A 56,164-nucleotide genomic window follows, 5' to 3' on the forward strand; every position below is an offset into this window, starting at 1 on the left:
AACGCACGCTGGAGCCCGTGATCTTCGATGTTCGTGCCGTAATGCGGTGCGCACGTGCCGAGCACCTGGTCATTCACAGGTCGCGTTTGATGACGAGCGGGTTGAGCAGGGCGTTCACCTCGTCATCCGCAAGCTGGGCGCCGTATGGCAACTCTTTCCATGCGGCGGCCCGCCGAAGATGCACGAACGAGACGTCGAACACGTCGAGGAAGTATCTCGTGAGAGTGAATTCGGAAAAGGCCTCTCCGAGCTCATCTCTCAGCCGTCGAATAACGTGCACGGGTTCGGCGCCTTCTCGCGCCATATCGGCAAGGATTCTCTTGATGCCTTCTTCGGGCCCCGACCACCCGGCCGGAGGCAATTCGTCGTAGGACTCCTCCGACATTCCCGGCAGGAGGCCACGTGTGATGGTGATGTAGACCCTGCCGTAGGTGGTCGGCGTCTTCCACAGCAGGAACTGGTCCACGTCGTGTTCGGACAGTCGCCGCAGCAGGGCGTGCAGATCGTGAAGCTCTTCGTCCGAGAGGGAACCGGTCATGCCGATCACGATCTCCGATGCACGCCCCGGGCGCCACCTCGCCCGGCAGGTCGCCGGCCACGCCCTACCCCGTTCGGTGTACGCCGGCCCCCGAACGGCGCACGGCGAAGAGACCCCGTCCGGACGACGCGCCCCCGGCGGCCGGGGTCCTACTGTCTCCGCATGACAGCCACACTCCCTTCGCGGGAGAACGTCCTGGTACGTCTCTCGGGCCCCGTCGCCGACGTCGCGCTGGCGGCGGTCACGGTGGTCGTGTTCACCGCCGTCGCCCTGGCCACCGGGGTGCGGAACCCCTGGGACGGCGCGCTCCCGCTGGCCCTCTTCCTCGGTGTGCTGCTGTTCCTCCGGCGCCGATGGCCCATGGCGGTGCTGCTGCTGTCGGTCGCCGGGGTCGTCGTCTACCACCACTTCCACTGGAGTCCGGCCGGGTGGATCTGGCCGGTCGCGGCGGCCTACTTCACCGCCGCCACGGCCCCGCGCATGGTGCGGTGGGTGGCGCTCGTGGGCGCCGCGCAGATCGTCTACTCCGCCGTCCACGCGGGTCCGATCGTCGACAGGAACCTGAGCCGGTACGTCGTCCACGTGCTCGGGGAGTCGGTGCTGCTGGCGGTGCTGATCGGCGGCGGGGTGACGTACGCGGCGGTGGTGCGGTGGCGGGCCGGGGCCCGCGAGACCGAGGGGCGGGCGCGCGCGGCCGAGGAGCGGTTGCGGGTCGCCCGGGAGGTGCACGACATCGTCGCGCACACGCTGGCCGTCGTCGGCGTCCACCTCAACGTCGCCGCCGACACCCTGCGCGAGGAACCGGCCGAGGCCGCCGCCGCGCTGGCCGTCGCGAAGGAGGTCAGGGCCAGGGCCATGCAGGACCTGACGGCCCTGATCGGCGTCCTACGGGACGCCCCCGAGGCGACCGCGCCCCAGCCCGGCCTGGACGCCCTCGACACCCTCGTCTCCGACGCCCGCGCCACGGGCATGGACGTGACCTTCACCGAGCACGGCGAGCGTTCGGCCGTGCCCGCGACCGCCGCCGTCGCGGTCCACCGGATCGTCCAGGAGTCCCTGGCGAACGCGCTCAGGCACGGCGGCGCGACCAAGGTCCGGCTCACCGTCGGCTACGGCCCTGAGACGGTCACCCTGGAGGTCACCGACGACGGCGAGCCCGGAGCCGTCACGGGCGACGGGCACGGCCTGACCGGCATGCGGGAACGCGTCGGCGCGCTGGGCGGCGAGCTGACGGCCGGGCCGGTCGACGGCGGCTACACGGTGCGGGCGACGATCCCTGTGGCAGGCTCGGCGGCGTGACGACCAAGGTGCTCCTCGCCGACGACCAGGCACTCGTCCGGGCCGGCTTCCGCAGCCTGCTGGCCCGCGCGCGCGACGTGAGCGTCGTCGGCGAGGCCGCCACCGGCGACGAGGCGATCCTGCTGGCCGGGAGCACCCGCCCCGACGTCATCCTGATGGACATCCGGATGCCCGGCACCGACGGCATCACCGCCACCCGTCGCATCGTCACCGACCCGGCCACCGCCACCTGCCGGGTCGTCATCCTGACCACCTTCGACACCGACGACCACGTCTTCGCCGCGCTGGACGCCGGGGCGAGCGGATTCCTGACCAAGGACGTCGAACCGGCCGAACTCCGCCGCGCCGTCGCCCACGTGGCCGAGGGGAACGCCCTGCTCTCACCGGAGGTGACCCGCCGCGTCATCGAGCGGTTCGGCGCGCGTCGCCCCGGGGTGGGCCAACGGCTGGCCGGCCTGACGGAACGGGAGCTGGAGGTGGTCCGGCTGGTGGCCTCGGGCCTGTCCAACGACGAGATCGCGGCCCGCCTCGTCATCAGCCCCATGACCGCCAAGACCCACATCACCAGAGCGCTCGCGAAAACCGGTGTGCGCGACAGGGTGCAACTGGTGATCCTGGCCTACGAGAGCGGCCTGGTGCGCCCCGGCGACGGGGGCCGCGTGTGACGGTGATCTGGACGAGGGGAAACCGGTCATGTCAAGCTCCGACGAGCCTCCCGAGCGCCGCCTCGCCCGGCTGGGCACGGTCTTCGCCCGGTTCGACCGGCAGGACTCCGGCAACGTCTCCTACGGCGCCGTCGTCGACGGCGAACGCTGTTTCGTGAAGACCGCGGGTCACCCCGACGCCACCGCCTTCCTCGACCACGCCCGGCGCGTCGACCTCCTGCGAAACGCGGTGCGGCTCGCCCGGGCCCACCGGCACCCCGCGCTACCGGCTCTCCGCATGGTCGTCGAGTCGGCGCACGGCCCGATGCTCGTCTACGACTGGGCCGACGGCGACCTGATCGGCGTCCCCCGCGCGCACCGCGACGACCCCGCCTCCCCCTACCGGCGCTTTCTCGCCCTCCCGCCCGGCCGCGTCCTCGCCGCCCTCGACACCATCGTCGACGTCCACGACCTGCTCGGCCAGGCCGGCGAGGTCGCCGGGGACTTCTACGACGGTTGTCTCCTGTACGACTTCATCACCCACCGCCTGTCCCTGATCGACCTGGACAACTACCGGCCAGGCCCCTACCGCAACGACATGGGGCGCATGTTCGGCTCCTCCCGGTTCATGGCGCCGGAGGAGTTCACCCTGGGCTCCGTGATCGACCAGCGCACCAGCGTCTTCACCCTTGGCCGCACCGCCCAGCTCCTGCTCGGCGACCACCTCCACGGCCCGCTGCAGCAGGTCACCACCCGCGCGACGCACCCGAACCCGGAAGAACGTCACGGCTCGCTCCCCGAGTTCTGCGCCGCCTGGCGGGCCGCACGCCAGGCCGGGTGCTAGACAACGCTCACGCCGGGTTCCTCGGATAGGCACGATCCCAGGCTTCCCGCTGAGCAGCGTCCAGGGGGATGTTCGGAAAGATGGAGAGAAATCTGTGCGCGAGATCGACCAGCCCCGCTCTCTTCACATCCGGGAGCCGGTCGAAATCGGCCCTGGTGACGTCCAGGGAGAAGTGACCGCCGGTGCCGTCCCGCAGAACCACGGTGGTCGAGCAGCGAAACACCCCTTTCGTCTCTTCGAGCAGGAACGTGAGGTAGATATCCGTCAGCTCCGCCCGATGATCGGCCAACCAGTCAGGGCGGCCTCGGCCGCTCCACTTGTTGCGGCTCGCCGCTTCCACCAACCGATAGAGATCCTCAGTGGACAGTTCCTTGATGTCTCCTCTCTCGATGACACCAAAACGGTTGGGCACTCGGGGCCAACGGCCGAATCGGAACATGCGCCTCATTCGCGGTTTCCTCCGGCTCCGGCAGGCAGAGTGTCCATCTTCGCCCGGCCGGCGATCCCTTGCGAAGCGGCCCTAAACAGATTGCCCGGCTTGCTCCTCCGCTGAAAGTCTCGGCCGGGCGCAGATCCCGGAGAGGAACCCTCGACATGGCCACCCCCCGCACCCCGTCCATCTCAGAGCCCGTAGTCCGCACCGCCGCCGGCGCCCTGCGCGGCGCCTGGGAAGCGGGCCTGACCGTCTTCCGCGGAGTCCCCTTCGCCGAGCCGCCCGTCGGCGCGCTGCGGTTCCAGGCGCCGCGGCCCGTGCGGAGCTGGGACGGTGTCCGGCCCGCCCTCGAACACGGCCCGCCGCCACCGCAGTCGGGTGTGCTCGGGTCGTCCGGGAGCGTGTCGGACGGCGGCTGGTTGACGCTCAACGTCTGGACGCCCGACACGGGAGCCGCCCTCCCGGTCATGGTCTGGATTCCCGGCGGCGGTTACGCCATGGGTTACTCCGGCCTGCCCGAATACGACGCCGGGCGCCTCGCCTCGGCCGGGACGGTCGTCGTCACGATCAACTACCGCCTCGGCGTCGAGGGGTTCGCGCACATCGAGGGGGCCCCGGCCAACCGAGGGCTGCTCGACCAGGTCGCGGCCCTGGAGTGGGTGCGGGACAACATCCACGTCTTCGGCGGCGATCCGGACCGGGTGACGGTCTTCGGCCAGTCGGCGGGCGGCGGGTCCGTCGCCGCGCTGCTCGCCATGCCCACGGCTGCCGGGCTCTTCCACCGGGCGGTCGCGCAGAGCGTGCCGGGGACGTTCTTCTCCCCCGAGCTGGCCGCCGACCTCGCCGCCGCGTTCGCCGCCGAGGCGGGGGTCCGGCCGACCGTCTCGGAGATGGCCGAGGTGGAGCCGGAACTGCTGGCCGCCGCGGGTGACGCGGTCTTCGCCACGATGGACCGCTGGGCGGCGATCACCCTTCGGCCGATCCCGTTCGCGCCGGTCGTGGACGGCGAGGTGCTGCCCGCCACCCCGTGGCAGGCGCTCGCCGACGGCCGGGCGCGCGACGTCGTGCTGGTCGCCGGGCACACCCGTGACGAGCACCGGCTGTTCAGCCTGATCGACGGCGTGCTCGGGCAGGTCACCCGCGAGCAGGCGGAGACGGCCCTGCGGGTGCTCGCGCCCGGCCTCGGCTACCGGGAGGCGTTCCCGGCGGCCTCCGACGAGGAGGTGTACGAGCTGGTCAACGGCGACTGGCTCTTCCGGATGCCGAGTGTCCACCTGGCCGAGGCGCAGGTCGCGGGCGGCGGGCGGGCACATCTGTTCGAGCTGACCTGGCCCGCCCCGGGCATGGGCGGTCTCCTCGGGGCCTGTCACGGGCTCGACGTGCCGCTCGTCTTCGGCAACCTGACCAGCGGCCAGACCGCCACGCTGATCGGCGAGCCGTCACCCGAGGCGGTGGCGCTGTCCGCCGAGATGCGGAGGTCCTGGACGGGCTTCGCCGCGCACGGCGACCCCGGCTGGCCCGCGTACACGACCGGCGAACGCCTCACCCGGGTCTTCGACAACCCGTCCACGGTCGGGCCCTATCCGGAGGAGACCGCGCGGCTGCTGTGGCGGGACCACACCTTCTCGGCACTGCCGCTGCTCTGAGGGAGACTTCGGCCATGCGCATGCTCGTCGTCCAGGGCGACATCACCACCCGGCATGCCGACGTGATCGTCAACGCGGCCGGCTCGTCGCTGCTGGGCGGCGGCGGGGTCGACGGGGCCGTGCACCGGCGCGGCGGGCCGGCCGTCCGGGCGGAGTGCCGGGCGCTGCGCGCGTCCGCCTACCCGGACGGGCTGCCGGTCGGGCAGGCGGTCGCCACCACCGGAGGCGAGCTGAGGGCGCGGTGGGTGGTCCACACCGTGGGGCCGGTGTACTCCCCCGACGACGACCGCTCCGGCCTGCTGGCCTCCTGTTACCGCGAGAGCCTGCGGGTCGCCGACGGCCTGGGGGCGCGGAGCGTCGCGTTCCCGGCGATCTCCACCGGGGTCCGCGGGTGGCCGCTCGCCGAGGCCGCCGAGATCGCGGTCCGGGCGTTGCGGGCCACGGCGACCGAGGTGGCCGACGTCTGCTTCGTGACGTTCACGCCGGAGGCGTTCGCGGCCTTCACGACAGTCGTCACCGGTGACGAGAACATCGCGGCGGGGCTGGCCGCGCATCCGGAGGAACACTGGCGGCGGCTCTTCGCCGCCGTCGACGAGCTCACGCCGGCCGACCGGGTGGTCACCTGGGAGGCCCCGGAGAACCAGTTCCCCTATCCGGTCTACAGCGAGCGGTTCTGGCAGGTCGTGCGGCTGCTGGCGGAACTCGACGTGATCGTGCCGTTCGACTGGGGCGCGTGGAGCCGGGCCAGCCCGCTCCATCCGGACGGCCGGAGGCTGGCCGCCGCGCCGGTCGCCGACGCCGCGCGGCTGGCCACCGCCTACGTCCGGGGCGAGCGGTTCTGCGAGGGCACCCTGGAGACCGGTCTCGCCAACGGGGCCCTGGACGCGATCTTCGATCGGCTGCGAGGCTGGTTCGCCGAAGGGGGTGCACGATGAAGCCGAGGGTCGAGCGTGACCTGCGTGTGCCGATGCGCGACGGAACCGTCCTGCTGGCCGACCGCTGGGCGCCCGCGAACGGCGACGGCCTGCCGGTCGTGCTGGTGCGCACCCCCTACGGGCGGCGGCGGGCCGTCCGGCAGATCGTCGGGCCGCTGGTCGAGGGCGGTTTCCAGGCGGTGGTGCAGAGCACACGCGGCACGTTCGGGTCGGGCGGCGGCTTCGACCCCCTGCGACGCGAACGCGACGACGGCCTCGACACGGTCGAGTGGGTCGCCGCGCAGCCGTGGTTCGGCGAGGCGATGGTCCTGTACGGGATGAGCTACCTCGGATTCGTCCAGTGGGCCGTGGCCGACGCCCTGCCGCCGCAGGTCAAGGCCCTCGTGCCGGGGGTCTGCGAGTCGGCGCTCACCCTGGAGTTCCTGCGCGCCGACGGGTTCTCGCTGGAGACGCCGTTCTCCTGGGGCGTCATGGTCGGCGTACAGGAACGGCCGTTCTTCCTGCTGCGGATGCTGCTCGGCGGCCGGCGGCTCCAGCGGGCGCTGCGCACCCTCCCCCTGAACCGGGCCGACACCGCCGCGCTGGGGCGCGGCAGCGACTACCTCCAGGACATCCTGCGGCACGACACCACGAGCCCGTTCTGGCGGGCGGCCGACCACCGGCACCGGGTGGCCGGGGTCCGGGTGCCGGTGAGCCTGGTCGGCGGCTGGTTCGACATCTTCCTCCCCGGCCAGCTCCGCGATTTCCAGGCCGCGCCGGACGCGCGCCTCACGGTCGGCCCGTGGACCCACGTCTCCCCCGGCGTCATGGACGCCCAGGCCGCCGAGGCCCTGGAGTTCGCCCTGCCGCTGGCCCGGGGCGAGACCCCGGTCGAGCGCGCGCCGGTCCGCCTGTACGTCATGGGCGAGGAGGAATGGCGCGACTTCCCGACGTGGCCGCCGCCGGGCTACGAGGACCGGCGCTTCCACCTCCACCCCGGCGGGCTGCTGGCGACCGACCCGCCGGACGACGCCGGCCCCGACCGTTACCGCTACGACCCCGCCGACCCCACCCCAGCCGTGGGCGGCGTCCGGATGGCCTTCGGCGTGGCGGCGGGCCCGGTCGACAACACCGCCCTCGAAAGCCGCGCCGACGTCCTCACCTACACCACCCCTCCGCTGACCGAGGCCGTCGAGGTGATCGGCGAGGTCCGGGCAGAGGTCTTCTTCCGCTCCAGCCTGCCGCACGCCGACGTGTTCGTGCGGTTGTGCGACGTCGACCCCGGCGGCCGGTCGACCAACGTGTGCGACGGCCTGACCGGCGTCGCCGGAGCCGACGAGGTCACGGCCGTCGACGTGCGCCTCTGGCCGACCGCCCACGTGTTCAGGCCGGGCCACCGCATCCGCGTCCAGGTCTCCAGCGGGGCCTTCCCCCGCTACAACCGCAACCCCGGCACCGGCGAACCGCGCGCCACCGCCACCACGCTGCGCGTCGCCGACCAGGAGGTGTTCCACGACCCGGGCCGTCCGTCGGCCCTCGTCCTGCCGGTCCGCGCCCACGGTCCTACGCTGGACGAATGACGATCTTCGGGGACCCGATCGACGTGCGCCGCCTCTTTCCCGCCGAGCGGCGCGCCCTGCTGGACCTGCTCGACGGGCTCGCGCCAGGCGACTGGACCCGGCCGACCGTCTGCCCCGGCTGGGACGTGCACGACGTCGTCGCCCACGTCCTGCACGACTACGCCCGGCGGTTGTCGGGCAGCCGGGACGGGCACCGGGGCGGCGGCTTCCACGAGGGCGAGACGCTGCCGGTGTTCCTCGCGCGGGTCAACGACGAGTTCGTGCGCGCGGCGCGGTCCCTCTCCCCGGCGGTCCTGGTCGACCAGATCCGGCATCTGGGGGTCCAGCTGGACGCGTACTGGACGACCACGGACCTCGACGCCCCCGCCGACCTGGACGTCTCGTGGGCGGCGACCGACGTGCCGAGCCCGGCGTGGCTCGACGTGGCGCGGGAGTACACCGAGTTCTGGGTGCACCAGCAGCAGATCCGCGACGCGGTGTCCCGCCCCGGGGCGCTCGGCGCGGACCTCGCCGAACCGGTCGCCGACACGTTCGCGCGGGCGCTGCCGTTCGCCCTCCGGGAGGTCGTCCGCGCCGAGGGCACGTCCGTCGTGCTGAAGGTCGGCGGCCGGGAGTGGTCGGCCGTGTGGCGGGCGGGCCGGTGGCGCATGGGCGCCGGGAGCCGGGCCGCTGAGGTGTCCATGGACCACGACACGTTCTGGCGGCTGGCCAGCAGGGGCGTCACCGTCGAGGAGGCCCGCCGGAGGGCCGCGGTGAGCGGCGACCCGGAACTGACGGACGCGGCGACCACCCTGCTGGCCGTGGTGGCCTGACGGTCAGGACGCCGGGCCGACCTCGGGGTCGGGTTCCGGCATGTCGGACTCTTCGGAGCCCGCCACGTCGTCGGCCTCCTCCACCGGCTCCAGGTCGCGGAGGATCGGGTGGTCGGGGGTCTGGGTGTCGGCGCCCGAACGCTGGGCGACGACCTCGCTCTCGCCGTCTATGCCACGCTTTTCGACCATGACGTGCCCGTGCCCGGGACGGCGGGCCGTACACGCGAACGGATCCCCGGGCACCGCCGGCCGATGCCCGGGGATCCGCCATGGGACCCGGCCTCCCCGCGGGGGGTGAAGAGGAGACCGGGCAGTCAGGGGGTCAGGTCGGGTCGGGGCACGTCGGTTCGACGGTGGTCCGCGTCGGCCGCCGGAGATGTGGTGGCATGGGGTCCTTCCTGAACGAGGGAACGTCTCGTCAGGCAAGGCGCGCGCCGCCGCGCATGTTGCCGCGTGAATGGTCGGTTCGGCCACGGCACGAACCGGGCGACGAACCGAGGTGCCACCCGCCGGCCGCCCGGACTAGTTGTCCGCGAAGGGGATCGATGATGTTGTAACACGGGCCCAGTGGATCAGGCACCCCCGGACCGGATAACGACTTAGCGCTTCAACAATATGTTGACAACATTTCGTTGAAAGAGCCATGATGGCGGGCGTGTACGCATCACTGACCCACATCGCCTCCCGCCACGCCACCACCGAGGCCCAGCGCTCCCGCCAGGTCCACCCCACGGTCCTGGGCGCCCACGAGGCGGTCCGCCTCGTCACCATGCTGGCCGCCGGCTCCGCCGCCCCCGACACCGGCGAACCGGAGGTCGACGCCTCCGACCTGACCGCGGCCCTCACGTTGATGCCCCTGGTCAGGGGGGAGATCGACCAGCTGGAGGCGAGCCTGCTGCTGATCGCCCGGGGGCGCGGGCTGACCTGGCAGGAGATCGCCAACGCCCTGGGCCTCGGCTCACCCCAGGCGGCCAAACAGCGCTACGAACGCCTGGCCGGCCGCGTCGCCACCTGAGCACCCATTCCGCCCGCGCCCGCCCCCAGCCCCAGGATCGAGACGGCACTCCCCAGACGGGTCCGATACCAGAGCGCGGGGTCGCCCCCGCCCGTCTCACGACCCCCTGGGCCGTCAGACGGACGATCTTCGAGCGGTCGCCGAGGAACTCGCCGCCCCGATGCGGCGCCAGCACCAGCGCACGGGCTCTGACCTGGGCGAACGGCGACCGGAGGAACGGCTCCAGGTCGCTCCGCTCGATCAAGTACCTCGCCGCACGGAGCAGCGCACCCGGCGCGGTCATCCGCTCGTGCAGACCGCGCACGGCCTCGGCGTCGTCCCGCCGGATCAGTTCCTCGACGACGAGACGCATCGTCGGCCCGTCGAAGTCGGCGTGCGCGTCGAGGGCGATCACCGGGCGGAGCAGGTCGAGCAGGCCCGGCCCGCCGATCCTGCCGCGCAGCCGCATGGCGGTCGGGATCATGCGCCGTGCCGCCTCGGGCCGCGTCACGACGTTGACGAGGATGTGCCGGGCGTAGTCGCGCACCGGCCCAACCCAGTCGAGGGCCCGGACGACGAGCAGCGGCCACAACACCGGGTGGCGCGCGAGCTGCGGGATCGCCCGCTCCCGGAACTCTCCCCGGCTGCTGCACGCCATCAGCAGCACATGGACCGGCCGCCGCATCAGCGTGACGTCCCGCGGCGCCTGGAGGTGGTGGCCGGAGCGGATCGACTCGTCCAAGGCGATCCACGTGCCGGGGGTCAGCTCCCAGAGCCGGCTCTCCGGGACGAGGTCGTCGAACAGGTCGTACACGCTGATCTGCATACGAGATGGTGGCAGCTCCGGGTGTCCGGATTCGACTGCTTTAGGTCGCGCTCCACTTGAACCAGTTCGTGCCCACGACGACGTGCAACTCCTCACCCCGGCCGAGTATGGTCGCCGTCCGGGGGACACGTCGTCCGCCGGGCATCGCCAGCCGGGCCGGGTGCCGTGCCGTGAAGCCAGGACGGTCGAGGATCACCACCCGGTCCCGGTCGTTCCCGTATCCGCCGACGAGGGCGATCCGCCGACCGGCGACGACCAGCGCGCGGGCGCCGCCGACCTGGGTCGGCCAGCCGGTGGTCACGCCGTCGCGCACCCGGACGACCGGGAAGTCGGTGTAGTAGTAGGCCCAGGCGTCCGGCCCGGTCACGTTGAGCGCGTAGCAGTCGGAGATCGCACCGAGGTCGCCGTCGTACGGATATCGCCAGGCCACGTCGAGTTCGGCGGTGAAACGGACCAGCCCCGCCGAGCCGACCGGCTCCGGGCCGTCCGCCTCGCCCCATCCGTGGTTCCCGTAGACGCCCTCGTCGAAGTAGCCCACCCAGACGTCCCCCTCGGAGGTCGTCTGCACGTCGGCGATCCCGTCGCCCAAGACGCCCCGGCGAAGGCGGCGGCCGTCGGCGTCGTAGATCGCGGCGTTCCGTTCGGCCACGCCGTCACGCCGACGGCACCGCGCGGCCACCAGCAGCACGCCTCCATCGGGCATCGGCTGGAGGTGCGGGAACGCGAGCGACCACCCGTCGACGGGTACCGTCGCCGTCAGGTGGGGGGCGTAGGCGGTGATCCGCATGGAGACGGGCCCGGCGGTCCGGCCGTGCAGCACGTCGGCGTCCTCCCGCGACGTCCACATGACGAGCAATTCTCCTCCGGGACCGGCCGCTGCCGTCACCGGCACCGTTCCTTCGGCCGGAGGGGTCAGCTCCGCGTGGTGGTGGAGGCGCAGCTCTTTCATCGGACGTGCAGGCCGGTGACCGCCCTGCCGATGATCAGCCGCTGGATCTCCGACGTGCCCTCGAAGATGGTGAAGATCTTCGCGTCGCGGTGGAACCGCTCCACCGGGTGGTCGCGCGTGTAACCCGCCCCGCCCAGCACCTGGATCGCCTGCTCGGTCACCCACACCGCCGTCTCCCCCGCCACCAGCTTCGACATCGACCCCTCGGCCTGGGTGAACCCGGCCCCCTGCCGCCCCATCCAGGCCGCCTTCCACGTCAGCAGGCGGGCCACCTCGATCCGGGTCGCCATGTCGGCGAGCAGGAACGCCACCGCCTGGTTCTCCCCGATGGCCCGGCCGAACTGCCGCCGCTCCCGGGCGTAGTCGCGGGCGTACTCGAAGGCGGCGCGGGCGATCCCGACGGCCATCGACGCCACGACGGGCCGGGTGGCCTCGAAGGTCCGCAACGCGGCCTGGCCGCCTGACCGCTGTCCCGACCGGGCCCGCGCCAGGCGTTCCTCCATCTTCTCCACCCCGCCCAGCAGGCAGGACGCGGGCAGCACCACGTCGTCCAGGACCACTTCGGCGGTGTGGGAGGCCCGGATGCCGTGCTTGCGGAACTTCTGGCCCTGGGAGAAGCCCGGGGTGCCGGGCGGGACGACGAACGTCACCTGCCCGCGTGCCCCCAGCGACGGGTCGACGGTCGCCACCACGATGTGGACGGCGGCGATGCCCCCGTTCGACACCCACGTCTTGGTCCCGTTCAGGCGGAAGTCGCCGTTCGGCAACCGGGTGGCATGCGTCCGGATGGCGCCCACGTCGGAGCCCGCGTCCGGCTCCGAGGCGCAGAACGCGCCCACGGCCACGTCGTCGGGGGTGCCGAACATGACCGGCAACCACGTTCCCACCTGTTCGTCGGTCCCGTTGGCCGACAACGCGGCGGCGGCGAGGCCGGTCGCGGTCAGTGACAGGCCGATCCCGGCATCACCCCAGAACAGCTCCTCGAAGGCGACCGGCAACCCCAGGCCACTGCTCTCGAACCACTGGGTGGCGAAGAAATCCATCGAATAGAGGCCGATCTTGGCCGCCTCCTGGAGCACTGGCCACGGGGTCTCCTCACGGTCGTCCCACAGGGCCCCGGCAGGGCGGACGACATCGCGGGCGAACGCGTGCACCCACTCGCGGACCTCGCGGACATCATCTGGCAATTCAGGATTGAAGGTCGTCACCGCCACAGGCTACCCCTTGACGTTCATGTTCCCGTTAAGTTAAATCAAGGATCGAAATAAGGCATTGAGAAAGACCCTTCACACCCCCCTTCACTGTGGAGAACACGCATGAGAGGTCTGTCCAGGCTCGCCGCCTTGGGCACCGCGTCGGCCGTCGTGGCCGCCGCGCTGATCGCCTTACCGGCGAGTCCCGCCTTCGCCGACGTCCTGTTGTCGCAGGGCAAGACGGCGACGTCATCCTCCGTCGAAGGCGGCGGCACGCCCGCCTCGGCGGCCGTCGACGGCAACACCGGCACCCGCTGGTCGAGCCTCTACACCAACGACCAGTGGCTCCAGGTCGACCTCGGGTCGGCCCAGGCGATCAACAAGGTGACCCTCCTCTGGGAGGGCGCCTACGGGAGCGCGTACAAGATCCAGGGCTCGACCAACGGCACCTCCTGGACGGACCTGCAGAGCGTCACCGGAGGTGACGGAGGCACCGACACCCTGACTGTGAGCGGTACCTATCGGTATGTCCGGATGCAGGGCGTGACCCGGGCGACCGGGTGGGGCTACTCGCTCTGGGAGTTCCAGGTCTTCGGGCCGGACGGCACCCCCGGCGGCACCTGCGGCACCACCAACGCGGCGCTCAACAAGCCCGCCACCGCCTCCTCGCTCCAAGGCGCCGGCTTCCCGGCCTCCGCCGCGTTCGACGGTGCCACCGGAACGCGCTGGTCGAGCGCCGCGAGCGACCCGCAGTGGGTGCAGGTGGACCTCGGTTCCGCCGTCGACATCTGCAAGATCGACCTGCGCTGGGAGGCCGCCTACGCCTCCGCGTTCCAGCTCCAGTCGTCGACCAACGGCACGACCTGGACGACCCTCAAGTCGGTGACCGGCGCGACCGGCGGCGTGCAGTCGCACACGGTGACCGGCAACGGCCGGTACATCCGCATGTACGGCACCGCCCGGGGCACCGCCTACGGCTACTCACTCTGGGAGATGGCGGTCTACACCGGAACGACGCCGACCGACCCGGGTGACCCGGGCGGCCCGATCACGGGCGGCGGCGACCTCGGCCCCAACGTCCACGTCTACGACCCCTCGACGCCCGCGGCGACCATCCAGAGCCAGCTCGACTCGGTCTTCGCCCAGCAGGAGTCGGCCCAGTTCGGCACCGGCCGCCACGCCTTCATGTTCAAGCCGGGCACCTACAACGTGACCGCCAACGTCGGCTTCTACACCTCGATCTACGGTCTGGGCCAGAACCCCGGCGACGTCACGATCAACGGCCAGGTCAAGGTGGACGCCGGCTGGTTCAACGGCAACGCCACGCAGAACTTCTGGCGCTCCACCGAGAACCTGTCGGTCCAGCCGACCGGCGGCACCAACCAGTGGGCCGTCTCCCAGGCCGCGCCGTTCCGCCGCATGTGGATCAAGGGCAACCTGAACCTCGCGCCGACCGGCTACGGCTGGGCCTCGGGCGGCTACATCGCCGACTCGCGCGTCGACGGGACCGTCGGCCCGTACTCGCAGCAGCAGTGGTACACCCGTGACTCCACGATCGGCGGCTGGCTGAACGGCGTGTGGAACATGGTGTTCTCGGGCGTCAACGGCGCCCCGGCCAACGGCTTCCCCGAGCCCGTCTACACCACGCTGCAGAACACCCCGCTCTCGCGGGAGAAGCCGTACCTGTACGTCGACGGCTCCGGCGCCTACCGCGTCTTCGTGCCCTCGCTCCGCACCAACGCGCGCGGCCAGAGCTGGGCGAACGGCGCCACCCCCGGCACCTCGCTCCCGCTGTCGCAGTTCTACGTCGCCAAGCCCGGCGACTCGGCCGCCCGCATCAACGCGGCGCTCGCCCAGGGCCTGCACCTGCTGCTGACCCCGGGCATCTACCGCACCAGCGCCCCGATCAACATCGACCGGGCCAACACCGTCGTCCTGGGCCTGGGCCTGGCGACGATCATCCCCGAGAACGCGTCCGTGGCGATGAAGGTCGCCGACGTGGACGGCGTCCGCCTCGCGGGCTTCCTGATCGACGCCGGACCGCAGAAGTCGCCCGTGCTCATCGAGGTCGGCCCGCCCGGCTCCTCGGCCGACCACAGCGCCAACCCCACCACCCTGTCGGACGTGTTCGTCCGCATCGGCGGCGCCTTCGCCGGCAACGCCGAGGTCAGCGTCATCGTCAACAGCGACGACGTGATCATCGACCACACCTGGCTCTGGCGCGGCGACCACGGCGAGGGCATCGGCTGGAACGTCAACACGGCCGAGACCGGCCTGATCGTGAACGGTGACGACGTCCTGGCCACCGGCCTGTTCGTCGAGCACTACCGCAAGTACGACGTCGAGTGGTACGGCGAGCGCGGCCGGACGATCTTCTTCCAGAACGAGAAGGCCTACGACCCGCCGAACCAGGCCGCCTACATGAACGGCTCGGTCAAGGGCTGGGCCGCCTACAAGGTGGGCGACAACGTCCAGGTCCACGAGGGCTGGGGCATGGGCGCCTACTGCTACTTCAACGTCGACCCGACCATCCAGGTCGACCGGGTCTTCGAAGTGCCGATCAGGCCCACGGTGAAGTTCCACAGCCTGCTGGCGGTCTCGCTGGGCGGCAACGGGATCATCAACCACGTGATCAACACGACGGGCGGACCCGCCCAGGGCACGGCGACCATCCCCGCCAAGGTGGTCTCCTACCCGTAACCGAAAAGCTGGGCCGTGGGTCTCCCGGGCGCCGCCGGGAGGCTCACGGCTCCTCCATGTGGGCATGAGTCCAATTTGTAATGACCTATTCCGGCTTGTCGCCTATAAGGTGACCCGCACCGGAATGGGGATTAAGATGCCGATCTTCCTCGCGCGGCTGCTGGCCCGGATCAGCACCTGGTGGACTCCCGTGCTCGTGCTGGCCGTGGTGTTCGCGACCAGCTGGCCCCTGATGACGCTGGCCGAACCGGGCGCCGACATCACCTCGCCGGGCAACTTCTGGTGGTGGTTCGTGGTGACGACCTCGACCGTGGGCTACGGCGACCTGTTCCCCAAATCGCCGCTGGGCCATGCCGTCGGGGTCTACGTGATCGTCGGCGGCATCGCCGCGCTGACGACGCTGTTCACCCGCCTCGCCACCCGGATCGAACGGACGAGGGGACGCCGCATGCACGGCTCGATCACTGTGCGCCTGTCGGGGCACATCGTGCTGCTGGGCTACAGCCCGGGGCGCACCGAGACGATGGTGGACGAACTCCGCGCCGACGGCACGAAGGTGGTCGTCTGCGCCTGGGACGAGGTGCAGAGCCATCCCATGCCCGAGAAGGACGTCGAATTCGTCCGGGGTGACCTGGCCGACGAGAAGACGCTGGTCAGAGCGGGTGTCGACAGAGCGCACAGCGTGCTGGTCGACGCCCGCGACGACAACGAGGCCCTCGCCGTCGCGCTGACCGCCGACCACGTGATCACCACCGCGCATCTGGTGGTGGCGCTGCGCGATCTCGCGCGGGTCAGGCAGGTCCGGTACGTCGGCGAGAAGGTCCGCTGCGTGCAGTGGCACACCCCGCACATGATCACCGAGGAGCTGAAGGACCCCGGGATCAGCGAGATCTACGCCCAGCTCATGACCCACGGCGGCGCCGACACCTATTCGGTCCCGCTCGCGGTCGGGCCGGTGACGGTCGAGCACTGCCAGACGGTGCTGGGCCGCCACCACGGCGCGACCCTGCTGGCCGCCCGCGACGGTGCGACGCTCCTGGTCAACCCGCCGTGGCAGACCGAACTGCGCGCGGGAACGGTCCTCTACTACATGGGCTCGGCCCGGCTCGACGCCGCCCGGCTCGCCGTCAGTCTTGGAGCTCCGGCCAGTCGATGATCATCGGGATCGGCATGCCGATCTCGGGCGCGCCGCCCGCGTCGCGCATGAGCGTGCCGATGTGCTTGTACGTCATGGTCGCCTGGTCGAGGTGGTAACGCTCGACGGCGGAGGCGCCCGTCCGGTCGAGCCGGACGATCCAGTAGTACAGGATCCCGGCCCGCCCGTATTCGCTGGGTTTGCCGCACGTGTCGGTGGTCTCGGTCCCGGCCTCGACGATCTCCACGGCCAGCACGACGTCGTCGGGGCGCAGCACGTGGTCATCGTCGAGGCACCGGAAGAGCACCACGTCGGGCCGCCGCACGTGCAGCGGCACGTCCCGGAGCCGGACGTCGGCCGCGTTCGCGACGGTCAGGCAGCCGTAGCCCCGGGCCATGGCCTCGCGGGCGTGCTTCTCCAGGAGGTCGGCGAGCCGCCGGGCCACGGTCTGGTGCCTGCGGCCGTTGGCCGGGCGGTGCACCACATAACCGTCGACGACCTCGATCAGCAGGTCGTCGGGCAGCAGCGCGTACTCCTCCACCGTCAGCGGGTGGGGCTGGGAACTGAGCGTGCGGAACCAGTCGTCTGGCACCGTCTCAGGATAGAACGCCCGCCATGGGAGGTCTCTGGGCGACGGAGACATCGTGCTCGACCGGTTCGTGGCCCAGAGCGGACCGCCGGAACTGGGTGAGCCGCATCTGACCGCTGCCGAGCGGCACCCCGGTCAGCCGCGACCACGCGGTCTGCATGATCTGCGCGGCCATCCCGCCGAGGGCCTCGGTCGACTGGTGGGAGTGGACGCGGCGGCCGAGGTCGACCTGCGCCAGCGCGTCGAGGCCGCACAGGCCGAGCAGGTCGATCAGCAGGCCCAGCTCCACGCCGTAGCCGGTCACGAAGGGCACCCGCTCCAGGGCGGTCCGGCGGCCGGCGTACTCGCCCGAGAGCGGCTGGACGAACCCGGCCAGCTCGGGCCAGTGCAGGTTGATCAGGGGACGGGCGACCAGCTCGGTCACCCGGCCGCCGCCGGTCTGTTCGGCGCCGAACGGGCGGTCGTAGCAGCCCTTCACGTAGGCCACCGTGGGGTCGGTCAGCAGCGGTCCCAGCAGCCCCGTGACGAACGAGGTCTCGAACTCGCGCAGATCGGAGTCGATGAAGACCAGCAGGTCACCGGAGGTGACGGCGAGCGACTTCCACAGGGCTTCGCCCTTGCCGTCGAGCGGCTTGAGGTCGGGCAGGATCTCGTCCTGGGCGATCACGGTCGCGCCCGCCTTGAGGGCCACCGCCGCGGTGTCGTCGGTCGAGCGGGAGTCGATCACCACCAGTTCGTCGACCAGGCCGGGGAGATCACGCCGGATGGCCGCGACGATCTCGCCGACGGTCTCGCGCTCGTTGCGGGCCGGGAGGACGACGCTGATGGTCGTGGTCCCCTTCGCGTCGAGCAGCGCCGGGAGGGGCCAGTCGGACGCCGACGACGATCGCCTGCCCGACCACGCCAGCACCTCAGGCAGCACGCCCCCACTCCCCCCTGAACGTCACGCACACACCTTATGGGGTGGCGTGACCGTTCTAATCTGCGGCGTGGCGTTCGAGGAACGCGTACACGTCGGCCTCGTCGACGCCGGGGAACGAACCGGGCGGCAGCGCGGCCAGCACGTGGGAGTTCGCGCGGGCCGAGGGGAAGGCGTACCCCTCCCAGCGCTGGGCCAGCTCGGCCGGCGGGCGGCGGCAGCACTCGCCGTTGGGGCAGTTCGACTTGGTGCGCCGGGTGGTCTCCCGGCCCCGGAACCAGCGAGACTCGCGGAACGGCACGCCGAGCGTGATCGCGAAGTCCTTCTCGTGGGACGGGTCGACGTGGGCGACGCAGAAGTGGGTGCCGGTGGGGCCGTCGCTGTACTGGTGGTAGACCGAGTAGCGGTCGGGCGACCGGAACACCTGGCGGCCCGACCACTGCTGGCAGAGCCGCTGCCCCTCGATCGCGCCCTGCTCGTCGGCGGGGAAGATGATGCCGTCGTTCTCGTACGCCTTGTAGATGATGCCCCCGGCGTCGTTGCGCACGAAGTGGCAGACCAGGTCGAGGTGGTGCGTGGCCAGGTTCGTGAAGCGGTGGGCGGCCATCTCGTAGGAGACGGCGAACACGTCGCGGAGGTCCTCGACGGAGAGCGCGCGGTCGCGCTTCGCCTCCAGCAAGTAGGGGGCGGCGGCGGCCTCGGGGACCAGCACGGCCGCGGCGAAGTAGTTGGCCTCGACGCGCTGGCGGAGGAAGTCGGCGAAGTCGCGGGGTTTGTGGTGGCCCAGGGCGATGTGGCCGATGGTCTGGAGCAGGATCGTGCGCGGGGTGTGCATGCCGAGCTGCTCGCGCTTGAGGTAGATCCGGTGGTTGCGCAGGTCGGTCACCGAGCGGGCCGAACGCGGCAGGTCGGGGGCGGTGTGCACGGTGAAGCCGTAGTGCGCGACCAGGGCCTGGATCGTGCTCTGCGACAGGGCGCCGGTGCGGTAGCCGACCGACAGCAGGGCCTCGGCGGCGGCGCTCTCGATCTCCTGGAAGTAGTTCCCGGCCTCCTTCTGCTTCTGCCGCAGCTCGGCGTTGGCGGCCCGCGCCTCCTCGGGGGTGGCGGTGCCCTTGGCCTGGCGGGCCTTCAGTTCGTCGTACAGACCGAGAAGGTGTTCCAGCACGTCGTTGGGGACCCGCGCGGAGACCTTCAGTTTGCCCAGACCGAGGGAGGTGTAGAGGGGGTCGCGCTGGGCCTCCTCCAGGGCGATCTCCAGCTGGGCGCGGCGGTTGGGGGCCTGCCGGCGCAGCAGTTCCTCCACCGGGACGCCGAGCGCGGCGGCGAGCGCCTTCAGCAGCGAGAGCTTGGGCTCGCGTTTGCCGTTCTCCAGCAGGGAGAGCTGGCTGGGCGCCCGGCCGACCCGTTCGCCGAGGTCGGAGAGCGTGAGGCCGCGCTGCCTGCGCAGGTGTTTGAGGCGCTGCCCGAACGCGAGCAGGTCGATCTCCTGCGTCAAAGACAACGGTTCTTCGCCGAGCACGGAGGGCATCTCCTCAGAATAGGCGAAATTTCGCGACATCTTCCAGATGGAGTGACCCAGCTCACATCGATTGGTCTAGTCCTTATAGGAAATTCGATGTTTCTTCTCACCGCAACACGGGAACGAATTTCCTCCCCGCGAATATTTGGCCATATTTCTAGACATTTCACCTTGTTTGGTCTCTTGACATCAACACAAACTCGGAAACAAGCACCCCAGGTGACGACCCAACGCAACAAGGGAGTGACCGAGAAGATGATGTCGGAACGCCTCAGGTCAGCCGCTGCCGAGCTGCGTCATGACTGGGACACCAACCCCCGGTGGTCCAGCATCGACCGCACCTACACCCCGGAAGACGTGATCAGGCTGCGCGGGTCCGTCCAGGAGCAGTACACCCTGGCCCGCCTCGGCGCCAAGCGGCTGTGGGACCTCCTGCACACCGAGGACTACGTCAACGCCCTGGGCGCCCTCACCGGCAACCAGGCCGTCCAGCAGGTGAAGGCCGGTCTCAAGGCCATCTACCTGTCCGGCTGGCAGGTCGCGGCCGACGCCAACCTCGGCGGCCACACCTACCCCGACCAGAGCCTCTACCCGGCCAACTCGGTGCCCGCCGTGGTCCGGCGCGTCAACAACGCGCTGCTGCGGGCCGACCAGATCACCTGGGCCGAGGGCGTCGAGGACGCGCCCCACTGGCTGGCGCCCATCGTCGCCGACGCCGAGGCCGGGTTCGGCGGGGTGCTCAACGCCTTCGAGCTCATGAAGGGCATGATCGCGGCCGGCGCGGCGGGCGTGCACTGGGAGGACCAGCTCGCGTCCGAGAAGAAGTGCGGCCACCTCGGCGGGAAGGTCCTCATCCCGACCTCCCAGCACGTCAAGACCCTCAACGCGGCCCGCCTCGCGGCCGACGTCTGCGGCGTCTCCACCCTGGTCATCGCGCGGACCGACGCCCAGGCCGCGACCCTCCTGACCAGCGACGTCGACCCGATCGACCGCCAGTTCTGCACCGGCGACCGCTCCGCCGAGGGCTTCTACCGGGTCCGCAACGGGATCGAGCCCTGCATCGCGCGGGGGCTGGCCTACGCGCCGTACAGCGACCTGTTGTGGATGGAGACCGGCACGCCCGACCTGGACGTCGCCCGCCGGTTCGCCGAGGCGATCAAGGACCGCTACCCCGACCAGATGCTCGCCTACAACTGCTCGCCGTCATTCAACTGGCGCAAGCACCTGGACGACTCCTCGATCGCCAAGTTCCAGCGCGAGCTCGGCCACATGGGGTACAAGTTCCAGTTCATCACCCTGGCCGGGTTCCACTCGCTCAACTACTCGATGTTCGACCTGGCCCGGGGCTACGCCGAAGAGGGCATGACGGCCTACGTGGGGCTCCAGGAGGCGGAGTTCGCGGCCGAGAAGCGCGGCTACACCGCGACCAGGCACCAGCGCGAGGTCGGCACCGGCTACTTCGACCTGGTCAGCACCGCCATCTCACCCGACTCCTCGACGACCGCCTACCGGGGCTCCACCGAGGAGGACCAGTTCCACTAGAAGCCCGGCCCCGCCGCCGCGACGCCGCAGGTCACCCTCGAAGAATCTGACGTATCAGCAGCGGCGGGGCCGTTCCCAGTAGGCTCCGGCGAATGATCGCAAAGCTCGCAGTGGTCCTGGCCGTCCTCGCCACGGCGGGCTGCGCCCAAGGCGCCGCCGACACCCGTCTGGCGACTCCGCAGGCTTCGAAGCCGGCGGGCGCGGCCGAATGGCCGAACGTGGTGCGTTTCGTCGCCGAAGCCCCCTCGTGCCGCAAGAGGATGGAGGGGACGGGGTTCGCCTACGCGCCCGAACGGGTCATGACCACCGCCCACGCGGTGGCGGGGAGCATAGACCCGATCACGGTGATCGGGTCCGACGGCAGGAGCCACGAGGGCACCGTGGTCGTCTTCGACCCCGACCGTGACGTCGCCGTGTTACGGGTGCCGGGGTTGTCCGCCCGGCCGCTGGAGTTCGCCCCCGCCGAAGACGGCGACGCGTTCACCTTCGCCGGCTACCGAAAAGGCGGCCACTTCACCGAGAGGCCGGGCAAGATCGACGTTGCCACCGAGGCGTCGAGCAACGACATCTACCACCAGCACGAGGTGTTCCGCCAGGTCTTCATCATCCTGGCCAAGGTGGAACCGGGCCTCGCGGGGGCCCCGATGGTCAGGTCCGACGGGACGGTCGCCGGCATGATCTTCGCCGCGGACACCGGCAATCCCTTCAAGGGCTACGCGCTCAGCACGAAGGAACTCGGCCGCCCGGCGAAGAAGGGCCGGACCGCCACCGAGGCCGTTTCCACCCGGGAATGCGACTAGGGCGAGGGGGACGGCGAGGGGCTCGGCGACGGCGACGGGCTCGGGGAGGGCGACGGTGATGGCGAGGGCTGAGGCGACTCCTCGTCGCCCCACTGCGGCTCCGTCGTGATCCCGCCCGTCGGGACCGGGCGGGTCGGCGTCGGGTTGCCCGTCGGGCCCGGATTGTCCGGCGGTCCCTGGGTCCAGGTCGCCCCGCCGGGGGGCGGCGACGGGACCGAGGTGTTCCACGGGTCCTCGCCCTGCGGCCACGACGGGGTGATCGTGCGGGTCGCGGTCACGGTGACCTGCGCGCCCTCCTCGCCGATCGGCGGCACCTCGCCCGCCACCGGCGGCCGGGACGTGCCGAGCACCTCCGGAGAGGCCGCCGCCTCGTTGGGCAGTACCACCATCGGCACCGCCGGCGGCGGCTCGGCGGTCTGCACGCCGCCCGCCGGTGAGCTGGTGGCCGCCACGACCGTGATCGCCGCGATGGTGACCGTGGCCAGGGCGGCGTATCCGGCGTGCTGGGTGGCCGAGCCGGTCCGGCGGCGGCGTCCCCGGGCGGCGGTCTCGGGCGCGGGCTTGGCGAGGGCCTTCAGTTCGCCGCCGCGCGGATAGGGCACCGGCTGCCAGATCTCCTCCATGACCTCCGCCACGGCCACCCGCAGGTCGGGCGGCAGGCCCACGCCCCCGGCGGCCAGCAGAGCCGACAGCAGTTCGGCGGCGTCGGGGCGCTCGGCGGGCTCCTTGCGCAGGGCGGCGTTCACGGTGTCCCAGAGCAGCTTGGGCACGGCCGCGATGCGGGGCTCCTCCAGCAGGATGCGGCGCATCACGACCTCGGGCTCGCCCGCCCCGAACGGGTGGTAGCCGGTCGAGGCGAAGGCGACCAGGCAGCCCCAGGAGAAGACGTCGGAGGCGGGGATCGCCGGGCCGCCGGTCAGCCGCTCGGGGGCGACCCAGCCGGGGCTGCCCATGATCTGCCCGGCCTGGGTGTGGGCGGCCAGGGTGTCGAGGTCGCGGGCGATGCCGAAGTCGATCACGAACGGGCCGCTCGGCGACAGCAACACGTTGCCGGGCTTCAGGTCCCGGTGGACCAGCCCGGCGTCGTGGGTGGCCACCAGGGCGGCGGCCGTGCCGAGGGCGACGCCGTAGGCGAGGTCGGGGGTCAGCGGGCCGCGCGCGGCCACGACCTGCGACAGGCCGGGACCGGCGATGTACTCGGTGACCAGGTAGGGCCGGTCGCGGTCGTGGCCGTCCTCGATCACGGCGGCGGTGCAGAACGGCACCACGCGGCGGGAGAACTCGATCTCCTCGGTGAACCGGGCGCGCAGCGTCGGGTCGGACAGGTGCATCGGGTGGGGGGTCTTCAACGCCACCAGGCCGCCCTGCGGATGCTCCGCGAGGTAGACCACGCCCATGCCGCCGGTGCCCAGGCGGCCGAGCAGCAGATATCGGCCAATGATGACCGGGTCTCCCACGGTGAGTGGCCGCACGCCGGGCGGCATGCCGTTCTGGGGGCCCGTTCCGCCTCGTGCCATCCGGAAGTTACCTCTCCGATCCAAAGAAGTACGCAAGGCACACTGTGGCCGGATGGAACGGTCCGCGCCCGCTACTAGGCAGAAGCGGCATAACGGGTTAGGTCACTACGACCTGGGGGTAACAAACGCCTGGTCACACGGGTATCACGAGCCCCATGCCTCTAGGCCGCGACCTCGCCGTCGGCCGCCTTGGCCGCCGCCTCGACCGCCTCGACGAACCGGCCCATGTGGGGGAAGACGAGCCGGGCCTCGGGGAGCAGGTCGGCCATGAGCGCGAAGACGTGGGGCATCTTCCGCCATTCTTCATACCGCACCGGAACGCCGTCCGCACGCGCCCGTTCGGCGACCCGGTGGGCCTCCTCCCGGAGCACCTCGGTGGTGCTGGTGACGATCATCAGCGGCGGCAGGCCGGTGTAGTCGCCGAAGACCGGGGAGACGAGGGGGTCGCGGTTGTCCAGGCCCTCGGTCCAGCGGCGGGCCATCCACTCGACCCGCCCGGCGGGGAGCAGGGGGTCGGCCCAGCGGTTGGCGGTCTTGCGCTCGTCGCTGAGGTCGGCCCAGGGAGACAGACAAATGGCCGCCGCCGGAAGCGGCAGCCCGTTGTCCCTCAGGGAGAGCAGCATGGCGAGGGTGAGATGTCCGCCGGCTGAATCACCTGCCAGCACGATGCCGTCGGGGGCGAACCCGCGGTCGAGCAGGGCGCGGTAGGCGTCGAGGGCGTCGGCGAGCGACTCGGCCAGCTTGTGCTGGGGTCCCTGCCGGTAGTCGAGCGCCAGCACCGGCCGCCGCGTCACGGCCGACAGCCGCCACGTGATCGGCCGGTGCGTCACTGGAGAACAGATGAAATAGCCGCCCCCGTGGAGGTAGAGGACGACCTTGCTCTCATCGAGCTCCTGGAGGTCGGAGTCGGGGTCGCCGGACCCGCGTACCCACTCCCCCGAGCAGGCGCCGAACGACTCCTGTTCGATCGAGACGGTCGCCGGGACCAGTCCGGGCAGGCGCCCGCCCAGCTCGATGATCCGGTTGGCGACCACCAGGCTGGTGGTCGTACGGAGAAGGACGGCCGATATGGGCTTCATCGTGCCCCGCAACAGCGAGTTGGCCGCTATGGCCTGCCAGCTCAAAGGGTGCTCCGGGCGAACGTCCACGTCGATGTCAGCGTTCATGCGGATCCCTCCTTGTCCGATTCGTTCCCTTATGCCTAGTTAGGTAACCCTGGATGTTACACAGGGGTTACGCAGATCGGCAGGGGTGAATTACCGGGTTACGATCCTCGGCGGGAGGTGGCCGACTTCGTCCTCTACCTACGCCTGTTCCAGTACGGCTTCCGCCGCCACAGCACCTACCTCGCCGCGGCGCTGGCCGGAGCCTTCACCAACACGGTTTTCGGCGTTTTGCGGGCCTATGTCCTGATCGCCTTATGGGAGGCCCGGCCCGGCCTCGCCGGATACACCCTCACCGAGGCGGTGACCTTCTGCTTCCTCACCCAGGGCTTCATCGGGCCCATGCAGGTGTTCGGCAGGGGCCTGTCGTTCGGTGACCGCATCCGGTCGGGCGACATCGCGTTCGACCTGGTCAGACCCGCTCCCCTGCTGCTCTGGAGCCTGTCGGAGGACCTCGGCAGGGCCGCCTACCTCACCCTCGCCCGCAGCCTGCCGCCCTCGATCGCCGGGGCCGTCATGTTCACCATGATCGGGCCGGTCTCCCCCTGGTTCGCCGTGTCGTTCGTGCTGGGGGTCGTGGTCAGCTTCGGCTGGCGCTACCTCGTCACGCTGACGGCCTGCTGGACCACCGACGACCGGGGCGTGCACACCCTCTCGTCCCTGCTGACCTTCTTCTTCAGCGGGATGGTGCTCCCGCTCGGGCTGTTCCCGGGCTGGTTGCGCACGGTCGCGGAGGCCTCGCCGTTCGCGGCGATGGTGCAGGTGCCGGCCGACGTCTGGCTCGGCGCCGAACCCGCCTGGAGCGCCCTGGGGTTCCAGCTTTTCTGGGTGGTCGCCCTGCTCGGCCTCGGCGCGCTTGCGACCTCGGCGGCCCGGCGCAAGGTGGTGGTGCAGGGTGGGTGACTACCTCCTGCTGGCCTGGACGTGGGCCCGCGCCTCCGCGCAGTACCGCACCTCGTTCGCCGTCTCGATCCTCAGCTCGTTCGCGATCAACGCCCTCGACGCCGTCGCCATCGGCATCGTCTTCACCCACGTCACCACCCTGGGCGGGTTCTCGCTCCGCGAGGTCATGTTCCTGTACGGCACCGGCGGCGTCTCCTTCGCCGTCGCCGACATGCTCTTCGGCAACGTCGAACGCCTCAGCCAGCACATCAGGGCCGGCACCTTCGACACCATGCTCATCCGGCCGGTCTCCCCCTTCGTCCAGATGGCCGCCGACGGCTTCGGCGCCCACCGGATCGGGCGGCTGGCCCAGGCGGTGATCGTGCTGGGCCTGTCGCTACCGGTCGTGCCGTGGTCGCGGGCCTGGATGGTGCCGGTCATGATCGTCTGCGGCGTGGTGATCTTCACGGCGGTGTTCACGCTCGGGGCGGCGCTCCAGTTCGTCCTGGTCGACGCCCCCGAGCTCGCCAACGCCTTCACCTACGGCGGGGTCACGCTGACGCAGTATCCCCTGTCGGTCTACGGCGACCAGCTCGTGCGCGGGGTGACCTACATCGTGCCGCTGGCCTTCGTGAACTGGCAGCCGGCCCTCTACGTGCTCGGGCGGCCCGACCCCTTCGGGCTGCCCGGCTGGCTGCGGTTCGCCGCACCGCTCGCCGCCCTGCTGCTGTCAGCCGTGGCCGCCCTCGCCTGGCGGGCGGGCATCCGCCGCTACCGATCGACGGGGAACTGATGATCGAGACGATGTCACTGGGCCGCGACTTCAAGGTGCGCGGGGTGGTCGTCCCGGCCGTACACGACCTGACCTTCGGGGTGGCGGCCGGCGAGTTCGTCGGCTGCCTGGGCCCGAACGGCGCCGGGAAGTCCACGACGATCAAGATGCTGACCGGCATCCTGACCCCCACGCGCGGCCGGGCGCTGGTGGCCGGGCTCGACCCGGCCCGGCAGCGCAAGGCGCTGGCGCGGCGGATCGGGGTGGTCTTCGGGCAGCGGACGACGTTGTGGTGGGACCTGCCGCTGCGCGACAGCTTCGAACTGGTCCGGCTCCTTTACAAAGTAGATCGCAACCGGTTCGGCACACGGCTGGCCGAGCTGACCGAGGTGCTGGAGCTGGGCCCGTTCCTGAAGACGCCGGTCCGGCAACTGAGCCTGGGCCAGCGGATGCGCGGCGACATCACCGCCGCGCTGCTGCACGACCCCGAGGTGCTGGTGCTCGACGAGCCGACGATCGGGCTCGACGTGGTCGCCAAGGCCGAGGTCCGGTCGTTCCTGGCCCGGCTGAACGCCGACCGCGGCACGACGGTGCTGCTGACCACCCACGACCTGGGCGACGTCGAGCGGCTCTGCCGGCGGGTGCTCCTGATCGACCACGGACGGCTGGCCTTCGACGGGAGCGTGGCCGAACTGCGGGCGCTGGTGCCGGGCCAGGAGTCGATCGAGGACGTCGTGGCGCACCTCTACCTCAGTAGTACTCGGGCTGCTCCTCGTACTCCTCGTCGTACTCCCGATGCGGACCCGCCCACCGTGACGGCATGAGCACCGGCACGAACAGGGCGATGCCCACCAGGCCGTAGACGCCCGACGACAACAGCGCGAGCATGCCCTGCCCGGCCTCCGCGATCTCCTTCTGGACGGTGGCGCCGACGGGGGCCAGGCTCGTGGCGCGGGAGACGTCGATGGCGTACACGACCGTCCAGGCCAGCAGCACCATCGACGGCACGAACGTGGCGATCGGCGAGATCCGCCCCGCGATCACCAGCCCGAGGAGGAGTCCGACGGCGGCCATGACGCCCAGCGCGATGAGCATGCGGTTGTCGCGGATGGGGTCGACGTCTCCGACGGACCCCCGCAGCGACTCCCGCGAGGCCCAGCCCCCTCCGAACAGCAGAGCGGCGGCGACGACGATCCCGACGAGCAGCCCGATGAAGTGCCGCATGTCACCCACCTCGAAAACGTTCTTGGTCCGGCGCGGCCACATTAGCGACAAAAACCGAAATATCGCACTGCTCCTGACGGGATCGCTTCAGACGTGGGGGTGACATCCGGTCGAAGCGTGAGAAGATGTGCGCGCCATGCCGAAGAGCCCCCCGTCCGCAGGCCTCGCCTTGAGGTTCGCCCGGTCCGTCTCGTTCGCGGCCGTCTGCGTCGTCCTCGCCGCCCTCGGCCACCAGGCGGCCGGAGGCGACGGGCCCACCGTCGGGGCGCTCGCCGTCGCGATGCTCGGGGCCTTCGGGGCCGCGTTCGCGCTCGCGGGCCGTGAACGGTCCCCCGGTGTCATCGCCGGGGTGCAGGTCGCGGCGCAGGTCGTGCTCCACGAGCTGTTCACCGAGGGGCAGACCGCGCGGGTGCTGATCGGGCCGCTGACCGATCCCGGTCACGACCACGGCGGGTTCGGGGTCTCGGTCGGCATGGTGCTCGCCCACCTGACCGCCTCGCTGGTCACCGCCTGGTGGCTCGCCCGGGGCGAGGCCGCCCTGTGGGCGGTGTTGCGCCGCCTCGGCGTCGGCGCCTGGCGGGTGCTCAGGACGCCGCCGGTCCCGGCGCTGCCGCGTCAGGTGCGGGTCCGCGCCGCGTTCGTCCTGCCCGCTCATGTACGCCCCCTCCGGCACGCCGTCGTCAGAAGAGGTCCTCCACTGGCCGGGTTCTGACCCGTCCCCCTTTTTCCCTTCTGTACGACAAGTGGAGTCTTCGCCATGTCCGTCATCCGCCGCGCCCTGACCGTCACCGCGACCGCCACCGCCCTCACCCTCGGCTTCGCCCTCCCGGCCCTGGCCCACGTCACCGTCCAGCCCGGCTCGGTCGAGCAGGGCAGCTTCAGCAAGGTCGCCTTCCGCGTCCCCAACGAGCGCGACGACGCCTCGACCACCAAGATCGAGGTCACCTTCCCGGTCGACCACCCGCTGCCCTTCGTGTCGGTCAAGCCGGTCCCCGGCTGGAAGGCCGAGGTCACCGAGGGCAAGCTGCCCACGCCGGTCCAGTCGCAGTACGGCGAGATCACCGAAGCCGTCACGAAGATCACCTGGTCGGGCGGCGAGGTGAAGCCGGGCGAGTTCCAGGAGTTCGAGGTCTCCCTCGGCGGCCTGCCGACCACGACCGACCACCTTTACTTCCCGACGAAGCAGACCTACAGCAGCGGCGAGGTCGTCGACTGGAAGGACGAGCCGAAGACCGACGGCGGCGAGGCCGAGCACCCCGTCCCGACCCTGAAGCTCACCCCGCCCACCGGTGACGACCACCACGGCGCCGCCGCCTCGGCCGCCCCGAGCGCCGCCCCGGCCGTGGCCGCGTCCCCGGTCGCCGCCGACGCCCACGACTCGGCCTCCTCCGACGGCACCGCCCGCCTCATCGGCGGCATCGGCGTCGTCGTGGGAATCGTCGGCGTGGGCGTCGCCATCGCGGCCCTGCGCCGCAGGCCGACCGCCTAAGCCGTGACGTCCCGCGACGTGAACCGCGCCCACGCGACCGAGCCGAAGATCGCGATGTACGCGGCGAACGCCAGCACCCCCTGACCCATGTCACCCGTGGCCAGCGGTTCGCGGAGCGCTCCGTCGAACCGCTGGAACCACGAGGTGAGCAGGTAGGGCGAGACCGCGTCGAGTTGCGGGATCACCGTGAGGATCTGGCTGACCAGCACCAGCACGACCGTGGTGACGACCGCGCCGATCGAGGTGTCGGTGAACACCGACACGGCCAGCGCGAGCGTGCCGAGGGCGATCATGCCGAGCGTCACGTAGAGCGCGATCAGGCCGATCCGCAGCAGCCCCTCGACGAGCGGCACGGTCGTGCCGGACAGCAGCGTGACCGGCCCGACCGGGAACAACACCAGCCCGGTGACCAGCGCCGCGACCAGGATGACGAGGCACGTCACCAGCGCGAACACGGCCATCCCGGCGAACTTCACGCCCAGCAGCGGGGTCCGCCCGGCTGGGGCGGTGAGCAGGTACCGCAGCGTGCCGAGCCCGGCCTCCCCCGCCACTGCGTCGCCGGCCACGACCGCGACGACCAGCGGCAGGATCAGCGGCACCATGAACGAGAACGCGACGAACCCGAGCGCGAGCCCGTTCCCGGCCACCTGCGTCAGCAGCGCCTCCCCGTCGCCGCCGAAGATCCGGATGGCGACCCCGCAGAGCACGGGCACGACCGCGACGACGGCGAGCATCGCGACGGTCCTCGGCCGCCGGAAGATCAGCCCGACCTCCGACCGGAAGAGCCGGAGGGCCGACCGGAGCGTGGCCTGCCTCGGCGCCGCCGCCTCCTCGCGCGGCGCCGCCGTGCGCTCATGAGTCGACATCGAAGCCCTCCCCTGTCAGCCCGACGAAGACGTCCTCCAGGCTGGGCCTGATCACCTGGAAGCCGCGGATCGACACCCCCGCCTTGAACAGCAGGTCGCTGACGTGTTCGGGAGCCGTGTGGCCGATCTCCGCGCCGACCCGGCCGGCGGCCGGGGTCACGTCGCGCAGGCCGAGGTCGGTCAGCACCCGCGTCGCGGCCGTCACGTCGGCCGTCTCGACCTCGACGCGGGCGGGCGCGCCCGATCCGAGGCCGTCCATCGGGCCCTGGGCGACCAGCTTGCCGGTTCGCATCACGCCGACGTGGGTGCACATCTGCTCGACCTCGGCCAGCAGGTGGGAGGAGACGAAGACCGTGGTCCCGTCGGCGGCGACGTCCTTGATCAGGTTGCGGACCTCGCGGGTGCCCTGGGGGTCGAGGCCGTTGGTGGGCTCGTCCAGAACCAGCAGGTCGCGGCGGCTCAGGAGGGTGCTCGCGATGGCCAGGCGCTGGCGCATGCCGAGTGAGTAGGCCTTGTAGCGTTTCCCGGCCGCCGCCGTGAGGCCGACGCGGTCGAGGGCCTCCACCGTCCGCCGCCGGGCCGAGGTCGGGTCGGCCGCCGGGTTGGCGGCGTCCAGCCGCAGCAGGTTGGCCTCGCCGGACAACCACGGGTAGAAGGCGGGGCCCTCCACCAGCGCGCCCACCCTCGTCAGGGCCGCGCGGGCGGGGTCGCCGAACAGGGTGCTGGTGCCGGCGGTCGGGGTGATCAGGCCGAGCAGCATGCGGATCGTGGTGGTCTTGCCCGATCCGTTGGGGCCCAGGAAGCCGTACACGGAACCGCCCGGGACGGCCAGGTCGACGCCGTCGACGGCGACCTGGCCTCCCGGGAAGCGCTTCGTCAGGCCCCGCGTGGCGATCGCGGGAGCGTTCATCCGGCGGCCTTCTCCAGGGTCTCGGGGGTGACCGCGCCGACCAGGAGGCGGCCGTCGTCGGTGACGAGGGCCGAGACCAGCTTGGTGGTGATCACCCTGCCGCCCTCGACGGGCCTGGCCGAGGCCAGGATCGGGTTGTCCTTGAGCGCGGCCGCGTCGAAGGGCAGCGTCACGACGGAGGTCCAGCCGTTCCCGGTGAGCGCGAGGTCGCCGGCGGGCATCTGGGGGTGCTGCCGGGTCAGCGCGGGCAGGTCGCCCTCGGTCACCTTCGCGCCGGGCGGCGGGGTGAAGGTGAAGTTCTCGGGTGCGGGCTCGGCGAAGGTGATCGAGTCGAAGCCGACCTCGAAGGCCGGTTCGGCCGCGCCCTTGGCGAAGACCTGGACCCGCAGCGGCACCAGCGTCTCGCCGTCGATCGCCAGCCGCACGTCCCGGACCAGGGACTCGGCCGCCTTCGGCGCGAGCACCAGCTCGTACGCCGCCCTCCCGGCCACCGTCGCGTCGTTCCCCACGCTGACCGCCGTGTCGGTCTCGGCCATCGCCAGCGCCTGGCGGGCGGCGTCGGGCGGGGTCACGGCGGTGGGGAGGGGCGCGGGGGCCGGGGCCTCCGCCGGGAGCTTGATCTTCGTGGCGGTGTTGGCGGCGCTGTCCCACCACCACGCCTGACCCTTGTTGAAGATCACGTTCTGCTCGCTCATGGCGCCGGGGATCGCGAGGCGGAAGCGGTCGGCGGAGCCGTACCAGACCTTGAGCTCGTGGGACCCCGACAGCAGCGCGAGCGGGCTGGTGCCGACCGGCGCGGCCGGGAGGCCGGGGATGCCGAGCGAGGCGGTCTCGACGATCGTGCCCGACATCGGCGGCAGCGTGCCGGGCCCGCTCCACTTGGCGCTGACCTCGCCGATCAGCTGCTCGGCGGTCAGCTCGGGCAGCTGCGGCTCCCCCTGGACCGCCGCGATGACGGGGCCCGCTCCGATGGCGCCCGCCACCACCAGGACGGCGGCGGCCGGGACCCCCCACCTCACGGCGCGTGCTCTCGTGGACATGTCATGCACTCCAATCTGACGGACGTGCCCCCACCCTGCGCGCCCGGCCCTGTGGCGAGGCTGAGACGTGCTGAGACTCCTCTCAGCCGGGTCACAGCGCAGAACCCGCAAAATGGGGAAATGCGCGTGCTGGTGGTGGAGGACGAACGACGGATGGCGGCGGCCCTGCAACGGGGCCTGCGCGCCGAGGGCTTCGCCGTGGACCTGGCCCACGACGGCGAGGAGGGCCTCCACCTGGCCTCGACCGGGGAGTACGACATCGTCGTGCTCGACATCATGCTCCCCCGCCTGTCGGGCTACAACGTGTGCAAACGCCTGCGCGAGGCGGAGAACTGGGTGCCGGTCCTGATGCTCTCGGCCAAGGACGGCGAGTACGACATGGCCGACGGCCTCGACCTGGGCGCCGACGACTACCTCACCAAGCCGTTCTCGTATGTGGTCCTGGTCGCCCGCCTGCGGGCCCTGCTGCGGCGCGGCGGCGGACGCCGTCCCTCGGTGCTGCGGGCCGGGGACCTGACGCTCGACCCGGCGCGGCGGCTGGTGCGGCGCCAGGAGAAGACGATCGACCTCACGCCCCGGGAGTTCGCGCTGCTGGAGTTCCTGATGCGGCACCCGGACGAGGTCGTCTCCAAGGCGGAGATCCTGGAGCACGTGTGGGACACCTACGACACCGACCCCAACGTGGTCGAGGTGTACGTCGGCTACCTCCGCCGCAAGATCGACGCGCCGTTCGGCCGGGGCGCGGTGCAGACCGTGCGCGGCGCGGGATACCGGCTGGCCAGCGATGGCGGCTAACCCGTTCCGGTGGTGGCGGCGGCGCAGCCTGCGGGTCCGGCTGACCGTGGTCGCCACGGCCGTGCTCGGCGTCGGCCTGGCGGTGGCGGCGTGGGTGTTCGTGAACGTCCTGGGCCGCTCCCTGATCGCCACCATCGACGACGAGGTGACCTCGCGGGCCCGGGAGATCGTGGCCCTGTCGGACGCCGGCCGGCTCGACGGCGAGATCGTGCCGACGAAGGCGACGATCGTGCAGGTCATCGACCGGAACGGGCGGATCACCGCGGCGACGCCCTCGACCGACCGCCTGGTGCCGCTGCTGCCGCAGGGCGCGCGCCGGACGGCGGCCGACTCGGGCCGGCCGCAGTTCCTCGACGGACGGCCCTACGGCATCCCGGCCGTGTTGCGGATCGTGGTGATGAGCGCCGACAACGGGGTGACGGTCCTGACGGCCCGCTCCTTCAGTGAGATCGAGCGGGCCCTGAAGGCGACCGGCCACGTGCTGCTGCTCGGCACGCCGCTGCTGCTGGTCGTGCTGGCCGGGGCGTCGTGGGTGATCATCGGCCGGACCCTGAGCCCCATCGGCGCGCTGCGGCGCGGCGCGACCGAGATCACCGGCTCCTCGCCGTCCCGGAGGCTGCCGGTCCCGGAGGCCAACGACGAGGTCCACTCGCTGGCGATGACCCTGAACGACATGCTGGCCCGCCTGGAGGAGGCCGGCTCCCGGCAGCGCGCCCTGGTCAGCGACGCCGCCCACGAGCTGCGCAGCCCGCTGGCCAGCATGCGCCTCCAGCTGGAGGTGGCGCTGAGCCACCCGGACGGCCAGGACTGGCGCGAGACGGCCGAAGGCGTCCTGGAGGACACCCTGCGCCTGTCGAAGCTGGCCGAGGACCTGCTGGCCCTCGCCCGGCTCGACGAGGGCCGGGCGCTGCGCCACGAACCGGTCGAACTGGGCCGGCTGGTGACCCGGACCGCCTCCCGGTACGGCCTGGACGCCGACATCCCGGCCGAGGCCGTGGTCGTGATCGGGGCGGAGATGGACCTGGGCCGGGTGCTGGTCAACCTGATCGACAACGCGGTCCGGCACGCCCACGACAAGGTCCGGGTCGGGCTCTGGAAGTCGGGGCCGTGGGCGCTCGTCACCGTCACCGACGACGGGCCCGGCATCCCTCCGGAGGACCGCGAGCGGGTGTTCGACCGGTTCACCCGGCTCGACACGTCCCGCTCGCGCGACGACGGCGGCACGGGGCTGGGGCTGGCCATCGCCCGCGAGGTGGTGGAGGCCCACGGCGGCACGATCACGCTCGACGACGCGGAGCCGGGGCTCGTGGCCACGGTCCGGCTGCCGGTGTGATCAGGCCAGGCCGTGGTCGTGGGCGTACACGATGGCGGCGGGCCGGTCCCTGAGGTCCAGCTTGGTCAGGATGTTGCCCAGGTGGGTCTTCACCGTCGCCTCGGAGATGTGCAGGGCCGAGGCCGCCTCGGCGTTCGTGGCGCCCCGCGCGATCTGGGACAGCACGTCGTGTTCCCGCTGGGTGAGCCGGGCCGCCGCCGAACGCCCCCTGCGCTCGCGATCGGCCACCCGGCGGAAGGCCGTCAGCACCGGCCCGGCCACCTGGGGGTCGAGCCACGACCCGCCCTCGGCCACCATCGTGACGGCCCGGACGATGTCCTCCCCCGGCGCGTCCTTAAGGATGAACCCGGCCGCGCCCGCGCCCAGCGCCGCCGCCACGGTGTCGTCGTCGTCGAAGGTCGTCAGGATCAGCACCGGCGCCGCCCCCGCCAGGCGGCGGGTCGCCTCGGCGCCGTCGACCCGGCGCATGCGGACGTCCATCACGACCACGTCGGGCCTCCAGCGGGCGACGGCCTCGGCGACCTGGTCGCCGTCGTCGCACTCCCCGGCGATCGTGAAGGTCCCCTCGGGTTCGAGGATGCGCCGCAGGCCGGCGCGGACGAGAGGCTGGTCGTCGACCAGCAGCACGGTGATCACGCCGGAATCCTCGCCGACACGAGCCACTCCCCGTCACGCATCCCGGCGGTGCACTCGCCCCCGGCCGCGGCGGCGCGTTCCCGCATGCCCGCGAGCCCGCTCCCCGGCCCGTCGTCCCGCACGCTCCCGACGGGGTTGGCGACCTCCACGAGCAGGTCGCCACCCGTCAGGGTCACCGCCACCCGGGCCGTGCCGGTCCCGTGCCGGACCGCGTTGGCGAGGGCCTCCTGAATGATCCGGTACGCCGCCAGCTCCGCCCCCGGCTCGACCGCCGTCACCCCGTCCACGGAGAACGTGAGGTCGACGGCGCCCCGGAAACCCTCCACCAGCGCCGCCACGTCGGCGAGCCCGGGTTGCGGGGCGGTGGAGGACTCCTCGCCCGAACGCAGCACCTTCACCAGCCGCCGCAGGTCGGCCAGGCTCGCCCGCCCGTGCCTCTCGGCCTCTTCGAGGGCCGTGAGGGCCTCACCGGGATCGGCTCGCTTGATCGCCATCCGGGCGGCGGTGATGTGCAGCATGGTCACCGCGAGGGTGTGCCCGACGACGTCGTGGACGTCCTGCGCCATGATCCGCCGCTGGTCGGCGGCCCGCTGGAGGGCCAGCGCCTCCAGCGCCTGGGCCACCAGGCGGCTGGAGTCGTGGCTGACCCGCACGGCGTAGGCGGCGGCGAGGGTGAGCGCGAACCCCAGGTGCACGGCGACCCATGCCACCGGCGGGGCGCCCGTCAGCGCGGCGAGCGCCACGAGATAGGTCAGCCCGGCGACCCCGGCCGCCAACGGCACGGGCGCGAAGCCGACGTTCAGCGCCACCAGCAGCAGCGCGACCGCCAGCAGCGTGAGCACGGCCACCGGGCTGTCCAGCCCGGCCAGGACCGCCGCCCCCAGCGGGACGAGCACCGCCAGCGCGAACCACCACGTCGGCCCGTCGTCGCCCTTGAGGATCCAGCGCCCCCACGGGATCGCCGAGACGAGCACCAGCACGATGCCCACGACGGACGGCCGGGCGGCCAGGGCGGCGGCCGGCACCGCCCCGGCCGTGAAGGCCAGGGCGAGCGCCGGGGCGCCGACGCGGAACATCACCGAGAGCCGGGCGGGGGCGGCGCGGCCCGCGCGGCGGAGGTCGTCCTCCCAGTCGCAGACGGCCGCGGCCGCGTGGTCGGACCTGTCGTCGGACATGTCCCTATCGTGCTATGGCCACCACGTCGTAGGGCGTGGTGGGCGTCGGGGTGGTGTTGAAGCGGCCGTTGGGCAGGTAGAGGCGGTCCTTGAAGGCGGCCACGGTGGTCGGCACGTCGAACCGCGGGTCGGTCACCTTCCGGTCGATGACGCCCTTCGTCGCGCGCCGGTCGAGCTTGACCCAGGTCACGGTGTTCAGGAAGTTCTGGACGACGACCAGCCGGCGTCCCTCCAGGAGCAGCCCGTCGCCGTTGGTGAGCAGCTCGGTCCCGAGGTCGACCTGCGTGGTCGCGCCGGTCTTCTTGTCGGCCCGGAACAACTTGCCGGTGTTCGACTGGACCAGCAGCAGCGCCTTCCCGTCAGGCGTCTGGGCGATGCCGTTGACGTTGATGCCGGTCGTGTAGACGAGGTCGCCGGTGAGCGGGATCTTCTCGGCCTCGGCGGGCAGGCGGCCCCACCGGCGCAGGTCGAGCTTGTAGAGGACCGGGTTGGTGGAATCGGTGAAGTAGGCGGCGTCCCGGGTCAGCACGACGTCGTTCACGAACGACGCGCCGGTGGCCAGGGTGTAGCTCTTCAGCACCTCGCCGGTCCGCGCGTCTAGCACCCGGGCGGTCCCGGCGGTGCCGCCCGCGACGAAGAGGCGGTTGCGCCTGACCTTCAGGCCGAGGGAGGGCGTGCCGGGGCCCTCGTTGATGATCTTGCCCTGGCCGCTGCGCAGGTCGACCTTGTAGATCGCCCCGGAGGAGCGGGAGCCGAAGTAGGCCGAGCGGCCCTCGTCGACGGCGATCCCCTCGGGCGGGAAACCGTCGGGCAGGGAGAACGAGGTCGGGTATCTCGTCTCCGCCGACGCGGCGGCGGGCGGAGCCGCCACGAGTACGGCTAACAGTCCGGCAACGAAGGCTGCCACGCGCATGGAACAGGTCCCATCTGTCGTCTGAGCGGGACATGAGAGGTTTCCGTAAAGTGATCCGAGTCGTCAACGTATGTCAGGAGATGTCACGGTGCTCCCCCACCACGGCGTGACCGCCGAGGAACTGCTCGCCCGCCTGGCCGAGGCGCAGGAGGCCGATCTCCCCGTGCGGGGCGGCAAGGTCACCGCCTACGTGTACGACACCGGCCGCCCCGAGGTGCACGAGGCGGGCGCCGCCGCCTACGCGGGCATGCTCGAGGTCAACATGCTCGACCCGACGGCGTTCCCCAGCATGGTCGCCCTGGAGAAGGACGTCGTGCGCGCCGTCGCCGCCGAACTGGGGCAGCCGGACGCGCCGGGCATCTTCACCAGCGGCGGCACCGAGTCGATCATGCTGGCGGTGAAGGCGGCCCGCGACGCCGCGGCGACCGACCGGCCGCAGATGGTCGTGCCGGTCACCGCGCACCCCGCCTTCCACAAGGCGGGCCACTACCTCGGGGTGGAGGTGGTCGCCGTGCCCGTCGACCTGACCACCTTCACCGTCGACCCGGTGGCCGTCGAGGCGGCGATCACCGACCGGACCGTGCTCGTGGTGGTGTCGGCGCCCTCCTACCCGCAGGGCGTGATCGATCCCGTGGCGGAGGTCGCGGCCGTCGCGGCGGCCCGGGGCGTCCCCTGCCACGTCGACGCCTGCGTCGGCGGCTGGTTGCTGCCGTGGCTCCGGGAGGCCGGGGCCGAGGTGCCGCCGTTCGACCTGTCGGTGCCGGGCGTCACGTCGATCTCCTGCGACCTGCACAAGTTCGGGTACGCCCCCAAGGGCGCCTCCGTGCTGCTGTTCAAGGACGCCGCGCTGCGCCGCGCCGCCTACTTCGCCTCGGCCGCCTGGCCCGGCTACACGATCATCAACGCGACCGTGCAGAGCTCCCGGTCGGCCGGCCCGCTCGGCGGGGCCTGGGGCACCCTGCACGCGCTGGGCCGCGAGGGCTACATCGACCTGGGCCGCGCCACCCTGGAGGCGACCCGGCGCATCGCCGAGGGCGTCGCGAAGATCCCCGGCCTGCGGGTGCTGGGCGACCCGCAGGCCGCGCTGGTCGCCGTCGCGGGCTCCCCCGAGGTCGACGTGTTCGTGCTGGCCGACGAGGCGCGCAGGCGCGGCTGGTTCCTGCAGCCGCAGCTCTCCTACGCCGGCATCCCCGCCAACCTCCACATCACCGTCACCGGCGTGACCCTGGAGCGGGTCGAGGCGATGCTCGCCGTCATCGCCGAGTCGGCGGAGGCCGCCCGCGAACGCGGCCCGGCGACGGTCCCGGAGGGCCTGCCGGAGCTGATCGCCTCCCTGAACCTCGACGAGCTCGACGACCCGACGTTCGTCGAACTGGCCGCCTCGGTCGGCATCGACCTGACCTCCCGCGACCAGCCGGAGATGGCCGCCGTCAACGCGGTGCTCGACGCGCTGCCCGCCAAGACCCGCGAGGCGATCCTGGTCAGGTTCCTGTCAGTGATCTACGGCTGAGCCGGTCCGCCTGGCTCGGCGGAACGCCGGGGGCGGCACACGCGGTCGTTCACCGGTCACATGCGGCCGACCACGTCCAGGACCGTGCGGGCCGAGGCGGCGTCGTGGACGCGGAACACCCGCGCGCCCTGCACCGCCGAGACCGCCAGGGTGGCGAGGGTGCCCGCGTGGCGCCGGTCCACCGGCAGGCCGCCGAGGGTCTCGCCGACGAAGTCCTTGTTCGAGACGGCCACCAGGACCGGCCAGCCGGTCGCGACCATCTCGTCGAGGCGGCGGCTGAGCTCCAGGGAGTGGTAGGTGTTCTTGCCGAAGTCGTGGGCGGGGTCGATCAGGATGCGGTCCCGCGAGACCCCCGCGGCGAGCGCCTTCTCCGCCAGATCGGTCGTGTACGCCACCACGTCGCCCACCACGTCGTCATAGGCGATGCGATGGGGCCGGGTGCGCGGCTCGACGCGTCCGGCGTGGGCGCAGACCAGGCCGATGCCGTACTTGGCGGCCACGTCGGCCAGCCGGGGGTCGACCCCGCCCCACGTGTCGTTGAGCAGGTCGGCGCCGGCCGCCGCGACGACCTCGCCGACCTCCGCGCGCCAGGTGTCGACGCTGACGATCACGGACGGGTGCCGGTCGCGGACCGCCGCGACGAGGTCGGCGACCCGGCGGATCTCCTCCGCCACGTCGACGTCGTCGCCCGGCCCGGCTTTCACGCCGCCGATGTCGACGATGTCGGCGCCCGCCTCGATCTGGCGGGAGGCGGCGTCGAGGGCGGCGGCGAAGCCGTAGGTCGCGCCCCGGTCGTAGAAGGAGTCGGGCGTGCGGTTGACCACGGCCATGATCGCGTGGTCGCCGGGGCCGAACGTACGGCCACGAAGGCGCAGAGTAGACATCGTCAGCGAGCCTACTCCGCGCCCTCTCCGCGACTGCCGGGACGAGGGAGTGCTTCGGGAAATGGCCGATCCAGAAGTGCCCCCACCGATCCGGCCCCGAATCCGACAAGTCGGATTTGGAACGGTCCAAGCGTTTAAGCGGCGGATCCTCCTTCTGCCAGGGTCACGAAGTCCTGCGCGGTCGCGGGCAGCCGTTTGCGGGCGTGCACGATCGCGATGATCTTCCTCGGGGCGGGGTCCAGCGACCGCACGACCAGGCCGGCGCGGGCCGCCTGCTCGGCCATGCCGCGATACCACAGGAGCGAGGCCTGACCTTCGCGTACGGCGGGCAGCCACTTGGCCCGTTCGTCCGACTCCAGCGCGGGGATGGGGCGGACGCCGTACGAGGTGAAGATCTGGTCGAACTCCCGGCGGCGCGGGCTGCCCGGTCCGGGCAGCACCAGCCGCATGCCGTTGAGCCTGCTCATCGGCACGGGGTCGGGCAGGTCGAGACCGGGCGGCGAGATCAGCACGATCTCCTGCCGCTCCAGCGGATGGCTGACCAGGTCGGTGGGCACCGGCAGGTCGGTCAGCCCGAGGTCGGCCCGCTGCTCGCGGACGGCGGTGACGACGCTGTCCCGCCCGTCGCAACGGACGATGTGCACGCGGATCCCTGGATGCTCCGCCACGTAGGCGGGCAGCAGGCGACCCGCGAGCCCCGGTTCGAGGCTCGGCGTCGACGCGATGCGCAGTTCGGCTCCCGCCGTGTGCGACTGGGTCGCCAGCGCCTCGATCTCCCGGACGGCGTCGAGCGCCTCCCGGGCGAGCTTGACGACCCGCCGCCCCTGCGCGGTCACGACCACTCCCCGCCCGGAACGCGCGAAGAGGGTCATGCCGAGTTCCCGTTCGAGGTCCCGGATCGCGCGGGATAAGGCGGGCTGCGCGATGTAGAGGGACCGTGCGGCGTCGGTCATGGTGCGGTGCTCTGCGGTGGCTACCACATAGCGGAGCTGTTGCAGATTCATGCCAAAGACGCTAGGGCAGACGAGCCGTCCGAATCCGGAACATCGCAGAGATCACCTCGGATGATTACGGCCCGTGCGCGATCAGTGCTACATCCGTGACAAGTGTGAAATCAGTATTGTTCTGCCCAATCTTCAGCCAAGGGGGTCAAAGAGATGGGGCAGCCGTATCCGCCGCCTCCCGGACGTCACCCATACGGTCCAGGCGGCCCACGACAGCCCTCCCAGGGGTACCCTGCACCCCCACTCCCGACCCGCCAGACCACCCCACCGCACCCACCGGCACCTCCTCATGGGCCGCCGCCGGGGCGGCAGCCGCACTTTCCTCCCGGGATGCGTCCCGCTCCCGCGGGTCCCTACGGGCCGCCCCGGCAGATGCCCGTCCACTGGCAGCCTCGGCGGAAGTCGAGTGCCGGGCCGATCATCGGGGGGATCTTCGGGCTGATGGCCGTGGGGTTCGTGGTGCTCGTCCTCGGCGCGTCGCTCGGTGACCGGCCGGCCGTCTCCGAGCCGGTCGTGGGCTCGTCACGCGAGGGGGACGGGCAGGCGCGCGATGCGCAGCGGGGCGAGCGGCAGCCCGTACAGGAACGACGCGCGCCGCTCAACACGTCGCTGAAGGAGAACACGGTCTACTCGGCCGGCGCGCTGCCGCGCACCCGCTGTCCGGGCGGGCGGGCGAACGTGTTCGACCACGCGCAGATCAAGGCGCACATCCTGAAGACCGCCACGTGCATGGACCGGGCGTGGCGGGCGACGCTGGAGAAGGTCGGCATCCCGTTCGAGCCGCCGAAGTGGGTCATCGCCTCGGGGAAGGGCCGCGGCCCGTGCGGGGACTTCCCGCAGGCGAACAGCGCGGCGCCTTACTACTGCCCGCGCACCATGTCGGTGTACGCCTCGACCAAGGCCATGGCGAACGGCAACGGCGAGGCGGTCGGCTACGCGCGGATGTCGTCGTGGCACGGCTCCTACACGGCGATGATGGGCCACGAGTACGGCCACCACGTCCAGCAGCTCACCGGCCTGTCGCAGGCCCGCTGGGAGAGGAGCCTGGCCTCCGGGTCGGAGAGTCAGCGGCTGGCGCTGAGCCGCCGCCTCGAACTCCAGGCCAACTGTTTCGCCGGCATGTTCATGCGTTCCGTCGCGGCGAGCTACCCCGTCCCGGCCGCACGCCGCAACGACCTGTTCGCGTTCTGGGGCAGCCTCGGCGACCACCCCGGATGGCCGCGTGACCACGGATCTCCGCCGAACAACGGCGTGTGGTTCCGGCAGGGATGGCAGAAGCGGCAGGCGTATCAGTGCAACACGTGGGTGATGCCGGCGAAGGCCGTCTCCTAGACGGAGCCTTCTTTCCGGATGTGTTCAGTGTTGTCCAGATTTGAGGGCTAGAATCCCTGGGCATCGCACGGGCAATAACGAGCAGAGGAGCGGTTGACCATGCGTCGTGGGGGAGCCGCGGGTGACGAGTCACGCCAGAGACGCACGCGAAAACGCCCCCCGAAGTCGTCCGAGGACTTCCCCGGCGCGGTAGCCGACGAAACATACGAAGAACAGCAGATGCCCGCAGAGCCCTCAGGCCCGTCGGAACCCCCGCAGACCGGTTCCTTCGCCGCCATCCCGAAGACCGCCGGCCCCCAGCCCGACCCGGTCCCCAAGAACGCCGGCCCGGCGGCCTCGGTCCGGCCCGACACGGTCGTCCACTCGGGCGCCCCGAGCGGGGGCGTGCACGTGGGCGCCCCGCCGAAGTCCGGGGGGCCGCGGTTCATTCCGCCCCCCGCCGTGCAGGGCCCGCCGGGCGAGCAGCGCATCGCCGACGACGAGATCACCCGTCCGGGGCCGCCGCGCAAGCCCGCTCCCCTGCCCCCCCGGGGTCCCGCCAAGGGCGGCGGCCCGAAGAGCCGGGCGCCGCAGTTCGGACGGCCGCTCACCACCGGCGGCGTCATCGCGTGGACCGCGCTGTCGGCGATAGTGCCGGGGGCCGCGCACCTGCGCAGCGGACGCCGGAAGATGGGCTACGTCTTCCTCGGCACGTTCGGCGTGGTCCTCGTCGCGGCCGTCGTGTTCGGCTTCGGGATCCTCAGCAACGTCGGCTCGGCCGTCCGCGAGAGCACGCTGACCGGTGTCGTGATCGGGTCGGCCACGCTCGCGCTGGCGTGGTTCGCCCTGATCCTCATGTCGTACATCTCCCTGACGCCCGACCGGCTGCCCCAGCGGGGACAGATCATCTCGGGGGTCGTGGTGGGCGCGCTGTGCGTGGGGGTCATGGCCCCCTTCGCGTACGCGGCGAACTTCGCGAACCAGACGCAGAGCCTGCTCGCCAACTTCCCCAGTGACCACGACAGTGCCAACCCGCAAGCCGTGCCCATCAAGGCCGAGGATCCGTGGGGCGGCAAGAAACGGGTCAACTTCCTGCTCATCGGCGGCGACGCGGCCGGCAACCGGACCGGCGTGCGCACCGACTCGATGCAGGTGGCCAGCGTCAACGTGCAGACCGGGAACACGGTCCTGTTCGCGCTCCCGCGCAACCTCCAGCACGTCCACTTCAGCAAGAACAGCCCGCTCAACAAGCAGTTCCCGAGCGGCTTCCACGCCGAGCTCCCCAACGGCGGCCTGCTGAACGAGGTCTGGCAGTACGCCGAGGACTACCCCAACCTGGGTGTCCGCGGCCCGGCCGCCCTGAAGGACGCCATCAGCACCACGCTCGGCCTCCACGTCGACTACTACGCCATGGTCGACATGTACGGCTTCGCCGCCCTCGTCGACGCGATCGGCGGCCTGGAGATCAACGTACAGACCGACATCAAGTACGGCGGCGTCTACGGCACGGCCGGCACCATCAAGGCCGGCAAGCGCGTCCTGAACGGCGAGCAGGTCCTCTGGTACGGCCGCTCCCGCGTCGGCAGCGACGACTTCTCCCGCATGGGCCGCCAGCGCTGCGTCATCGGCGCGCTGGCCCAGCAGGCGTCGCCCCCGGTCGTGCTGGCCAACTTCAACAAGATCGTCGCGGCGGCCAAGCGGCTCTTCCGGACCGACATCCCCCGCCCCCTGCTGGAGCACCTGGTCAACCTCGGCCTCAAGGTGAAGGACGCCAAGATCACCAGCACCCAGTTCGTCCCGCCGCAGATCTGGCCCGGCAGCGCCGACTGGGACAAGATCAAGCGAATGGTCACCACGGCCATCCGCAAGTCCAATGGCGCGGCGGCCCCCGTCCAGGCGGGCGTGACCGCCTCCCCGAGCGGCGGCAGCCCGGTCGCCTCGGCCTCCGCCCCGAGCCCGACCCCGACGGCGGCCAAGCCGACCCTCACCCCGACCCCGAACTCCCAGGCGACCGAAGACCAGTCGCTCGCGGAACTCTGCGGGTTCTAGAAGACGGCGAAGGCCCCCGGGGGTTCTCCCCCGGGGGCCTTTTCTTTCCTACCAGTCGTCCTCACGGCGAATGGTGAACCGGGTGGGCACCCGGTAGCCGGTGTGCTCGGCGGCCAGCCACTCGGTGGTCACCCTCACCCCGGTGAGGCGCTCCGCCAGAACGAAGGCGCGTGTCTTCCACACGTCGAAGTCGAGCGGCGTCTCCAGGGCGAGATCGCCGGCGAGGGACGGCGGCTCTCCCTCGGGTGCGTCTCCCCAGCGGAACCGGCACACCTGCTCGCCGTCGCGGGCGACATAGAAGTGGTAGTGCCGGAGCGTGTCCCCGATGACCAGCGAGACCGCCTCCCCGCCACGCGACAGCTCGGCGATCCGGTCGGCGGAGTTCCAGTCGTTCGGTTCCAGGACCAGGAACCATCCGTCCAGTTCGCCGATGACCACCGTCCGTCCGCGCCCGGTCATCGCCACCTGGTGGATGGACAGGTCGAACGCGTCGGAGAGCGTCTGCGGCACTGCGCTGTCCGGAACGATCGGGAGCACGGCCGTCACGTTCGCGGCACGGCACCACGTGATGGTGCCGTCGGCCAGCGACGGGTCGATGCTCTGGACCACACGCCGGTAGTGCTCGTCGGGCTCGATCGGGCCGCCCTCGCGCGAAGGCCCCGGGGCCGCCGCGGCGGCGTCCGGGGCCGGGGACCGCCGCCGTGAGGGCGGCGGTCCGGGAACGCGTTTCATCGGGGAGCTGTCCGCCGGTTCACTTCTCGATCGTGAACTGGTCCACGTCGAAGAGGGAACCGGATCCGCCCGTGAACCTCAGGAAGATCGCCCCGGAGGCCGAGCTCGTGAGGTTCGCCGAGACGGTCTGGAAGGTGTCCCAGCTTCCGGTGTTCGGGATGGTCAGCGTGCCGATCTGGGTTCCGGTCGCGGAGCCCGCGCGGACCTGGATCTGGCCGCCCGGGCCGCCCGAGGAGTAGCGCACCGTGATGCGGGTGGCGCCGTTGGCGGTGACCTGGTTGTAGCCGGCCCAGTCGCCGTTGTCGATGAAGCCGAGGGTCTGGCCGCCGACGGCGGGGCCGTGACTGGCGACCTGGACGCCCGACTGCGACGTGAACGCCTCACCCTGGACCGTGGTCTGCGTCGGCGTGCTGCCGGTGGTCAGGGTGATGGTGTCGACGTCGAGCAGGGCGCCGGAGCCGCCGCTGAAGGTGAGGAACAGCGGGCCGGAGGCGTTGCTGTTCAGCGACGTGGTCACGGTCTGGAAGGTGTCCCAGCTGCCGGTGTTCGGCACGTTGACCGTGCCCAGCACCGTGCCGGTCTGGGAGCCCGCCCGGATCGTGATGGTGCCGCCGGGACCGCCCGAGGAGACGCGGGCGGAGAAGCTGTTCTTGCCGGCGGTGGAGAAGTTCGCGTAGCCGACCCAGTCGCCGTTGTCGATGTAGCCGACGGTGGTGCCGCCACTGGCGGTGGCGTGCCCGGCGGGCTGGACCCCGGAGTTGGAGGTGTACGACTCGGCCTCGATCGTGGTCGGCTGCGGCTGCGGGTTGCCGCCCAGCTCCTTGATCCTGATGTTGCGGAACGACACGTCGTCACCGGTGCCGTGGTTCTGGATGCCGATGTAGCCCTGGGCGAGCGACCGGTTGGCCACGGTGTTGGTGAAGTCGTTGATGAGGCGGCCGTTCAGGTAGACGCGCAGCCGCTCGCCCTCGACGAGGATCTCGTAGCCGTTCCACTCGCCCGGGGGGTTGAGCGCGGCGTCGCGGGCGGCGACGTCGGCCGACTTGAAGCCGTAGATCGAACCCGTCGTCTTGTCGGCGGTGTCCGTCGCGTCGATCTGGATCTCGTAGCCGTTGTTGATCGCCGAGTTCGGGTCGGTGGACGAGGGGAACCCGACGAACACGCCGGAGTTGTCGTCGCCGTCCATCTTCCAGTCGAGCTTCAGCGAGTAGGAGGCGTACTCCTTGGCCGAGTACCAGAGCAGGCCCATGCCGCCGGTCGACTTCAGGGTCGCGTCGGAGTTGGTGAAGCTGCCCGGTCCGGCCTGCGACCAGCCGGTGGTGGAGCCGTTGTAGATCGGCGTGTAGCCGGTCTCGACGCGGCAGTCCTGCTTGGCCCAGCCGGCCGCGTACCGGATGCCGCCGAGCAGCAGCGTGCGGAAGGCGGCCTCGCTGTAGGTGGCCTGGGTGTGGCCGAGGCCGGTGTAGAAGCTGCGGCCGTTGCTGACGTTCTTGCACCAGGTGATCGGGTGGTCGCCCATCCCGCCACCCGAGTAACTCGATTCGTCGAGGTTTTGCAGGATCTTGGCGCTGTTTCTCGGGTTCGTGCGGTACGAATACCATTCGTCAGACCGCGACCAGGTGCCGCCCAGGTGGGCGGTGGCCGCGTGGGCGCGGTCCTCGGTGCGGATGGTGGCCGTCTGGATGGCCGGGTGGCTCTGGAACCAGGCGCCGACCAGGTTGCCGTAGAACGGCCAGTCGTACTCGGTGTCGGCCGCCGCGTGCACGCCCACGTAGCCGCCACCGCCGTTGACGTAGTTCTCGAACGCGGTCTGCTGGGTGGCGTTCAGCACGTCGCCCGTGGTGCTCAGGAAGACCACGGCCTTGTAGTTGGCGAGGTTCCCGGCGGTGAACGCATTGGCGTCCTCCGTCGCGGTGACCGTGAAGTTGTTGGCCGAGCCGATGGCCTGGATCGCCGCGATGCCCTGCGGGATCGAGTCGTGCCGGAAGCCCGCCGTCTTGGAGAAGACGAGCACCTGGTAGGCCGGGTCGGCGGCGTGCGCCGCCGTCGGCACCAGCGTCGTCGCGGCGACGGCCGCCGCGGCGATCGCGCCGAGGAGTCTGCGCTTCATGTCCCGCCTCACTTCTGGATGGTGAAGTTGTCGACGTCGAAGAGGGCGCCCGAGCCGCCGGTGAACCGGAGCACGACCTGGCCGGTGGCCGAGCCGGCCGTCAGGTTCGCCGAGGCCGAGGCGAAGGTCTCCCAGCCGCCGGTGTTCGGGATGGCGAGGGTGCCGAGGAGCGTCCCGGTCGCCGACCCGGCCCGCACCTCGATGGTCCCGCCGGGACCGGCCGAGGAGTAGCGGACCGTGATGCGGGTGGCGCCGTTCACGGTGACCTGGTTGTAGGCGGCCCAGTCGCCGTTCTCGATGTGCCCGGCGGTCAGGCCGCCGGTCGCCGGGGCGTGGGTGGCGACCTGCACGCCCGAGGTGGAGGTGAAGGCCTCGCCCTCGACCGTCGTGGCCGGCGGCGGGGTGCTGCCGAGCGAGAAGGTGTCGATGTCGAACAGCGCGCCGGAACCACCCGTGAAGGTGAGGAACAGGGCGCCGGTGCCGGTGCCGGTCAGCGTCGTGGACACGTTGGCGAAGGTGTCCCAGCTGCCGGTGTTGGCGACGTTGACCGTGCCGAGGACGGTGCCGGTCTGCGATCCGGAGCGGATGGTGATCGTGCCGCCCGGCCCGCCGGAGGACACCCGGGCGGTGAACGAGGTCTTGCCCGAGGTGCTCACGTTCGAGTAGCCGGCCCAGTCGCCGTTGTCGATGTAGCCGACCGTGAGGCCGCCGCTGGCGGTGGTGTGCGCGGCGGTCTGCACGCCGGACTGCGAGGTGAACGCCTCGCCCTCGATCGTCCCGGCGGGCGGGTTGGTCGTGCCGCCGTTGAAGGTGAACGCGTCGAGGTCGAACAGGTTGCCCTGGCCGGTGACGCCCTTGAAGACGAGGAACACCGTCGTCGTCGCGGTCGGCACGTTGCTCAGGTTGGCGGTGACGTTGGCGAAGGTGTCCCAGCTCCCGGTGTTGGCCACCGTGGCGGTGCCCAGCAGGGTGCCGGTCGCCGAGCCCGCGCGCACCTCCAGGGTGCCGCCGACGCCGCCGGAGGAGACCCGGGCGGTCAGCGAGGTCGCGCCGGTCAGGTTGTACGGCGTGAAGGAGATCCAGTCGTTGTTGTCGACGAACCCGACCGTGGTGCCGCCTTCGGCGGCGGCGTGCTGGGCGGTCTGGACGCCGTTCTGGGCGCCCCAGTGCTCACCCTGGCGGTGCCGCGGCTGGAGGGTGCGGGTGACCGTGGTGGTCAGGCCGCCGTTGTCGGTGTACTCGGCCGTGAAGACGCCGTAGATGTTGGCGGCGGCGTCGTGCTCGCCGTCGGTCGGGACGGTGATGCTGCCGGAGCAGCCGTCCTTGGAGGTGATCTGGTGGGAGTGGCTGTCGTGGCCGAGGAAGTAGGTGAACTTCACCCGGGCGCAGTTGATGGTGCCGTCCTGCGGGTCGCTGACGGAGATCGTGTACGGGATCGTGTCGCCGAAGTTGAACAGCGCGCCGCTCAGCGGGGTCTGCAGGTTGACCGTGGGGGCGGTGTTGCCGACGGTGATCGTCACGTTCGCCGAACCGGTCAGGCCGCCGGAGTCGCGGACCGTCAGCGTCACGTTGTAGGTGCCGTTGGCGGTGTAGGTCTTCGACGGGTTGGCGGCCGTGGAGGTGGTGCCGTCGCCGAAGTTCCACGAGTAGGTCAGCGCCGAGCCCTCGGGGTCGGACGAGCCGGCCGAGGAGAAGCTCACCGCGAGCGGGGCGACGCCGGAGGTCGGGGTGGCCGCGGCCTTGGCGATCGGGTTGCGGTTCGCGCCGCCGATGTACTCGATGCGGTAGAGGGCCTGGTTGCCCGAGCCGGTGCCGTAGTCGAGGACGTACAGGGCGCCGTCGGGGCCGAAGGCCATGTCCATGACCTGGGTGCCGGTCCACGGGAAGCCGCTGATCTCACCGACGCCGCCCGAGGAGGTCACCTCGATGGCCTTGATCCAGCGGCGGCCGTACTCACCGGCGAAGAAGCGGCCGTCGAGCGACTGCGGGAACTTGACCGGGGAGGTGTTGTTCGGGTCGTACCGGTAGACGGGGCCGCCCATCGGGGACTCCGAGCCGCCGCCGAACTCCGGCGGGCTGCCGGCGTCGCCGCCGTAGCGGATCCAGGCCGGGCGCGGCTGCGGGAGGGTCTGCAGGCCGGTGTTGCGGAAGGAGTTGTTGGTCGGCTGCCCCGCGCAGTTGTACTTGGCCTGCGACGGGCCGCTCGGGAAGGTGAACTCGTTGTAGGTCTCGGCCGTGGTGTTGTTGCCGGTGCAGTAGGGCCAGCCGTAGTTGCCCGCCGAGGTGATGCGGTTGAACTCGACCTGGCCGCTCGGGCCGCGGTTGGCGTCGCTCGAACCGGCGTCGGGGCCGTAGTCGCCCAGGTAGACGATGCCGGTCGCCTTGTCGACGCTCATCCGGAACGGGTTGCGCAGGCCCATCGCGTAGATCTCGGGCCGGGTGTTGGCCGTGCCCGGCGCGAACAGGTTGCCCGAGGGGATGGTGTAGGTCCCGTTGGCCTGCGGCTTGATGCGGAGCACCTTGCCGCGCAGGTCGTTGGTGTTGCCCGAGGAGCGCTGCGCGTCGAACTGCGGGTTGCGGTTGGTGCGCTCGTCGATCGGGGTGTAGCTGTTCGACTCGAACGGGTTGGTGTCGTCGCCCGTGGTCAGGTAGAGGTTGCCCTGCGCGTCGAAGTCGATGTCACCACCCGCGTGGCAGCACTGGCCGCGGTCGTTGTCGACCCGGAGCACGATCACTTCGCTCGCCATGTCGATGGTGTTGCTCGTGGTGAGCGTGAACCGGGACAGGTAGAACTGCCCCTTCCAGGTGTTCCAGTCGGTCTGGGTGCCCGTCGTCGGCGCGTCGCCGCTGGGGGTGCTCAGCCGGGGCGAGTAGTAGAGCCAGATGTGCCGGTTGGTGGCGAAGTTCGGGTCGACCGCCACGCCCTGGAGACCCTCCTCGTCGTGCGTGTACACGTTGAGCGTGCCCGCGAGGGAGGTGTTGCCGTTGACGTCGGTGATCCGGACCTGGCCGCCGCGGGCGGTGTGCAGCACCGACCGGTTCGGCAGCACGGCCAGGGACATCGCCTCACCGAGCTCGCCAGGTCCGGTGGCGAGCGCGACTTGCTGATAGTCCGAGGCCGGGATGTCGGCCGCGTGGGCACTGGGGGGCGCCACGACGACGCCCGTCGTCACCAGGAGCGTGGTCAGGGCGGCTAACGCCCGTAACCGGTGAGGTCGAGACATGTAGGGGGTGATCCTTTCCTGACCTGGGGATTCAGTCAGGCAAGGCGCGCGCCGCCGCGCTTGTGCCCGGGTTACAGCATGTAAAGCGGGGGTCATGCTGACGCAAGCCGTGACGGTGCCACGTCGTCGACATGCGACATTCCGTCTAACTTTTGCGTAACAGCAGGCGGAATTTACCGATTTCTAACACATCTGTCATCCCCGTGTACAGACCCGGGAGTCTACGGAACGAGCCAGAGTTCCGTGTTACGAAACTGTAATGCAAGGCGAAGCGGTTCGACACTTGTGGCACATGCGTCCAGGACATTTAATTCGGCGAGGCATGCAAATTAATTCGAGACGAACGGCCGCAAGCAGACCGACGGGAAGCAAGAAGTGCGACTAACCTCAGGGCCCCAGCTGGGCAGGAACGGCTCGACGGGCGTGCCCGTCGACCAGACCATGATCCGCCGGTCCAACCTGTCGCTCGTCCTGCGCCACCTCCAGGAGCACGGCCCCCGCTCGCGTTCGGCGGTCGCCGCCGAGACCGGGCTGAACAAGGCGACGGTCACCAGCCTCGTCGGCGAGTTACGAGCACGCGGCCTGATCCGCGAGATCGGCCCGCAGCACGCCGGCTCCGTCGGCCGCCCGGGTCTCGCCCTGGCCCTCGACGGCGCGGGCGTCGGCGCCCTGGGCCTTGAGATCAACGTCGACTACATCGCCGCCTTCGCCACCGATCTGGCGGGCCGCGTCCTGGTCGACCGCCGCGTCGGGTTCGACGCCATGGGCTGCGAGCCCGAGGCCTCGCTCGACGAACTGGCCCGGGTGGCCCGCGACGCCATCGCCGAGCTGCACATGCTCGGCGTCCGGGTCGCCGGGATAACGGTCGCCGTCCCCGGCCTCATAGACGGCACCAACGGGGTCGTCCACGTCGCCCCCAACCTCGGCTGGTACGGCGTCCCCGTCACCGAGCGCCTCTGGGAGGTCGCCCCCGGCGTCCCCGTGACCGTCGCCAACGACGCCAACCTGGCGGCGCTGGCCGAGTTCACCAACGGCGTGGCCGCCGGATCGGCCGACATGGTCTACCTGACCGGTGAGGTCGGCGTCGGCGGCGGCATCATCGCCGGCGGACGCCTCCTCGGCGGCGCCGACGGCTTCGCCGGCGAAGTGGGCCACGTGATGGTCGACTCCTCCGGCGAGCGCTGCGGCTGCGGCCGCATCGGCTGCTGGGAGACCAAGGTCGGCCTGGCCGCGCTGGTCCGCATGGTCACCCCCGACCACGCCTACGGGGTGCGCGACGGCATCGTCCGCGACCCCGAGGAACGCCTGAGCGAGATCGAGCGCCGCCTGGCGGCGGGCGACCCCCAGGTCGACCACGCGCTGGCGGAGGTCGGCCGCTGGCTGGGCCGCGGCTCGGCCACCCTCGTCCGGCTCTTCAACCCCCGGGTCATCGTCGTCGGCGGCTTCTTCGCGCGGCTGGAAGGGCACATCCTCCCGCGCGCCCAGGCGGAACTCGCCCGCCTCGGGGTCACCGGCTCCGTCGCCCGCTGCACCTTCGTCGCCTCCGACCTGGGCTTCGGCGCCGCCTCGCGCGGCGCGGCCGGGGTCGTGGTCGACCGCGTCCTGGCCAACCCGACCACTGTGGAGATACCACCGAGCACTCTCAGCACCCTGGCCTGACGCGACCAAAGACTCCCGTCCGCCTGGCTTTCCGGTTCTTCGTGGCGCCGACCTCGCCGACCTCGGCGCCACGGGGATGTGCCACCCGGAGGCCAGGCGGACGGGCTTTTCACGTCGGGGGTTCTGGGACGATGTGAGGGTGTTTCCCCCGCTCACCCGCCATCTGACCCCCCATCGCATCGGCGTCTGGACCCTTGCCTGGGTGTCGGCGGTGACCTACGCGGTGCTCGGCCTGGTGAGGTTGGGGACATTCCGGGCCACCGTTTTCGACCTCGTGATCGTCGACCAGACGGTGCGCGGCTACGCCGCCCTCGGGCCGCCCTACGCGCCCTCGTCCGGCGTGCAGAAGGGCCAGGGGCTCGACTTCCTCCAGCTCGCCGACCACTTCTCCCCGATCTACGCGCTGCTCGCCCCCTTCTACGCGATCCACGACGGCCCCCAGACGCTGATCGTCTGCCAGGCCGTGTCGTTCGCCGCGGCCATCCCGTTCCTCTGGCTGTACGCCCGCCGCCGGCTCGGGGTCGTCGCCGCCTACCTCGTCTCGGGCGCCTACGCGATGTCGTTCCCGGTGGCGCAGGCGGTCAACTTCGACGTCCACGAGGTCATGTTCGTGCCGGTGCTGAGCGCGATCATGATCGAGCGCTTCGACCGGGGCCGCCGGTTACCCGCCTATCTGGCGGCGTTCGGGCTGCTGCTGGTCAAAGAGGACATGGGGCTGATGCTGATCGGCTTCGGCGCGGCGCTGGCGCTGACCCGGCGGCGGCTCGACGGCGCGATCGTCGCCGCGACGGGCCTCGGCGCGCTGGCGCTGGTGCGCGGCGTGCTGATCCCGTGGGCGGGCGGCTCCGACGACACCCACTGGCGCTACGACCACCTCGGCGACTCGGTCCCGGCGGCGCTGGCGAAGCTGGCCGGCGACCCCCTCGACACCCTCCACCTGGTGTTCGGCGACGCCGGCAAGATCGACCTGCTGGTGCTGCTCTGCTGGCTGACCCTGTTCCTGTGCCTGTTCTCCCCGCTGGCGCTCGCGGCGGCGCCGATGGTGCTGGAGCGGCTCGTCTCCGACTACAGCCTCTGGTGGTCGGCCGACTACCACTACAACGCCTTCGTCGTGGCGATCCTCTTCTGCGCCGGGGTCGACGGCGCGGCCCGGCTGGCCGGACGCGTGGAGGCGAAGCAGACCGTGGTGATCGCGTGGGCGGTCGCGGTGGCGGTCGTCGGGCTGACACAACTCCCCCGCTTCGCCTTCGACCAGCTCGCCGATCCGGGCTTCTACAAGCCGCACGACCGCGCGGCGGCGGCCTACCAGGCGATGGGGCTGGTCCCCGACGGGGTGGTGGTCGAGGCGGCCAACCACCTCGGCCCGATGCTGACCCACCGCACGACCGTGCTGCTCTGGGAGCCCACCCCGCGCGGCGCGCCCTGGGTGGTGGCCGACCTCGGGCAGTTGGCGTGGCCGTGGGGGTCGGTCGACGACGCGAAGAAGTCGGTGGAGGAGCGCCGGGCGGCGGGCTACATGGTGCTCTTCGAGCGCGACGGCTTCGTCGTGCTGCACAAGCCGGGAGGTTAGACCGTCGTACCCCCCACGAAGGAATCGGCGGGTACGGCGGGGATTGGCGGGAGTTGGGCCGGTGGACCCGGTGGCGGGCGTGCGCCAGATTGGTGGGCGTCGCGTCCCCCTGACCGGATGGATCTTCGCATGCGCGTGCTCGTCCAGCTCCGCCCCTCCCCCGACGTGGTCGCCGCGGTCGCCGACCCGGCGGTGACGGCCACCGCGGCCGACGTCGTCAACGGGCTCCCGGGCGTGCTGCTCGACCCCACGTTCACCCCCGTCGCGGTGCCCCGCCCGCTGCCGGCCCGCGCGGGCGGCGACCCGCTGTCGCTGAACCAGCCGCTGATCTTCTCGATGGCGCCCCGCGACGCCTCGGTGCTGGTCCGGGGGGAGATCGCCGACGACGAGGTGTCGACCCGCCTGGCCCTGCTGCCGGGCCGCGACGGGGTGGTCGGCGTCTACGCCGACCCGGTCATCCAGAGCTCCCTCACCTGCGGCGGCGACGGTCCCGTCGGCGACTGGCGCGACGTGCGGCGGCTGCTCGCCGTCGAAAGGCTCCACGCCGAGGGGTACGACGGCTCGGGGGTCGCCCTGGCGGTCACCGACACCGGGGTGAACGAGCCCCACGTGAAGGCCGCCCTCGGGAGCGACTTCGTCCTCGACCGGGAGCGGAGCTGGTCGCCCGACGGCGTCCCCGGGCGGCCGGGCGAGTTCGACGTCGACCACGGCACGATGTGCGCCTTCGACGCGCTGCTCGCCGCCCCGAAGGCCTCGGTGATCGACATCCCGGTGCTGCTGTCGCGCCGCCCCGGCGGCTCGGCCCTCGACGGCCTGCTGTCCGACGCGATGGCCGCCTTCGCCCACCTGCGCACGGTCCTCGACGCCCAGCCCGCCGAGACGCGCGCGCTCGTGGTCACCAACAGCTGGGGCTCCTTCTCCCCCGACTGGGACTTCCCGCCCGGCCACCCCGGCAACTACTCCGACAACCCCGCCCACCCGTTCAACCTGATCGTCGGCTCGCTGGCCGCCGCCGGGGCCGACATCCTGTTCGCGGCCGGGAACTGCGGGCGCGAGTGCCCCGACGGCCGCTGCTCCTACCCCGACCGGCCGATCACCGGTGCCAACTCCCACCCGGCGGTGGTGTCGGTGGCCGGGGTCGACGTGACCGGCGAGCGGGTCGGCTACTCCTCGCAGGGCCCCGGCCGCCTGGCCGACCGCAAGCCCGACCTGGCGGCCTACACCCATTTCGCCGGGTCGGGGGCGTTCGGGCCGGGCGAGCCCGACTCCGGCACCAGCGCCGCCTGCCCGGTCGCGGCCGGGGTCGTGGCGGCGATCCGGTCGCGGGTGCCGTCCACGGTTCTCTCGCCGTCCGATTTGCGGACTTTGCTGATGAGAAGTGCCGATGATCGTGGTGTGCTGGGGTATGACTACGACTACGGATACGGAGTCGTGAACGTGCCCGGCATCGTCGAGGCCCTGCGGGCGAGGGCGAGCGAGACGCGGACGGCCGACGGCAGCCCGTGGCTCGCGGTGTAATCCGCCCCAACAAACCGGAGTTGTTGCGTAATGGTTCTGATCACGGTACGGCTGCCGCGTGGCGCCACCCTGGACATGGCGCTGCGCGAACTGCGGCTGAAGAAGGAAGAAGTCGACGTCGGCTACGGCGTCGTGGCGATCGACCCCGACCACGGCCTCTACGGCCTGCGGGTGAGCGCCATGGCGGCACACCGGCTGACCGCGACCCCGGAAGCGATGGACGGCCCCTGGGCCGACCCGAAGATCGAGCCGATGGGGCCGCCCGGGAAGGACCGATGACCTGCTGGATCGTGGCGGGCCCGCCCGGGAGCGGCAAGACCACGCTGAGTGAGCTCCTGCTGGCCCGCCTCGACCCGGTGCCCGCCCTGCTCGACAAGGACACCATGTACGGCGGCATGGTCAGCGCGATCCTGGCCGCCGCCGGCCGCGACGAGGGCGAGCGCGAGGGCCCCTGGTACGACGAGCACATAAAGAGACACGAGTACGCCGGCATGACCGCCGTCGCCCGGGAGATCCGCCGCCACGGCGCGCCGGTCCTGCTGAGCGGCCCCTTCACGGGCCAGGTCCACTCGAAGTCCCGCTGGGACGAATGGGCCGAGGAACTCGGCGGCGGCGACATCCGCCTGTTCTGGGTCCGCTCCGACGCGGCGACCCTGCGGGAGCGCATCGTCGCCCGGGGGCTGGAACGTGACCGGGGCAAACTGGCCGCCTTCGCGGCCTACCTGAAGGCGATCAAGGTGGACGAGCCGCCGGTGGTGGACCACGTGGAGATCGACAACCGCCCGGGGGCGGAACCGATGGAACGGCAACTGGAACGACTGGGAATCGGCTGAACCCAGGCCACGGGTCGCCGAAAACCACCCGCCAGATCCTGTGAGCCACCCAAGGTTTCTCCGCGGCCCAGGCCCTTACTCGGCGCAAGCCCATGCGCCGCCGACGCGCGCCGCTTGAAGCTCACACGCCGCCCGGGGGCCTCGACACCGCTCATATGGTCATCGGTGATCGCTTGCCGGTTATGTCGCCCGGCCTCCGGCGCGTACATTCTCGTGCGTGTCTGAGGTGGAACCGGTCGAGCGTCATGCCAGCTGGCTTGAGCTGTTCTTCGACCTGATCATCGTGGTGGCCGTCGCCCAGCTGGCCCACATCCTGCATCCCACGCCCGAGCATCCCCTCGACGTCGAGCGGGTGCTGCTGTTCCTGGGGCTCTACTACGCCATCTGGAGCGTGTGGACCTCCTTCACGCTCTACGCCAACGTCGCCGGGGAGAAGACCCGCCAGCGGGCCATGCTCGCGGCGATGTTCGGGATCGCGGTCATGGCCGCGAGTGTGCCGGAGGCGACCGGCGCGCACGGCACGGCGTTCGCCATCGCCTACGTCTACTGCCGGCTCCTGGCCGCCTCGACCTGGGGTTCCACCAATACGTTCTTCGGCGGCTGGCCCGCCGCCCAGAACGGGGCCGGGCTGGTCCCGTGGATGGTCTCGATCTGGGTGCACGACGCGCCTGCCCGCTACTGGCTCTGGGGGGTCGGCATCGCGCTCGACCTGGTCATCTCCATCCTGAGGAGTGGCGACAGCCGGGAGCAGCTCGACCGGATCACTCAGAGGCTGGAGCGGCGGGGGCGAACCAGGCGGTCGTTCCGGCTGCCGGAACCGGCGCGCGTCAACGAGGGTCACCTCGCCGAGCGGCTCGGCCTCTTCGTCATCATCGTGCTCGGCGAGGCGGTGATGCAGGTGGTGGTCGCCACCTCGGAGATCGAGTGGACCCGGCCGCTGATCGTGTCGGCGATGGCCGGGTTCGGGCTGCTGGTCTGCTTCTGGTGGCTGACCCTTCGTTACGGGGCCTCGGCCGCACCCGTCCACGACGTCAAGCCCCGGGTCACGATGCCCGGCCACTTCGCGATGACCGCCGGGATCGCGGCGGTCGCCGCCGGGCTCGGGGCGCTGGTCGCCCACCCGGAGGGCCACCTGGAGGAGGCGGTGAAGTGGACCCTCTGCGGCGGGA

Annotated in this window: 51 protein-coding genes (2 of these 51 cut by a window edge); 29 read left to right on the top strand and 22 right to left on the bottom strand. The window is 71.4% G+C overall.

Annotation, left to right across the window (positions count from 1 at the left end; genetic code table 11):
• Positions 1-21, top strand: the 3' end of a protein-coding gene (locus GT755_RS02985; protein WP_161478127.1) for a trypsin-like serine peptidase. It extends 1,083 nt beyond the left edge of the window; 21 of the gene's 1,104 nt are visible here — the last part of the coding sequence; its start codon lies off the left edge, out of view; the stop codon is at positions 19-21.
• 52 nt (positions 22-73) lie between these two features.
• Here GT755_RS02985 and GT755_RS02990 read toward each other — a convergent pair whose 3' ends face one another.
• Positions 74-538, bottom strand: coding sequence for a hypothetical protein (locus GT755_RS02990; protein ID WP_161478128.1), 465 nt, complete (start codon positions 536-538; stop codon positions 74-76).
• Between the two features lie 162 nt (positions 539-700).
• Between GT755_RS02990 and GT755_RS02995 the strand changes: the two genes are divergently transcribed.
• The 3 genes from GT755_RS02995 to GT755_RS03005 are packed head-to-tail and all read left to right on the top strand — an operon-like array spanning position 701 to position 3,325.
• Positions 701-1,837, top strand: a complete 1,137-nt coding sequence (locus GT755_RS02995) for a sensor histidine kinase (RefSeq protein ID WP_161478129.1) — start codon at positions 701-703, stop codon at positions 1,835-1,837.
• The gene (locus tag GT755_RS03000) at positions 1,834-2,502 is read left to right on the top strand and encodes a response regulator (RefSeq protein ID WP_161478130.1); all 669 of its coding nucleotides are present in this window, start codon (positions 1,834-1,836) and stop codon (positions 2,500-2,502) included. The genes GT755_RS02995 and GT755_RS03000 overlap by 4 nt, the downstream gene beginning before the upstream one ends.
• A gap of 28 nt (positions 2,503-2,530) precedes the next feature.
• On the top strand, positions 2,531-3,325 hold the full coding sequence (locus tag GT755_RS03005; protein ID WP_161478131.1) for a serine/threonine protein kinase: 795 nt from the start codon (positions 2,531-2,533) through the stop codon (positions 3,323-3,325).
• Between the two features lie 7 nt (positions 3,326-3,332).
• On the opposite strand, the gene GT755_RS03010 is transcribed toward GT755_RS03005, so the two are convergent.
• Entirely contained in the window at positions 3,333-3,773 is a 441-nt protein-coding gene (locus tag GT755_RS03010; protein WP_161478132.1) for a hypothetical protein, read from the bottom strand.
• A 146-nt stretch (positions 3,774-3,919) separates the two neighbouring features.
• Between GT755_RS03010 and GT755_RS03015 the strand changes: the two genes are divergently transcribed.
• From GT755_RS03015 to GT755_RS03030, 4 genes are read left to right on the top strand one after another with little or no spacing between them, the layout of a single operon-like run.
• Positions 3,920-5,404, top strand: a complete 1,485-nt coding sequence (locus tag GT755_RS03015) for a carboxylesterase/lipase family protein (RefSeq protein WP_161478133.1) — start codon at positions 3,920-3,922, stop codon at positions 5,402-5,404.
• A gap of 14 nt (positions 5,405-5,418) precedes the next feature.
• Positions 5,419-6,339 carry an O-acetyl-ADP-ribose deacetylase gene (locus GT755_RS40900; protein ID WP_161478134.1) on the top strand — a complete coding sequence of 307 codons (921 nt, stop codon included), beginning with the start codon at positions 5,419-5,421 and terminating at the stop codon, positions 6,337-6,339.
• On the top strand, positions 6,336-7,898 hold the full coding sequence (locus GT755_RS03025) for a CocE/NonD family hydrolase (RefSeq protein WP_161478135.1): 1,563 nt from the start codon (positions 6,336-6,338) through the stop codon (positions 7,896-7,898). The genes GT755_RS40900 and GT755_RS03025 overlap by 4 nt, the downstream gene beginning before the upstream one ends.
• Positions 7,895-8,710: a maleylpyruvate isomerase family mycothiol-dependent enzyme gene (locus GT755_RS03030; protein WP_161478136.1), complete on the top strand. Its 816-nt coding sequence runs from the start codon at positions 7,895-7,897 to the stop codon at positions 8,708-8,710. The genes GT755_RS03025 and GT755_RS03030 overlap by 4 nt, the downstream gene beginning before the upstream one ends.
• Positions 8,711-8,713: 3 nt before the next feature.
• Here the strand turns inward: GT755_RS03030 and GT755_RS03035 are convergent, their stop codons facing one another.
• Positions 8,714-8,899: a hypothetical protein gene (locus GT755_RS03035; protein ID WP_161478137.1), complete on the bottom strand. Its 186-nt coding sequence runs from the start codon at positions 8,897-8,899 to the stop codon at positions 8,714-8,716.
• Positions 8,900-9,356: 457 nt separating this feature from the next.
• On the opposite strand from GT755_RS03035, the gene GT755_RS03040 reads away from it, so the two are divergent.
• Positions 9,357-9,725: a DNA-binding protein gene (locus GT755_RS03040; protein ID WP_407929396.1), complete on the top strand. Its 369-nt coding sequence runs from the start codon at positions 9,357-9,359 to the stop codon at positions 9,723-9,725.
• An 845-nt stretch (positions 9,726-10,570) separates the two neighbouring features.
• Here the strand turns inward: GT755_RS03040 and GT755_RS03045 are convergent.
• Positions 10,571-11,479 (bottom strand): hypothetical protein, encoded by a 909-nt coding sequence (locus GT755_RS03045; RefSeq protein WP_161478138.1) that lies wholly within the window; start codon positions 11,477-11,479, stop codon positions 10,571-10,573.
• Positions 11,476-12,687, bottom strand: coding sequence for an acyl-CoA dehydrogenase family protein (locus GT755_RS03050; protein WP_161478139.1), 1,212 nt, complete (start codon positions 12,685-12,687; stop codon positions 11,476-11,478). The genes GT755_RS03045 and GT755_RS03050 overlap by 4 nt, the downstream gene beginning before the upstream one ends.
• Positions 12,688-12,795: 108 nt before the next feature.
• On the opposite strand from GT755_RS03050, the gene GT755_RS03055 reads away from it, so the two are divergent.
• Positions 12,796-15,372 carry a discoidin domain-containing protein gene (locus GT755_RS03055; RefSeq protein ID WP_161478140.1) on the top strand — a complete coding sequence of 859 codons (2,577 nt, stop codon included), beginning with the start codon at positions 12,796-12,798 and terminating at the stop codon, positions 15,370-15,372.
• Positions 15,373-15,508: 136 nt separating this feature from the next.
• The gene (locus GT755_RS03060; RefSeq protein ID WP_161478141.1) at positions 15,509-16,528 is read left to right on the top strand and encodes an ion channel; all 1,020 of its coding nucleotides are present in this window, start codon (positions 15,509-15,511) and stop codon (positions 16,526-16,528) included.
• On the opposite strand, the gene GT755_RS03065 is transcribed toward GT755_RS03060, so the two are convergent.
• Genes GT755_RS03065 through GT755_RS03075 form a run of 3 tightly spaced genes read right to left on the bottom strand, consistent with a single transcriptional unit; the run spans position 16,500 to position 19,543 of the window.
• Positions 16,500-17,099: a Uma2 family endonuclease gene (locus GT755_RS03065; protein ID WP_202609548.1), complete on the bottom strand. Its 600-nt coding sequence runs from the start codon at positions 17,097-17,099 to the stop codon at positions 16,500-16,502. The genes GT755_RS03060 and GT755_RS03065 overlap by 29 nt on opposite strands.
• Positions 17,100-17,103: 4 nt before the next feature.
• A complete protein-coding gene (locus tag GT755_RS03070) occupies positions 17,104-18,018 on the bottom strand; it encodes a glucosyl-3-phosphoglycerate synthase (protein ID WP_161478143.1) in 915 nt (304 codons plus the stop codon).
• A gap of 55 nt (positions 18,019-18,073) precedes the next feature.
• Positions 18,074-19,543, bottom strand: a complete 1,470-nt coding sequence (locus GT755_RS03075) for a helix-turn-helix domain-containing protein (RefSeq protein ID WP_235965786.1) — start codon at positions 19,541-19,543, stop codon at positions 18,074-18,076.
• Between the two features lie 249 nt (positions 19,544-19,792).
• Here GT755_RS03075 and aceA point away from each other — a divergent pair, with 249 nt between their 5' ends.
• Entirely contained in the window at positions 19,793-21,076 is a 1,284-nt protein-coding gene (gene aceA / locus GT755_RS03080) for an isocitrate lyase (RefSeq protein WP_161478650.1), read from the top strand.
• Positions 21,077-21,168: 92 nt separating this feature from the next.
• Positions 21,169-21,876 (top strand): S1 family peptidase, encoded by a 708-nt coding sequence (locus tag GT755_RS03085; RefSeq protein ID WP_202609549.1) that lies wholly within the window; start codon positions 21,169-21,171, stop codon positions 21,874-21,876.
• On the opposite strand, the gene GT755_RS38395 is transcribed toward GT755_RS03085, so the two are convergent.
• Positions 21,873-23,393, bottom strand: a complete 1,521-nt coding sequence (locus GT755_RS38395) for a serine/threonine-protein kinase (RefSeq protein ID WP_202609550.1) — start codon at positions 23,391-23,393, stop codon at positions 21,873-21,875. The genes GT755_RS03085 and GT755_RS38395 overlap by 4 nt on opposite strands.
• 161 nt (positions 23,394-23,554) lie before the next feature.
• Complete coding sequence (locus tag GT755_RS03095) at positions 23,555-24,559, bottom strand: alpha/beta hydrolase (RefSeq protein WP_161478144.1); 1,005 nt, start codon at positions 24,557-24,559, stop codon at positions 23,555-23,557.
• Between the two features lie 117 nt (positions 24,560-24,676).
• Between GT755_RS03095 and GT755_RS03100 the strand changes: the two genes are divergently transcribed.
• Genes GT755_RS03100 through GT755_RS03110 form a run of 3 tightly spaced genes read left to right on the top strand, consistent with a single transcriptional unit; the run spans position 24,677 to position 27,034 of the window.
• On the top strand, positions 24,677-25,459 hold the full coding sequence (locus tag GT755_RS03100; RefSeq protein WP_161478145.1) for an ABC transporter permease: 783 nt from the start codon (positions 24,677-24,679) through the stop codon (positions 25,457-25,459).
• Positions 25,452-26,231 carry an ABC transporter permease gene (locus tag GT755_RS03105; protein ID WP_285580879.1) on the top strand — a complete coding sequence of 260 codons (780 nt, stop codon included), beginning with the start codon at positions 25,452-25,454 and terminating at the stop codon, positions 26,229-26,231. Before GT755_RS03100 ends, GT755_RS03105 begins: the two co-directional genes overlap by 8 nt.
• Positions 26,231-27,034: an ABC transporter ATP-binding protein gene (locus GT755_RS03110; protein WP_161478147.1), complete on the top strand. Its 804-nt coding sequence runs from the start codon at positions 26,231-26,233 to the stop codon at positions 27,032-27,034. Before GT755_RS03105 ends, GT755_RS03110 begins: the two co-directional genes overlap by 1 nt.
• Here GT755_RS03110 and GT755_RS03115 read toward each other — a convergent pair.
• Entirely contained in the window at positions 26,961-27,434 is a 474-nt protein-coding gene (locus tag GT755_RS03115) for a hypothetical protein (RefSeq protein ID WP_161478148.1), read from the bottom strand. The genes GT755_RS03110 and GT755_RS03115 overlap by 74 nt on opposite strands.
• A 136-nt stretch (positions 27,435-27,570) precedes the next feature.
• On the opposite strand from GT755_RS03115, the gene GT755_RS03120 reads away from it, so the two are divergent.
• Positions 27,571-28,146 (top strand): MFS transporter, encoded by a 576-nt coding sequence (locus tag GT755_RS03120; protein WP_161478149.1) that lies wholly within the window; start codon positions 27,571-27,573, stop codon positions 28,144-28,146.
• Between the two features lie 45 nt (positions 28,147-28,191).
• Positions 28,192-28,923 carry a YcnI family copper-binding membrane protein gene (locus tag GT755_RS03125; RefSeq protein WP_161478150.1) on the top strand — a complete coding sequence of 244 codons (732 nt, stop codon included), beginning with the start codon at positions 28,192-28,194 and terminating at the stop codon, positions 28,921-28,923.
• Here GT755_RS03125 and GT755_RS03130 read toward each other — a convergent pair.
• From GT755_RS03130 to GT755_RS03140, 3 genes are read right to left on the bottom strand one after another with little or no spacing between them, the layout of a single operon-like run.
• Positions 28,920-29,789, bottom strand: coding sequence for an ABC transporter permease subunit (locus tag GT755_RS03130; protein WP_161478151.1), 870 nt, complete (start codon positions 29,787-29,789; stop codon positions 28,920-28,922). The two genes, GT755_RS03125 and GT755_RS03130, sit on opposite strands and share 4 nt — an antisense overlap.
• On the bottom strand, positions 29,776-30,699 hold the full coding sequence (locus GT755_RS03135; RefSeq protein WP_161478152.1) for an ABC transporter ATP-binding protein: 924 nt from the start codon (positions 30,697-30,699) through the stop codon (positions 29,776-29,778). The genes GT755_RS03130 and GT755_RS03135 overlap by 14 nt, the downstream gene beginning before the upstream one ends.
• Complete coding sequence (locus GT755_RS03140) at positions 30,696-31,739, bottom strand: LolA family protein (RefSeq protein WP_202609551.1); 1,044 nt, start codon at positions 31,737-31,739, stop codon at positions 30,696-30,698. The genes GT755_RS03135 and GT755_RS03140 overlap by 4 nt, the downstream gene beginning before the upstream one ends.
• Positions 31,740-31,859: 120 nt before the next feature.
• Here GT755_RS03140 and GT755_RS03145 point away from each other — a divergent pair, with 120 nt between their 5' ends.
• The gene (locus tag GT755_RS03145; protein WP_030453225.1) at positions 31,860-32,534 is read left to right on the top strand and encodes a response regulator transcription factor; all 675 of its coding nucleotides are present in this window, start codon (positions 31,860-31,862) and stop codon (positions 32,532-32,534) included.
• Positions 32,524-33,867: a sensor histidine kinase gene (locus tag GT755_RS03150; RefSeq protein WP_161478154.1), complete on the top strand. Its 1,344-nt coding sequence runs from the start codon at positions 32,524-32,526 to the stop codon at positions 33,865-33,867. Before GT755_RS03145 ends, GT755_RS03150 begins: the two co-directional genes overlap by 11 nt.
• On the opposite strand, the gene GT755_RS03155 is transcribed toward GT755_RS03150, so the two are convergent.
• The 3 genes from GT755_RS03155 to GT755_RS03165 are packed head-to-tail and all read right to left on the bottom strand — an operon-like array spanning position 33,868 to position 36,585.
• Positions 33,868-34,503: a response regulator transcription factor gene (locus GT755_RS03155; RefSeq protein ID WP_161478155.1), complete on the bottom strand. Its 636-nt coding sequence runs from the start codon at positions 34,501-34,503 to the stop codon at positions 33,868-33,870.
• Complete coding sequence (locus tag GT755_RS03160; protein WP_161478156.1) at positions 34,500-35,678, bottom strand: sensor histidine kinase; 1,179 nt, start codon at positions 35,676-35,678, stop codon at positions 34,500-34,502. The genes GT755_RS03155 and GT755_RS03160 overlap by 4 nt, the downstream gene beginning before the upstream one ends.
• 4 nt (positions 35,679-35,682) lie before the next feature.
• On the bottom strand, positions 35,683-36,585 hold the full coding sequence (locus GT755_RS03165; protein ID WP_328794144.1) for an SMP-30/gluconolactonase/LRE family protein: 903 nt from the start codon (positions 36,583-36,585) through the stop codon (positions 35,683-35,685).
• A 94-nt stretch (positions 36,586-36,679) separates the two neighbouring features.
• Between GT755_RS03165 and GT755_RS03170 the strand changes: the two genes are divergently transcribed.
• The gene (locus GT755_RS03170; protein WP_328794145.1) at positions 36,680-38,101 is read left to right on the top strand and encodes a pyridoxal phosphate-dependent decarboxylase family protein; all 1,422 of its coding nucleotides are present in this window, start codon (positions 36,680-36,682) and stop codon (positions 38,099-38,101) included.
• Between the two features lie 56 nt (positions 38,102-38,157).
• Here the strand turns inward: GT755_RS03170 and folP are convergent, their stop codons facing one another.
• Complete coding sequence (folP, locus tag GT755_RS03175) at positions 38,158-38,985, bottom strand: dihydropteroate synthase (RefSeq protein ID WP_161478159.1); 828 nt, start codon at positions 38,983-38,985, stop codon at positions 38,158-38,160.
• A gap of 134 nt (positions 38,986-39,119) precedes the next feature.
• A complete protein-coding gene (locus GT755_RS03180) occupies positions 39,120-39,989 on the bottom strand; it encodes a LysR family transcriptional regulator (protein ID WP_161478160.1) in 870 nt (289 codons plus the stop codon).
• A 330-nt stretch (positions 39,990-40,319) separates the two neighbouring features.
• Between GT755_RS03180 and GT755_RS03185 the strand changes: the two genes are divergently transcribed.
• Positions 40,320-41,321: a neutral zinc metallopeptidase gene (locus tag GT755_RS03185; protein ID WP_161478161.1), complete on the top strand. Its 1,002-nt coding sequence runs from the start codon at positions 40,320-40,322 to the stop codon at positions 41,319-41,321.
• 219 nt (positions 41,322-41,540) lie between these two features.
• On the top strand, positions 41,541-43,349 hold the full coding sequence (locus GT755_RS03190) for an LCP family protein (RefSeq protein WP_161478162.1): 1,809 nt from the start codon (positions 41,541-41,543) through the stop codon (positions 43,347-43,349).
• 48 nt (positions 43,350-43,397) lie between these two features.
• On the opposite strand, the gene GT755_RS03195 is transcribed toward GT755_RS03190, so the two are convergent.
• Genes GT755_RS03195 through GT755_RS03205 form a run of 3 tightly spaced genes read right to left on the bottom strand, consistent with a single transcriptional unit; the run spans position 43,398 to position 49,415 of the window.
• Positions 43,398-44,081, bottom strand: coding sequence for a DUF6461 domain-containing protein (locus GT755_RS03195; RefSeq protein WP_161478163.1), 684 nt, complete (start codon positions 44,079-44,081; stop codon positions 43,398-43,400).
• A gap of 19 nt (positions 44,082-44,100) precedes the next feature.
• On the bottom strand, positions 44,101-46,191 hold the full coding sequence (locus GT755_RS03200) for a ThuA domain-containing protein (RefSeq protein ID WP_161478164.1): 2,091 nt from the start codon (positions 46,189-46,191) through the stop codon (positions 44,101-44,103).
• A gap of 8 nt (positions 46,192-46,199) precedes the next feature.
• The gene (locus GT755_RS03205) at positions 46,200-49,415 is read right to left on the bottom strand and encodes a carbohydrate-binding protein (RefSeq protein WP_161478165.1); all 3,216 of its coding nucleotides are present in this window, start codon (positions 49,413-49,415) and stop codon (positions 46,200-46,202) included.
• A 375-nt stretch (positions 49,416-49,790) separates the two neighbouring features.
• Here GT755_RS03205 and GT755_RS03210 point away from each other — a divergent pair, with 375 nt between their 5' ends.
• The 6 genes from GT755_RS03210 to GT755_RS03235 form a co-directional block, all read left to right on the top strand.
• Positions 49,791-51,074, top strand: a complete 1,284-nt coding sequence (locus tag GT755_RS03210; protein WP_202609552.1) for an ROK family transcriptional regulator — start codon at positions 49,791-49,793, stop codon at positions 51,072-51,074.
• A 139-nt stretch (positions 51,075-51,213) separates the two neighbouring features.
• A complete protein-coding gene (locus GT755_RS03215; protein ID WP_328794146.1) occupies positions 51,214-52,644 on the top strand; it encodes a DUF2079 domain-containing protein in 1,431 nt (476 codons plus the stop codon).
• Positions 52,645-52,773: 129 nt separating this feature from the next.
• Positions 52,774-54,162, top strand: a complete 1,389-nt coding sequence (locus tag GT755_RS03220) for a S8 family serine peptidase (protein ID WP_161478166.1) — start codon at positions 52,774-52,776, stop codon at positions 54,160-54,162.
• Positions 54,163-54,192: 30 nt separating this feature from the next.
• Complete coding sequence (locus GT755_RS03225; protein WP_161478167.1) at positions 54,193-54,441, top strand: hypothetical protein; 249 nt, start codon at positions 54,193-54,195, stop codon at positions 54,439-54,441.
• Complete coding sequence (locus tag GT755_RS03230; protein ID WP_161478168.1) at positions 54,438-54,995, top strand: AAA family ATPase; 558 nt, start codon at positions 54,438-54,440, stop codon at positions 54,993-54,995. Before GT755_RS03225 ends, GT755_RS03230 begins: the two co-directional genes overlap by 4 nt.
• 217 nt (positions 54,996-55,212) lie before the next feature.
• Positions 55,213-56,164, top strand: the 5' portion of a protein-coding gene (locus GT755_RS03235) for a low temperature requirement protein A (RefSeq protein WP_161478169.1). The gene runs 221 nt beyond the window's last position; only the first 952 of its 1,173 coding nucleotides appear in the window; its start codon is at positions 55,213-55,215; its stop codon lies beyond the right edge, outside the window.

The organism is Herbidospora solisilvae (assembly GCF_009901565.1).
In the GTDB taxonomy this organism is placed as follows: domain Bacteria; phylum Actinomycetota; class Actinomycetes; order Streptosporangiales; family Streptosporangiaceae; genus Herbidospora; species Herbidospora solisilvae.

Bases quoted from the DNA above. Each gene is read 5' to 3' on its own strand.
- GT755_RS02990 (WP_161478128.1), bottom strand. From the start codon at position 538: ATGACCGGTTCCCTCTCGGACGAAGAGCTTCACGATCTGCACGCCCTG.
- GT755_RS02995 (WP_161478129.1), top strand. From the start codon at position 701: ATGACAGCCACACTCCCTTCGCGGGAGAACGTCCTGGTACGTCTCTCG.
- GT755_RS03005 (WP_161478131.1), top strand. From the start codon at position 2,531: ATGTCAAGCTCCGACGAGCCTCCCGAGCGCCGCCTCGCCCGGCTGGGC.
- GT755_RS03010 (WP_161478132.1), bottom strand. From the start codon at position 3,773: ATGAGGCGCATGTTCCGATTCGGCCGTTGGCCCCGAGTGCCCAACCGT.
- GT755_RS03015 (WP_161478133.1), top strand. From the start codon at position 3,920: ATGGCCACCCCCCGCACCCCGTCCATCTCAGAGCCCGTAGTCCGCACC.
- GT755_RS40900 (WP_161478134.1), top strand. From the start codon at position 5,419: ATGCGCATGCTCGTCGTCCAGGGCGACATCACCACCCGGCATGCCGAC.
- GT755_RS03025 (WP_161478135.1), top strand. From the start codon at position 6,336: ATGAAGCCGAGGGTCGAGCGTGACCTGCGTGTGCCGATGCGCGACGGA.
- GT755_RS03030 (WP_161478136.1), top strand. From the start codon at position 7,895: ATGACGATCTTCGGGGACCCGATCGACGTGCGCCGCCTCTTTCCCGCC.
- GT755_RS03035 (WP_161478137.1), bottom strand. From the start codon at position 8,899: ATGGTCGAAAAGCGTGGCATAGACGGCGAGAGCGAGGTCGTCGCCCAG.
- GT755_RS03040 (WP_407929396.1), top strand. From the start codon at position 9,357: ATGGCGGGCGTGTACGCATCACTGACCCACATCGCCTCCCGCCACGCC.
- GT755_RS03045 (WP_161478138.1), bottom strand. From the start codon at position 11,479: ATGAAAGAGCTGCGCCTCCACCACCACGCGGAGCTGACCCCTCCGGCC.
- GT755_RS03055 (WP_161478140.1), top strand. From the start codon at position 12,796: ATGAGAGGTCTGTCCAGGCTCGCCGCCTTGGGCACCGCGTCGGCCGTC.
- GT755_RS03060 (WP_161478141.1), top strand. From the start codon at position 15,509: ATGCCGATCTTCCTCGCGCGGCTGCTGGCCCGGATCAGCACCTGGTGG.
- GT755_RS03075 (WP_235965786.1), bottom strand. From the start codon at position 19,543: ATGCCCTCCGTGCTCGGCGAAGAACCGTTGTCTTTGACGCAGGAGATC.
- aceA (WP_161478650.1), top strand. From the start codon at position 19,793: ATGTCGGAACGCCTCAGGTCAGCCGCTGCCGAGCTGCGTCATGACTGG.
- GT755_RS03085 (WP_202609549.1), top strand. From the start codon at position 21,169: ATGATCGCAAAGCTCGCAGTGGTCCTGGCCGTCCTCGCCACGGCGGGC.
- GT755_RS38395 (WP_202609550.1), bottom strand. From the start codon at position 23,393: ATGGCACGAGGCGGAACGGGCCCCCAGAACGGCATGCCGCCCGGCGTG.
- GT755_RS03095 (WP_161478144.1), bottom strand. From the start codon at position 24,559: ATGAACGCTGACATCGACGTGGACGTTCGCCCGGAGCACCCTTTGAGC.
- GT755_RS03110 (WP_161478147.1), top strand. From the start codon at position 26,231: ATGATCGAGACGATGTCACTGGGCCGCGACTTCAAGGTGCGCGGGGTG.
- GT755_RS03115 (WP_161478148.1), bottom strand. From the start codon at position 27,434: ATGCGGCACTTCATCGGGCTGCTCGTCGGGATCGTCGTCGCCGCCGCT.
- GT755_RS03120 (WP_161478149.1), top strand. From the start codon at position 27,571: ATGCCGAAGAGCCCCCCGTCCGCAGGCCTCGCCTTGAGGTTCGCCCGG.
- GT755_RS03125 (WP_161478150.1), top strand. From the start codon at position 28,192: ATGTCCGTCATCCGCCGCGCCCTGACCGTCACCGCGACCGCCACCGCC.
- GT755_RS03130 (WP_161478151.1), bottom strand. From the start codon at position 29,789: ATGTCGACTCATGAGCGCACGGCGGCGCCGCGCGAGGAGGCGGCGGCG.
- GT755_RS03135 (WP_161478152.1), bottom strand. From the start codon at position 30,699: ATGAACGCTCCCGCGATCGCCACGCGGGGCCTGACGAAGCGCTTCCCG.
- GT755_RS03140 (WP_202609551.1), bottom strand. From the start codon at position 31,739: ATGTCCACGAGAGCACGCGCCGTGAGGTGGGGGGTCCCGGCCGCCGCC.
- GT755_RS03145 (WP_030453225.1), top strand. From the start codon at position 31,860: ATGCGCGTGCTGGTGGTGGAGGACGAACGACGGATGGCGGCGGCCCTG.
- GT755_RS03150 (WP_161478154.1), top strand. From the start codon at position 32,524: ATGGCGGCTAACCCGTTCCGGTGGTGGCGGCGGCGCAGCCTGCGGGTC.
- GT755_RS03160 (WP_161478156.1), bottom strand. From the start codon at position 35,678: ATGTCCGACGACAGGTCCGACCACGCGGCCGCGGCCGTCTGCGACTGG.
- folP (WP_161478159.1), bottom strand. From the start codon at position 38,985: ATGTCTACTCTGCGCCTTCGTGGCCGTACGTTCGGCCCCGGCGACCAC.
- GT755_RS03180 (WP_161478160.1), bottom strand. From the start codon at position 39,989: ATGAATCTGCAACAGCTCCGCTATGTGGTAGCCACCGCAGAGCACCGC.
- GT755_RS03185 (WP_161478161.1), top strand. From the start codon at position 40,320: ATGCGTCCCGCTCCCGCGGGTCCCTACGGGCCGCCCCGGCAGATGCCC.
- GT755_RS03190 (WP_161478162.1), top strand. From the start codon at position 41,541: ATGCCCGCAGAGCCCTCAGGCCCGTCGGAACCCCCGCAGACCGGTTCC.
- GT755_RS03195 (WP_161478163.1), bottom strand. From the start codon at position 44,081: ATGAAACGCGTTCCCGGACCGCCGCCCTCACGGCGGCGGTCCCCGGCC.
- GT755_RS03200 (WP_161478164.1), bottom strand. From the start codon at position 46,191: ATGAAGCGCAGACTCCTCGGCGCGATCGCCGCGGCGGCCGTCGCCGCG.
- GT755_RS03205 (WP_161478165.1), bottom strand. From the start codon at position 49,415: ATGTCTCGACCTCACCGGTTACGGGCGTTAGCCGCCCTGACCACGCTC.
- GT755_RS03220 (WP_161478166.1), top strand. From the start codon at position 52,774: ATGCGCGTGCTCGTCCAGCTCCGCCCCTCCCCCGACGTGGTCGCCGCG.
- GT755_RS03225 (WP_161478167.1), top strand. From the start codon at position 54,193: ATGGTTCTGATCACGGTACGGCTGCCGCGTGGCGCCACCCTGGACATG.
- GT755_RS03230 (WP_161478168.1), top strand. From the start codon at position 54,438: ATGACCTGCTGGATCGTGGCGGGCCCGCCCGGGAGCGGCAAGACCACG.